Annotated in this window: 54 protein-coding genes and 6 tRNA genes (2 of these 60 only partly in view); 29 read left to right on the plus strand and 31 right to left on the minus strand. The window is 70.6% G+C overall.

Annotation, left to right across the window (positions count from 1 at the left end):
• The 6 genes from KME78_RS16775 to KME78_RS16800 all read right to left on the minus strand — a co-directional run.
• On the minus strand, nt 1-478 hold the start of the coding sequence (locus KME78_RS16775; protein ID WP_219529834.1) for a hypothetical protein. Its footprint begins 1,031 nt before the window's first position; only the first 478 of its 1,509 coding nucleotides appear in the window; its start codon is at nt 476-478; its stop codon lies off the left edge, out of view.
• Nucleotides 475-1,311 carry an ATP-binding cassette domain-containing protein gene (locus KME78_RS16780; protein ID WP_219529836.1) on the minus strand — a complete coding sequence of 279 codons (837 nt, stop codon included), beginning with the start codon at nt 1,309-1,311 and terminating at the stop codon, nt 475-477. The genes KME78_RS16775 and KME78_RS16780 overlap by 4 nt, the downstream gene beginning before the upstream one ends.
• The gene (locus KME78_RS16785) at nt 1,311-2,099 is read right to left on the minus strand and encodes a zf-HC2 domain-containing protein (RefSeq protein WP_219529837.1); all 789 of its coding nucleotides are present in this window, start codon (nt 2,097-2,099) and stop codon (nt 1,311-1,313) included. Before KME78_RS16785 ends, KME78_RS16780 begins: the two co-directional genes overlap by 1 nt.
• Entirely contained in the window at nt 2,096-2,656 is a 561-nt protein-coding gene (locus tag KME78_RS16790) for an RNA polymerase sigma factor (RefSeq protein WP_219529839.1), read from the minus strand. The genes KME78_RS16785 and KME78_RS16790 overlap by 4 nt, the downstream gene beginning before the upstream one ends.
• A gap of 35 nt (nt 2,657-2,691) precedes the next feature.
• Nucleotides 2,692-3,633 (minus strand): SPFH domain-containing protein, encoded by a 942-nt coding sequence (locus KME78_RS16795; RefSeq protein WP_219529840.1) that lies wholly within the window; start codon nt 3,631-3,633, stop codon nt 2,692-2,694.
• Between the two features lie 129 nt (nt 3,634-3,762).
• Nucleotides 3,763-5,064 (minus strand): MFS transporter, encoded by a 1,302-nt coding sequence (locus tag KME78_RS16800; RefSeq protein WP_219529842.1) that lies wholly within the window; start codon nt 5,062-5,064, stop codon nt 3,763-3,765.
• 86 nt (nt 5,065-5,150) lie between these two features.
• On the opposite strand from KME78_RS16800, the gene KME78_RS16805 reads away from it, so the two are divergent.
• From KME78_RS16805 to KME78_RS16830, 6 genes are all read left to right on the plus strand, one after another.
• Complete coding sequence (locus KME78_RS16805) at nt 5,151-5,843, plus strand: GntR family transcriptional regulator (protein ID WP_308126984.1); 693 nt, start codon at nt 5,151-5,153, stop codon at nt 5,841-5,843.
• Between the two features lie 9 nt (nt 5,844-5,852).
• The gene (locus KME78_RS16810; RefSeq protein ID WP_219529843.1) at nt 5,853-6,215 is read left to right on the plus strand and encodes a DUF2203 domain-containing protein; all 363 of its coding nucleotides are present in this window, start codon (nt 5,853-5,855) and stop codon (nt 6,213-6,215) included.
• Nucleotides 6,216-6,310: 95 nt separating this feature from the next.
• Nucleotides 6,311-7,312 carry a hypothetical protein gene (locus tag KME78_RS16815; RefSeq protein ID WP_219529845.1) on the plus strand — a complete coding sequence of 334 codons (1,002 nt, stop codon included), beginning with the start codon at nt 6,311-6,313 and terminating at the stop codon, nt 7,310-7,312.
• 5 nt (nt 7,313-7,317) lie between these two features.
• Nucleotides 7,318-8,292 carry a hypothetical protein gene (locus tag KME78_RS16820; protein ID WP_219529846.1) on the plus strand — a complete coding sequence of 325 codons (975 nt, stop codon included), beginning with the start codon at nt 7,318-7,320 and terminating at the stop codon, nt 8,290-8,292.
• Between the two features lie 70 nt (nt 8,293-8,362).
• Nucleotides 8,363-8,926 carry a CGNR zinc finger domain-containing protein gene (locus KME78_RS16825; protein WP_308126985.1) on the plus strand — a complete coding sequence of 188 codons (564 nt, stop codon included), beginning with the start codon at nt 8,363-8,365 and terminating at the stop codon, nt 8,924-8,926.
• Between the two features lie 204 nt (nt 8,927-9,130).
• Nucleotides 9,131-9,745, plus strand: a complete 615-nt coding sequence (locus KME78_RS16830; RefSeq protein WP_219529848.1) for an alpha-ketoglutarate-dependent dioxygenase AlkB — start codon at nt 9,131-9,133, stop codon at nt 9,743-9,745.
• Nucleotides 9,746-9,912: 167 nt separating this feature from the next.
• Here KME78_RS16830 and KME78_RS16835 read toward each other — a convergent pair whose 3' ends face one another.
• Nucleotides 9,913-10,974: a beta propeller repeat protein gene (locus KME78_RS16835; protein WP_219529849.1), complete on the minus strand. Its 1,062-nt coding sequence runs from the start codon at nt 10,972-10,974 to the stop codon at nt 9,913-9,915.
• Between the two features lie 195 nt (nt 10,975-11,169).
• Between KME78_RS16835 and KME78_RS16840 the strand changes: the two genes are divergently transcribed.
• The 6 genes from KME78_RS16840 to KME78_RS16865 are packed head-to-tail and all read left to right on the plus strand — an operon-like array spanning nt 11,170 to nt 19,070.
• Complete coding sequence (locus KME78_RS16840; RefSeq protein ID WP_219529850.1) at nt 11,170-12,927, plus strand: ABC transporter substrate-binding protein; 1,758 nt, start codon at nt 11,170-11,172, stop codon at nt 12,925-12,927.
• A 57-nt stretch (nt 12,928-12,984) separates the two neighbouring features.
• Nucleotides 12,985-13,980, plus strand: a complete 996-nt coding sequence (locus KME78_RS16845; protein ID WP_219529852.1) for an ABC transporter permease — start codon at nt 12,985-12,987, stop codon at nt 13,978-13,980.
• Nucleotides 13,977-14,849, plus strand: coding sequence for an ABC transporter permease (locus tag KME78_RS16850; protein ID WP_219529854.1), 873 nt, complete (start codon nt 13,977-13,979; stop codon nt 14,847-14,849). Before KME78_RS16845 ends, KME78_RS16850 begins: the two co-directional genes overlap by 4 nt.
• A complete protein-coding gene (locus tag KME78_RS16855; RefSeq protein WP_219529856.1) occupies nt 14,846-15,787 on the plus strand; it encodes an ABC transporter ATP-binding protein in 942 nt (313 codons plus the stop codon). Before KME78_RS16850 ends, KME78_RS16855 begins: the two co-directional genes overlap by 4 nt.
• Nucleotides 15,787-16,662, plus strand: a complete 876-nt coding sequence (locus tag KME78_RS16860) for an ABC transporter ATP-binding protein (protein WP_219529858.1) — start codon at nt 15,787-15,789, stop codon at nt 16,660-16,662. Before KME78_RS16855 ends, KME78_RS16860 begins: the two co-directional genes overlap by 1 nt.
• A complete protein-coding gene (locus tag KME78_RS16865) occupies nt 16,659-19,070 on the plus strand; it encodes a glycoside hydrolase family 2 protein (RefSeq protein WP_219529860.1) in 2,412 nt (803 codons plus the stop codon). Before KME78_RS16860 ends, KME78_RS16865 begins: the two co-directional genes overlap by 4 nt.
• Here KME78_RS16865 and KME78_RS16870 read toward each other — a convergent pair.
• Nucleotides 19,049-19,555 carry a GNAT family N-acetyltransferase gene (locus KME78_RS16870; RefSeq protein WP_219529862.1) on the minus strand — a complete coding sequence of 169 codons (507 nt, stop codon included), beginning with the start codon at nt 19,553-19,555 and terminating at the stop codon, nt 19,049-19,051. The two genes, KME78_RS16865 and KME78_RS16870, sit on opposite strands and share 22 nt — an antisense overlap.
• Nucleotides 19,556-19,706: 151 nt before the next feature.
• On the opposite strand from KME78_RS16870, the gene KME78_RS16875 reads away from it, so the two are divergent.
• A complete protein-coding gene (locus tag KME78_RS16875; protein ID WP_219529863.1) occupies nt 19,707-19,868 on the plus strand; it encodes a hypothetical protein in 162 nt (53 codons plus the stop codon).
• On the opposite strand, the gene KME78_RS16880 is transcribed toward KME78_RS16875, so the two are convergent.
• Together KME78_RS16880 and KME78_RS16885 are read right to left on the minus strand one after the other, a co-directional pair.
• Nucleotides 19,865-21,427 carry a phospholipase D family protein gene (locus KME78_RS16880; protein WP_219529865.1) on the minus strand — a complete coding sequence of 521 codons (1,563 nt, stop codon included), beginning with the start codon at nt 21,425-21,427 and terminating at the stop codon, nt 19,865-19,867. The two genes, KME78_RS16875 and KME78_RS16880, sit on opposite strands and share 4 nt — an antisense overlap.
• A gap of 10 nt (nt 21,428-21,437) precedes the next feature.
• Entirely contained in the window at nt 21,438-22,775 is a 1,338-nt protein-coding gene (locus KME78_RS16885; protein WP_219529867.1) for an amidase, read from the minus strand.
• 149 nt (nt 22,776-22,924) lie between these two features.
• Here KME78_RS16885 and KME78_RS16890 point away from each other — a divergent pair, with 149 nt between their 5' ends.
• Complete coding sequence (locus KME78_RS16890; RefSeq protein WP_219529869.1) at nt 22,925-23,266, plus strand: PadR family transcriptional regulator; 342 nt, start codon at nt 22,925-22,927, stop codon at nt 23,264-23,266.
• The gene (locus tag KME78_RS16895) at nt 23,263-23,736 is read left to right on the plus strand and encodes an HAAS signaling domain-containing protein (protein ID WP_219529871.1); all 474 of its coding nucleotides are present in this window, start codon (nt 23,263-23,265) and stop codon (nt 23,734-23,736) included. Before KME78_RS16890 ends, KME78_RS16895 begins: the two co-directional genes overlap by 4 nt.
• Before the next feature lie 8 nt (nt 23,737-23,744).
• Here the strand turns inward: KME78_RS16895 and KME78_RS16900 are convergent.
• The 8 genes from KME78_RS16900 to KME78_RS16935 form a co-directional block, all read right to left on the minus strand.
• A tRNA-His gene (locus KME78_RS16900) sits at nt 23,745-23,821 on the minus strand.
• A gap of 2 nt (nt 23,822-23,823) precedes the next feature.
• Nucleotides 23,824-23,896: transfer RNA gene (locus KME78_RS16905), tRNA-Arg, on the minus strand.
• 4 nt (nt 23,897-23,900) lie between these two features.
• Nucleotides 23,901-23,973, minus strand: a tRNA-Met gene (locus tag KME78_RS16910).
• A gap of 174 nt (nt 23,974-24,147) precedes the next feature.
• Complete coding sequence (locus tag KME78_RS16915) at nt 24,148-25,023, minus strand: ADP-ribosylglycohydrolase family protein (RefSeq protein ID WP_219529873.1); 876 nt, start codon at nt 25,021-25,023, stop codon at nt 24,148-24,150.
• 38 nt (nt 25,024-25,061) lie between these two features.
• Entirely contained in the window at nt 25,062-25,979 is a 918-nt protein-coding gene (locus KME78_RS16920; RefSeq protein WP_219529875.1) for a cation diffusion facilitator family transporter, read from the minus strand.
• A 63-nt stretch (nt 25,980-26,042) separates the two neighbouring features.
• A complete protein-coding gene (locus tag KME78_RS16925) occupies nt 26,043-26,837 on the minus strand; it encodes an SDR family NAD(P)-dependent oxidoreductase (protein ID WP_219529877.1) in 795 nt (264 codons plus the stop codon).
• On the minus strand, nt 26,827-27,552 hold the full coding sequence (locus KME78_RS16930) for an SGNH/GDSL hydrolase family protein (protein WP_219529878.1): 726 nt from the start codon (nt 27,550-27,552) through the stop codon (nt 26,827-26,829). The genes KME78_RS16925 and KME78_RS16930 overlap by 11 nt, the downstream gene beginning before the upstream one ends.
• Before the next feature lie 125 nt (nt 27,553-27,677).
• Complete coding sequence (locus KME78_RS16935; RefSeq protein WP_219529879.1) at nt 27,678-28,412, minus strand: AraC family transcriptional regulator; 735 nt, start codon at nt 28,410-28,412, stop codon at nt 27,678-27,680.
• Nucleotides 28,413-28,479: 67 nt separating this feature from the next.
• Between KME78_RS16935 and KME78_RS16940 the strand changes: the two genes are divergently transcribed.
• Nucleotides 28,480-29,832, plus strand: a complete 1,353-nt coding sequence (locus tag KME78_RS16940) for an MFS transporter (RefSeq protein WP_219529989.1) — start codon at nt 28,480-28,482, stop codon at nt 29,830-29,832.
• Between the two features lie 34 nt (nt 29,833-29,866).
• Nucleotides 29,867-30,571 (plus strand): ferritin-like domain-containing protein, encoded by a 705-nt coding sequence (locus KME78_RS16945; protein WP_219529881.1) that lies wholly within the window; start codon nt 29,867-29,869, stop codon nt 30,569-30,571.
• A gap of 34 nt (nt 30,572-30,605) precedes the next feature.
• Here KME78_RS16945 and KME78_RS16950 read toward each other — a convergent pair whose 3' ends face one another.
• A complete protein-coding gene (locus KME78_RS16950) occupies nt 30,606-31,199 on the minus strand; it encodes an HD domain-containing protein (RefSeq protein ID WP_308126986.1) in 594 nt (197 codons plus the stop codon).
• The gene (locus KME78_RS16955) at nt 31,196-31,417 is read right to left on the minus strand and encodes a cold-shock protein (RefSeq protein WP_219529883.1); all 222 of its coding nucleotides are present in this window, start codon (nt 31,415-31,417) and stop codon (nt 31,196-31,198) included. The genes KME78_RS16950 and KME78_RS16955 overlap by 4 nt, the downstream gene beginning before the upstream one ends.
• Before the next feature lie 77 nt (nt 31,418-31,494).
• Here KME78_RS16955 and KME78_RS16960 point away from each other — a divergent pair, with 77 nt between their 5' ends.
• Nucleotides 31,495-32,124, plus strand: coding sequence for a hypothetical protein (locus tag KME78_RS16960; RefSeq protein ID WP_219529885.1), 630 nt, complete (start codon nt 31,495-31,497; stop codon nt 32,122-32,124).
• Here the strand turns inward: KME78_RS16960 and KME78_RS16965 are convergent.
• From KME78_RS16965 to KME78_RS16985, 5 genes are all read right to left on the minus strand, one after another.
• Complete coding sequence (locus tag KME78_RS16965) at nt 32,097-32,900, minus strand: SAM-dependent methyltransferase (protein ID WP_219529887.1); 804 nt, start codon at nt 32,898-32,900, stop codon at nt 32,097-32,099. The two genes, KME78_RS16960 and KME78_RS16965, sit on opposite strands and share 28 nt — an antisense overlap.
• A gap of 198 nt (nt 32,901-33,098) precedes the next feature.
• A tRNA-Val gene (locus KME78_RS16970) sits at nt 33,099-33,173 on the minus strand.
• Nucleotide 33,174: 1 nt separating this feature from the next.
• Nucleotides 33,175-33,248 (minus strand) — tRNA-Cys (locus KME78_RS16975).
• Between the two features lie 14 nt (nt 33,249-33,262).
• Nucleotides 33,263-33,334, minus strand: a tRNA-Gly gene (locus tag KME78_RS16980).
• A 38-nt stretch (nt 33,335-33,372) separates the two neighbouring features.
• Nucleotides 33,373-34,008, minus strand: a complete 636-nt coding sequence (locus KME78_RS16985; protein WP_219529889.1) for an ACT domain-containing protein — start codon at nt 34,006-34,008, stop codon at nt 33,373-33,375.
• 81 nt (nt 34,009-34,089) lie between these two features.
• Between KME78_RS16985 and dusB the strand changes: the two genes are divergently transcribed.
• On the plus strand, nt 34,090-35,199 hold the full coding sequence (gene dusB, locus KME78_RS16990) for a tRNA dihydrouridine synthase DusB (protein ID WP_308126987.1): 1,110 nt from the start codon (nt 34,090-34,092) through the stop codon (nt 35,197-35,199).
• 17 nt (nt 35,200-35,216) lie between these two features.
• On the opposite strand, the gene KME78_RS16995 is transcribed toward dusB, so the two are convergent.
• Nucleotides 35,217-35,996 carry a phytanoyl-CoA dioxygenase family protein gene (locus tag KME78_RS16995; RefSeq protein ID WP_219529891.1) on the minus strand — a complete coding sequence of 260 codons (780 nt, stop codon included), beginning with the start codon at nt 35,994-35,996 and terminating at the stop codon, nt 35,217-35,219.
• Between the two features lie 55 nt (nt 35,997-36,051).
• On the opposite strand from KME78_RS16995, the gene KME78_RS17000 reads away from it, so the two are divergent.
• Nucleotides 36,052-36,942, plus strand: a complete 891-nt coding sequence (locus KME78_RS17000) for a helix-turn-helix domain-containing protein (RefSeq protein WP_219529893.1) — start codon at nt 36,052-36,054, stop codon at nt 36,940-36,942.
• A 39-nt stretch (nt 36,943-36,981) separates the two neighbouring features.
• Here the strand turns inward: KME78_RS17000 and KME78_RS17005 are convergent, their stop codons facing one another.
• Nucleotides 36,982-38,133 carry an ROK family transcriptional regulator gene (locus KME78_RS17005; RefSeq protein ID WP_219529894.1) on the minus strand — a complete coding sequence of 384 codons (1,152 nt, stop codon included), beginning with the start codon at nt 38,131-38,133 and terminating at the stop codon, nt 36,982-36,984.
• A 166-nt stretch (nt 38,134-38,299) separates the two neighbouring features.
• Between KME78_RS17005 and KME78_RS17010 the strand changes: the two genes are divergently transcribed.
• From KME78_RS17010 to KME78_RS17040, 7 genes are read left to right on the plus strand one after another with little or no spacing between them, the layout of a single operon-like run.
• Nucleotides 38,300-39,598, plus strand: coding sequence for a glycoside hydrolase family 36 protein (locus KME78_RS17010; protein ID WP_219529896.1), 1,299 nt, complete (start codon nt 38,300-38,302; stop codon nt 39,596-39,598).
• Nucleotides 39,595-40,470: a carbohydrate ABC transporter permease gene (locus KME78_RS17015; RefSeq protein WP_219529898.1), complete on the plus strand. Its 876-nt coding sequence runs from the start codon at nt 39,595-39,597 to the stop codon at nt 40,468-40,470. The genes KME78_RS17010 and KME78_RS17015 overlap by 4 nt, the downstream gene beginning before the upstream one ends.
• 8 nt (nt 40,471-40,478) lie before the next feature.
• A complete protein-coding gene (locus tag KME78_RS17020) occupies nt 40,479-41,288 on the plus strand; it encodes a carbohydrate ABC transporter permease (protein WP_219529900.1) in 810 nt (269 codons plus the stop codon).
• Nucleotides 41,289-41,298: 10 nt separating this feature from the next.
• Complete coding sequence (locus KME78_RS17025) at nt 41,299-42,627, plus strand: ABC transporter substrate-binding protein (protein ID WP_219529902.1); 1,329 nt, start codon at nt 41,299-41,301, stop codon at nt 42,625-42,627.
• Entirely contained in the window at nt 42,624-44,168 is a 1,545-nt protein-coding gene (locus KME78_RS17030) for an alkaline phosphatase D family protein (RefSeq protein ID WP_219529903.1), read from the plus strand. The genes KME78_RS17025 and KME78_RS17030 overlap by 4 nt, the downstream gene beginning before the upstream one ends.
• A 10-nt stretch (nt 44,169-44,178) precedes the next feature.
• Nucleotides 44,179-46,116, plus strand: coding sequence for an NPCBM/NEW2 domain-containing protein (locus KME78_RS17035; RefSeq protein WP_219529905.1), 1,938 nt, complete (start codon nt 44,179-44,181; stop codon nt 46,114-46,116).
• Nucleotides 46,117-46,127: 11 nt separating this feature from the next.
• Nucleotides 46,128-47,732 (plus strand): beta-N-acetylhexosaminidase, encoded by a 1,605-nt coding sequence (locus KME78_RS17040; protein ID WP_219529907.1) that lies wholly within the window; start codon nt 46,128-46,130, stop codon nt 47,730-47,732.
• Here KME78_RS17040 and KME78_RS17045 read toward each other — a convergent pair.
• The 4 genes from KME78_RS17045 to KME78_RS17060 form a co-directional block, all read right to left on the minus strand.
• On the minus strand, nt 47,729-48,226 hold the full coding sequence (locus tag KME78_RS17045) for a DUF2087 domain-containing protein (protein ID WP_219529909.1): 498 nt from the start codon (nt 48,224-48,226) through the stop codon (nt 47,729-47,731). The genes KME78_RS17040 and KME78_RS17045 overlap by 4 nt on opposite strands.
• A 187-nt stretch (nt 48,227-48,413) precedes the next feature.
• Entirely contained in the window at nt 48,414-50,921 is a 2,508-nt protein-coding gene (locus tag KME78_RS17050; RefSeq protein WP_219529995.1) for a DEAD/DEAH box helicase, read from the minus strand.
• 73 nt (nt 50,922-50,994) lie between these two features.
• The gene (locus KME78_RS17055; RefSeq protein ID WP_219529911.1) at nt 50,995-51,492 is read right to left on the minus strand and encodes a GNAT family N-acetyltransferase; all 498 of its coding nucleotides are present in this window, start codon (nt 51,490-51,492) and stop codon (nt 50,995-50,997) included.
• 48 nt (nt 51,493-51,540) lie between these two features.
• On the minus strand, nt 51,541-52,824 hold the full coding sequence (locus KME78_RS17060; RefSeq protein WP_219529913.1) for an acyltransferase family protein: 1,284 nt from the start codon (nt 52,822-52,824) through the stop codon (nt 51,541-51,543).
• Between the two features lie 196 nt (nt 52,825-53,020).
• Here KME78_RS17060 and KME78_RS17065 point away from each other — a divergent pair, with 196 nt between their 5' ends.
• Together KME78_RS17065 and KME78_RS17070 are read left to right on the plus strand one after the other, a co-directional pair.
• The gene (locus KME78_RS17065) at nt 53,021-54,256 is read left to right on the plus strand and encodes a sensor histidine kinase (protein WP_246651168.1); all 1,236 of its coding nucleotides are present in this window, start codon (nt 53,021-53,023) and stop codon (nt 54,254-54,256) included.
• Nucleotides 54,247-54,746 carry the 5' portion of a response regulator transcription factor gene (locus tag KME78_RS17070; RefSeq protein WP_219529917.1) on the plus strand. The gene runs 148 nt beyond the window's last position, so the window shows 500 of its 648 coding nt (coding positions 1-500); the start codon lies at nt 54,247-54,249; its stop codon lies off the right edge, out of view. Before KME78_RS17065 ends, KME78_RS17070 begins: the two co-directional genes overlap by 10 nt.

Consider the following 54,746-nt stretch of genomic DNA (forward strand, 5'->3'; position numbering starts at 1 on the left):
CGCCCGCGGGCCCGCTCAGCGCCCGCACCAGCAGATAGCCGCCGACGACCACCGCCTGTCCCACCACGGCGACCACGACGGCCGCGAACAGCACCGCCCTGGTTCGCGCCTCGGCCCGCCCCGGCAGAGCCGCGAGGAGCTCCGGCATCCCGTGCCGCCCGTCGCGCGACACGGCCAGGCTCGCCACCACGAGTAGCGCCCCGGCCAGGCAGGAGGCGATCCCGGTGGCATGGACCGGATCGACGGTGAGGTCCGGCTGCTGCCCCCGGCTCAACTGGATCTGCACCCCCAGCACCAGCGCCGCCATGCCCCACACCAGCGGATGCCTGACCATCCTCCGCAACTCGACCCGGAACAGCTGTCCGGTCATGTGGCGGCTCCCGACAGCGGACGGCTGTCCGGTCAGGTGGCCGCTCCGGCCGGCGGACGGCTGGCCGGCCGGGTCGCCGGTCCGGCCGGGGGTCAGTGCCTCGGTCACGCCGCCTCCCCGACCAGCAGCAGGTAGCCGTCCTCCACGCCGGGCTCGGCGGGCTCGGCGCCGGGTGGACGGTCGCCGAGGGTGCGGTAGCGGCCGTTGGCGGTGCGCCAGAACAGCCGCGACTCCGACGGCGCCCGGTCCGACAGCCACACCTGCCCGGCCGCGGTGGCGGCCAGCCCGCCCGGGGTCCCGTCGAAGACGACGCGGCCGCGGACCATGGTGACCACACGCTCGCAGAGCGCCGCGACGTCCTCCGTCTGATGGGTGGACAGCAGCACCGTACGGCTCTCGCCGAGTCGCGAGACGAGCGCCCTGAACAGCATCCGCTGCTCCGGGTCCAGACCCACGGTCGGCTCGTCCAGGATCAGCAGCTCCGGCTCGCCCAGCAGCGCCTGGGCCAGGGCCAGCCGCTGCCGCATGCCGCCGGACAGCTTGCGGACCTTCGTCCTGGCCTGGTCGGTGAGGTCCACCTCGGCCAGCACCCGCCGCACCTCGCTGTGGCGGTGCTTCCTGTCGGTCAGCTCCTTGAGTATCGCGACATAGTCGACCAGGTCGAACGCGGTGAAGTGCGGGTAGTGGCCCGGGTCCTGCGGCAGGTAGCCGAGCCTGCGCCGCAGCGCGGTGCGCTGGACGGCGTGCGCCGGGTCCAGGCCGAAGGCGTCGACGCGGCCGCCGTCGTACGAGAGCGTGGTGGCCAGGCAGCGCAGCAGCGTGGTCTTGCCCGCGCCGTTCGGCCCGAGCAGCCCGGTCACGCCGGGCCCGACCGACAGGCTCAGCCCGTCGAGCACCTGCTTGCCGCCGTACTTCTTGGTCAGGTCATGGATATGGAGCATCAGGCGTTCACCTTGTAGTAGAGGCGTAGGGAGATCAGCAGGGCCGCGCAGCCGTACCCGAGCTGCGCGGCGGGCCCGAAGGCGGTGAGCAGGTCACCGGTGAGGCCCCCGGCGGCGGCCACCCCGAGCAGCCAGAGGCCGCCCGCCGCGAGCGCGGAGGCCGGCACCGGCAGCCGCGACGACAGCAGGAGGCAGCAGGACGTCGTCGCGAGCGACGGCAGCAGCCAGGCGGCGCTCAGCCCCGCGGGGGCGGGCAGGAGCGGTGCGGCCACGGCGGCCAGCACCACGGCCACGGCCAGCGTGCCGGCGGCCCTGACCAGCAGCAGGCGCGCGCCCGACAGCGGGGTCGCGGCCAGCAGCTCGTGTACCGGGTCCACCCGCGGCCCGTACGCCAGAGCGATCCCGGCCAGCGGCAGTATCGGCGCGGCGGCCAGGAACACCGGCAGGTACGCGGCCGACTCCCTGGCCGCGAGCACCGCGAACGCCAGCGCCGCCACCACCGCGGCGACCCAGGCCCCGTTCATCGTGGGCGTGGCGGTCAGCAGCCTGGCCACATGCTCGGGGACGCCGCCGGACCGCAGCAGCCGCTCCAGCGGCGACGGGCGCGGGCTGAGCACCTCGGCCTCCAGCCGCTGCCATGAGTCCCGCAGCCAGCCCTCCTCGTACGGCACCGCCGCCCGGCAGTCCGGGCAGCCGTCGAGATGCGCGTCCACCGACATCGCCCGGGCGGGGTCGAGTCCGCCCGCCAGATAGGCGTCCATGAGGTCGGCCGTGATGTGCCAGCTCATGCGAGTTCCTCCCTGAGCCGGGCCCGCGCCCGCATCGCCCGGGTCTTGATGGTTCCTTCAGGGACGCCGAGCAGCCGCGAGGTCTCCTTGACCGTCAGCCCGTCGAGGACGGTCGCCTGGATGACCGCGCGCAGCTCCGGCGAGAGGCGGTCGAGGGCGGCGCCGAGGTCCCCGTGCTCGACGCCGAGCAGCGCGACGTCCTCGGCCGACGCGGTGGCCGGCTCCTGACCGGCCCGCTCTTCGAACCCCCGCCGCCCGCGCAGGGACGAGACGAGGCGGCGCACCGCGATCGTCCACAGCCAGCCCGCCGGATTGCCCCCGTCGAAGCGGCCCGCCGTCCGCCACACCGCCAGGAACGTGTCCTGCAGGGCGTCGTCCACCGCGTCGGGGTCGGCGCAGCGGCGGGCCAGCCGGGCCCTGAGCCAGGGGACGTGCCGGTGGTGGAGCAGGCGCAGCGCCGTCACGCTCTCCGCGGCGATCGCGGCGATCAGCTCGGCGTCCGTGCTGTCCGGCCCGGCGTCCGGGGGCTCACGTCTGCTGAAGGGGAAGCGTCTCACACCTCAGCTATCGCACAGTGGCCCGCGGACGGTTCTCACTTGGCCGGGACCACGACGGATTGCGGGTTGCCCGGGGCGTAGACGGTGATGCCCTGGGGGAGCGACTTGAGCTTGTCGATCTCGGCGCAGGCGGGGCACTTGTCGTAGCCCTCCTGCCGGGCCTGGTTCGCGGCCGCCTCGGCCTTGGCCTGGGCCACCCGCGCCTGGGCCTCGGAGACGGCGGCGCCGGCCGCCAGCGATCTGTCGACGGCCTGCTGCACCTCGGCCGGCAGCGTCACCTTGGCCAGGGTGAACTTCAGGCCGGTGAAGAACTCGCCACCCAGTGCCTGGGGCAGCTCCCGGGCCAGTGCGGCGTTGACGGCGTTCTGGACCTTGGTGATGTTCGTGTTGCTGTCCTGTGGCTTGAGGGCGCTGCTCTCCAGCAGCGAGCACGAGGGGACGAGCTCGGCGCAGCGCATGTCGCCGAGCTGGCTGCGCAGCGCGTTGTCGATCACCGGCCGGACGGCCTGGCCGAAGAACGCCGTCCAGCCGTCGTCGCCCTCCCACGCGGCCAGCGAGCTGTCGTCCTGGGCGCGGTAGGTGCGGGTGCCGTACTTGTCGTCGAACTTCTTCAGCGCGTCGTGGTCGAGGTTGAGCGTGAAGTACAGGGTCCCCTCGATGCCCAGGTTCACGCCGTCGCTGCTCGGCACCGTCACCACGTCCACGCCGAGCCGGGTGGCGCGCTTGGCGTCGGCGGTGATCGTGTAGAAGCGCTGCTGCGCGGGATAGGCGTGGACGGAGGACCACATGCCCGTCCAGGTCAGCCCGGAGCCCGGGTCGATGACCTGGCGGACCTGGTTGTCGTCGAACCAGCCGCCGTCGCGGACGACGGCGACCTCGCCGCCTTGGGTGCTGTCCAGGCCGCCGACGACGCCGATGAGGGTGGGGACCGCGAGCAGTGCGGCGATGATCAAGGCGATCGACAGGGTGGTACGCATGGCTGCCTCCCCTCGCGGGCGGCGGTGGCAGCCGCCGCCCGCGCTTTTCGCGGCAAGACCTACAGGGAATACGGCCGTTGTCCGGCCGAGGTCGGGGCGCTCAGGCCCCGTTGGAGGAGAGCGGCCCGCTCAGACCCGTTGCGGGACGTCGGCGGCGATGTCCAGGTCGCGGGTCTCCGGCGCGATGGCCAGGCCGAAGGCCGTGACGGCCAGCGCGACCACCACGTAGATCGAGACCGCTGTCGTGCTGCCGTACGCGGCGAACAGCTTGAGCGCGATGATCGGGGCCAGCGCGCCCCCGACGATCCCGGCCACCTGGTATCCCATGGACGCGCCGCTGTAGCGGAGCCTGGTGCTGAACAGTTCGGCGATGAAGGCGGCCTGCGGGCCGTACATCGCCGCGTGGGTGACCAGCGCGATGATCGCGGCGAGGGCGATCAGCGGGAACGACTTGGTGTCGAGCAGCGGGAAGAAGGCGAACGCCCACACCGCCGCGCCGATCACGCCCGCGAGGTAGACGGGCCGCCGGCCGACCCGGTCCGACAGCGCGCCGAACAGCGGGATCAGCGCCAGTTGCAGCGCGGACGCGATCAGCACCGCGTTCAGCCCCACCGAGCGGTCCAGCTTCAGCGGGCCCGTGATGTAGACCAGGATGTACGCGGTGAAGGTGTAGAAGGCCACGTCCACGCCGATGCGCGCGGTGAACGCCGACAGCAGCGCGCGCGGGTGCGTGCGCAGCACCTCCAGCAGCGGCATCTTCGCCTTGGCGCCCTGCTGGGCCAGCTCCGCGAACAGCGGCGACTCCGTGATCTTCAACCGGACCCAGAGCCCGACCAGCACCAGCACGCCCGACAGCAGGAACGGCACCCGCCAGCCCCACGACAGGAACGCCGAGTCCGACAGCGTGAACGACAGGATCGCCAGGGTCCCGGTGGCCAGCACGTATCCGGCGGGCACGCCCACCTGCGGCCAGCTCGCGTTGAAGCCGCGCCGCCGGTCGTCGCCGTGCTCCAGCGACATGATGACCGCGCCGCCCCACTCGCCGCCCAGCCCCAGACCCTGGACGAACCTGAGCGTGGCCAGCATGATCGGCGCGAGCGCGCCGACGCTCTCGTAGCCGGGCAGCACACCGATGAGGAACGTCGAGACGCCCATCACCAGCAGCGTCACGACCAGCACGGTCTTGCGGCCGGTGCGATCGCCGAAGTGGCCGAACACGATCCCGCCGAGCGGCCTGGCCACGAACGCGACGGCGTTGGTCGTCAGTGCCAGCAGGGTCGCGTTGAGCGGGTCGAACGTGGGGAAGAACAACTTGCCGAAGACCAGCGTCGCCGCCGTGGTGTAAAGGAAGAAGTCGTACCACTCCAGAGAGGTGCCGATCAGGCTGGCGAGGATCACCCGCCGGGTCTGCCGCGTGGAGCCTGTCATCATCGCTCCTTCGATCAGGGGGTTATTTATCAACATATGGATCGTTGAACAATTCGACAAGAGGTTTGTTGGATGATTCCCTGTGGAATGTGGATGACGCGGTGGACAGTCCCCTTTCAGATCTTGAACACGACCGGGCCAGGCTGGGCCGCAGCAGCACGGCCGAGCGGGTGGCCGACATCCTGCGCGACCGCGTCACCGAGGGCTTCTTCGAGCCGGGACAGCGCCTGTCCGAGGAGGCCATCGCGGACGCGCTCGGCGTGTCGCGCAACACGCTGCGCGAGGCGTTCCGGCTGCTCGGCCACGAAGGGCTGCTGGACCACCGGCTCAACAGGGGGGTGTTCGTCCGGATCCTGTCGGCCGAGGACGTCGCGGACCTCTACCGGGTCCGCCGGGTCATCGAGGGCGCGGCCATCAGGCGCCGCCCGACCGGCCAGGCGCTGACCGTGATCAGGGAGGCCGTGGCGGACGCCGAGCGGGCCGCCGCGGCGGACGACTGGCGGGGCGTGGGCACCGCCAACATCCGCTTCCACCAGGCCCTGGTGACGCTCAACCAGAGCCCCCGGCTCGACGAGTCGATGCGCCAGCTCCTGGCCGAACTGCGCCTGGTCTTCCACGTGATGAAGAATCCACGCGCCTTCCACGAGCCGTTCGTCGCCCGCAACCGCAAACTGCTCGAACTCCTCGAGGCCGATCGGCCGGAGGAGGCCGCCGCCTTCCTCGACGCCTATCTCGACGAGGCCGAGCAACTGCTCGTCCGCGCCTACGAGCCGAACCGGTAGCGTTCGGGCATGGCCAGGATCTTCAGCCCCGACGAGGCGCGCTCACTCATGCCGTCGATCATCGACGTGGCCGGCGAGCTGATCGCCGCCCGCGCCGACCTGGCCGAGATCGCCTTCGACCGCCAGAGCACCGGCGCCTCCGCGCTGGGCGGCATCCCCGAGATCAAGGCGCTCGAGGCGCGCATCGAGGAGATCGTGAGCGCCTGGACCGAGCAGGGCATCGAGGTGAAGGGGATCGCGCCGGTCCTCATAGACTTCCCCGCCGTGCTCGACGGGGTGTCCGTACGGCTCTGCTGGATCGAGGGCGAGACCGCACTGGGCTGGTATCACCGTACGGACCTGGGCTTCCCCGGCCGCCGTCCGCTGCCCTGACCCATCACACCGCACAGGTAGGTGTTTGTGGCTGACCTGTGATCAACCCCTTTCACTCAGCCGGTATCTAACCGGACGAGTGAAAGGAACTCGCCATGAGGCACACCTCAGCGACCGCCGCCCTCCTCGCGACGGCGGTGATCGGCGGGCTGGGGATCATTCCCACCACAGCCCACGCTCAAGCAGGCTCATCCGAGGCCAGGGCGGCCTGGATCAAGTCCTGCGACGACAAGAAGAACGAGGCCGGCTACGCCTGCGGCCACTGGCAGCTCGTCATGCGGGACGGCAGGAAGATCGCCGTCAAGGACGCCGCCGCCAACGGGGTCGATGGCAAGGGCAGGAAGGTGGAGTACGCCGGCCTGTTCGCCATCAGCGGCGACGGCCACGTGATCGCCTACGAGCGGGCCCGCGACCATCGCATCGTCGTCCGGGGGACGACGGGCGGCCCGGTCAAGGTGCTGGCCGCGTCCCTGGTGCCGAAGCGGTACGGGACGGACTCGGCCTCTCTGTACCTGTCGCCCAAGGGAGACAGACTGCTGATCGACCACACCGACGATCACGAGCGCGTCCCCGGCAAGGTGGTCACGATCGCCACCGGCAAGGTCGTCCAGGTGCCCGCCATGGGCGAGGTCAGGGGCTTCAGCGCCGACGGGGACGAGGTGCTGACCAAGGACTACAACAGCGACAACACCTCCACGCTGATCGCCTACCGGGCCGACGGCGGCTCGGTCAAGCGGACACCGCCGCAGGTCGTCGCGAACGCCGCCCTCACCACGCTGGCCGCGGACGGCAAGACGGTGGCGGTGATCGTCTCGGGGGACGAGGACGCCAAGAAGGCCCCGCGCTTGCGGATCTACGACCTGGAGACCGGGGACCTCTCCGCGGGCGTGGATCTCGCTCTGAAGCCGGGACAGACGCCGTACCTCGCCCGGTGGAGCGGGGACGGACAGCTCACGGTGTTCCTCCAGTCAGGCGAGTACGGCACGACGGCGGTGGTACGGGTGCTCACCGCCGACGTGCGGACCGGCGCGGTCACGCGGACCGACAGGTATTCGATCAGCAAGACCAGGTACACCTTCAGCGTGGCAGGGGAGTGAGGACCATGAAGCTGAGGATCACCGTGGCGATCGCGGCAGGGCTGGCCGCCCTGATGACCGCGCCGACGGTCGCCCAGGCCGCGCCACACCACGAACACGACGGCATCCGCTACGCCTCGGTCAAGGGCTGCACCGTCAAGGGCGAGCAGCGGCCGTGCGGCAAGTGGCGGCTGATGATGCACAGCGGGGAGAAGGGCTCCCTGCCCGACGCCGAGACCATCGCCCGCGAGGCGAACGGCAAGTCGTCGGTCACCCAGGTCGCGCCCATCGCCGTCAGTGGTGACGGCCAGCGCGTCGCCTACTTCACCAAGGCCGGGCGGCTGGCCGTACGGACCATGGGCGGCGGGGTCAAGGTCTTCGCCAAGGACGCGCTGCCGCGCGTGGCCCAGTACAACGTGACGTTCAACCTCTCCGACGACGGCGGCCGGCTCGCGGCCGTCTTCGGCACCGCCAAGGCGGTGCGGACGCGGATCTTCGACACCGCCACCGGCGCCCTGCTCGGCTCGACGCCCGGCGGCCAGTCGATGCTCGGCTTCAGCGCCGACGGCGGCGAACTGCTCACCGACACCGCCGGCGACGAGGGCGTCACGGACCTGATCGCCTACAGCGAGTCCGGCGAGCAGCTGTTCCGGACCACGCCGCCGCAGATCGTCTCCGCCAACACCCCGCAGGCCCTCTCGGGCGACGGCCGGACCACCGCGAACGTCGTCATGGGCGCCAAGCCCCAGCTCATCCTGTACGACATGCAGACCGACGAGGTCACCGCCCGCCGGAAGCTCAAGCTGCCCGCCGGCGACCTGCTCATGGTCGACTGGACCGGCGAGCAGCAGGTGACGCTGCACCTCGTGCAGTACCCAAACGAACGCAAGGCGAACAAGATGACGATCGTCCAGATCGACACCGGCACCGGGGCCGTCACGGTCCGGGACCACTACTCGCTCCTGAAGGACAGCTACGTCTTCGCGGCCTGCGGCGGCTGAGCTCGGTCATGGTACGGCGGGGCTCGGGGGAGCCCCGCCGTACTCGTGTGTCCGGGCTTACGCTGCTGGAGTGGAGGTTCACTCGACCAGAGCGATGGCGGCGCGGGCCGTGGACCTGTGCGTGGCGCTGCTCCACGACGAACCGTCGCCGGAGTCGGTCGCGCGGGTGCTGCGCGACCACGGCGAGAGCGCCGGCCTGGACCTGGGCGAGGCCGACCTGGCGGCGATGCGCGCCGCGGCGGAGCGGCTCGTCGCCGTCTTCGCCGCCGCCGACCCCGGCACGGCGGCCGCCCACCTGAACGACCTGCTCGCCACGGTCGCGCGGGCACCCCGCCTCACCAGCCACGAGGGCACGACCCCGTGGCACCTGCACGTGGACGGCGGCGACGACGCGCCGTGGGGGGAGTGGTTCCTGGCCTCCTCCGCGCTGGCGCTGGCCGTCCTGCTGGCCGATCACCAGCGCGTCCCGGGCGGGCTGTGCGCCTCGGTCACCTGCCGCCGGCCGTACCTGGACCTGGGAGGTGGCAGCCCGCGGCGCTACTGCAGCACCCGCTGCGCCACCCGTGAGCGCGTCGCCGCGCATCGCAGCCGGACGTCGGCCGGTCCCGCCGCCACCAAGGCGCAGCGTGGGTAACGGGCGTGACGGGCGGGAATGTCGGATACTGAGGGCGTGGGGATCGGCGGCCTGCGTGGCCGCCCCGGTCTGTACGGGCTGCGTGCCGTACAGACCGGGCGGGTGGGACGACGAGCCGCGCGCCCGGCCGCACCGGCGGCCGGGCGCAGCCGGTCTGGGGCCTTACTCGAATGGATGTTTGAACGATCGCATACACTCGATGTCATGACGGCTGTTTTCCAGGCTTCTCTGCTCGGTGCCGATGAGATCGTCGGCTCGGCGATCCGCAGGACGCGGCTCGACCATGGGGCGTGGATCGACGTCGGGCCCGGCTGGCTGGCGGGGGCCGACGAGCTGTTCTCCCGCCTGTCCGAGGTGGTGCCGTGGCATGCGGAGCGGCGGCGGATGTACGACAAGGTGGTCGACGTGCCGCGGCTGCTCGCCTACTACGACGAGGGCGAGCCGCTGCCCGATCCGGCGCTCGACGACGCCCTGCGCGCGCTCAACGACCGCTACGGGCAGGAGCTCGGGGAGCCGTTCCGTACGGCCGGCCTGTGCTTCTACCGCGACGGCCGCGACAGCGTGGCCTGGCACGGCGACACCCTCGGCAGGGGTGGCACCGAGGACACCATGGTCGCGATCATCTCGGTCGGCGCCCCGCGCCCGCTGCTGCTCCGGCCCCGGGGCGGCGGCGCGTCGATCCGGCACGACCTGGGGCACGGCGACCTCATCGTGATGGGCGGCAGCTGCCAGCGCACCTGGGAGCACGCGATCCCCAAGACGTCCCGCCCCACCGGGCCGCGCATCAGCATCCAGTTCAGACCCCGCGGCGTCCGCTAGGCGCGCCGCAGGTGGTGCGGGGGCAATGAGGGCCGCCGCGCCGCTGAGGGCCGCGACGCGAGTCCGCTGAGGGCGGCACTGGGGCCTCTGAGGGCCGCCGCGCCGTTGAAGGGCCGGAGGGGGGCGATGAGGGCCGCCCCGCTGAAGGCCGGCGCGGCGCCGGGGGGTCAGTGTCGGCGCGCCGCCAGGCGGGCCACGCGGCCCTGCTCGCCGGAGGCCCAGCAGGCCAGGTCCGGTGTGCAGGAGACGGTGTCGAACGAGCCCGTGTCGAACGTCTGCCAGGCCGTCCCGCCCGAATACGTGACATCACTCCCGGACGGCCCCACCGCGATCGCCGCCACCGGCAGGTGCGGCACCCAGGCCACCCCCGACCGGTACGCGGGCGGCGGCGTGGCGGAGGCCCGCCAGGTCGCGCCGCCGTCCACGCTCACCGCCGACGCGCTGGGCGACTGCTGGTCGGCCCGGTAGTCGCCGCCCACCGCCAGACCCTTGCGCGGATCGCGGAAGGCCAGCGCGAAGACGCCGCGCGCCGGGTCGGCCGCCGGGATCGGCGTGTCCGCGACGGTCCAGGTGCGGCCCCGGTCGGCGGAGTGGAACACCCGCGAGCGCGCCGCGCCGCCGGTGGCCAGCCAGGCGTCCCGGCCGCCCGCCGTGACCAGGCACTGGCCGCTCGCCGCGAACCCGGCCTCACCCGGCAGGGCCGCCGGCATGCCGTCCGCCGGGAGCACCCGCCAGCTCGCGCCGCCGTCCTCGGTGGCGAGAATGCGGAACTTGCCGTCCACCGGGTCGCTCATCGCCAGCCCGTGCCGCCGGTCGAAGAACGCCATGCAGTCGTAGAACGCCTTCTGCTCGTCGTTCCTGAAGGTCTCGGTCCAGGTGCGGCCCGCGTCCTCGGTCCGGTAGACCCGCGCGTCCGTACCCTCGCCGATCGACAGCACCACGGCCCGGCGCGCGTCGAACGCCTCAATGTCCCGGAACTGCAGGGCCGCCGTGCCGGGCGGGGAGACGTTCTGCCAGCTCCGCCCGCCGTCCACGGTCCGCAGCACGGTGCCCTCGCTGCCCGAAGCCCACACCACGTCGCGGCTGACGGGTGACAGCCCACGCAGCCGCGCGGTCACGCCGGTCTCCTTGAGCTCCCAGGAGAGCGCGGGCGCGTCGGCGTGGGCGGGCAACGGGGTGGCGAGAACGCAGGCCGCCGACAGGGCGGACAGCGCGAATCGAAGCCTCATGCGCGGCAAACTAGCCCAATAGATCAAGCACCACAACGCCGACGAACCGGTTAGCCCGCCTCGCCGGAACCTCGTGGCGTCTTGACCCGAATGTCCCTGGGCTATTGACGCGCACGGCGCACAAATTTACGTTCGCGGTACTTACCCGGTTCAGTTCGGGACCTCCGCCGCGTGCCGGCGGGGAAGGAGAGCGAGATGCGACAAGGGGCGCGGATCCTCATTCCGCTCCTGGCAGCGGGCTTGGCCGCCGCCGCGTGTACCGGCGGCGGCGCCACACCGACCGTTCCGAACTCCCAGCCGGCGAGCGGGCTCGCCGCGAACCCCGGCAATCCCGGCTCACTGCCCCGCAACGAGACCCTTTACACAACGGGCACCCAGTGGGGACCGCCGGCCAATTTCAACCCGATCCGCGAGTGGGACTCCGCGGTCGGCACCAAGGGTCTGGTCTACGAGACGCTGTTCCACTACGACCCCAACGCCGCCGAGCTGACCCCGTGGCTCGCCGAGAGCGGTGGCTGGACGAGCGACACGGTGTACGAGGCGAAGATCCGCACCGGAGTCACCTGGGCGGACGGCCAGGCGATGACCGCCAAGGACGTCGTGTTCTCCTACGAGCTCGGCAAGATGAAGACTGTGCCGTTCCACAACGTCTGGGACTGGCTCAAGAGCGTGGAGGCGCCCGACGAGCGGACGGTCCGCTTCACCTTCTCCAAGGCCAACTACCAGGAGTGGGACTTCAACCTCTACAACCGCGTCATCGTCCCCGAGCACATCTGGCGCGGCCGGTCCGAGGAGGACGTGCTCAACGGCGTCAACGACGATCCCGTCGGCACCGGGGCGTACAAGTTCCAGAGCCATGACCAGGACCGGGTGGTCCTCGTGAAGCGGGACGGCTGGTGGGGCAAGACGGCGCTCAACATGGACCCGAAGCCCAAGTACATCGTCGACGTCGCCACGCCCAGCAACGAGGTCGCGATGGGCCTGCTGCTCCAGAAGGGCATGGACATCAGCAACAACTTCCTGCCCGGCGTGGCCAACCTGGTCAAGGGCAACTTCGGCATCAAATCCTTCTACGACCAGCCGCCGTACATGCTGTCGGCCAACACCGCCTGGCTGGTGCCCAACACCACGAAGAAGCCGATGGACGACCCCGCCTTCCGCAAGGCGCTGGCCGCCTCCGTCGACACCAAGAAGATCGTCGAGGGCGTCTACGGCAACCTGGTCAAGGCGGCCAGCCCGACGGGCCTGCTGCCGCAGTGGGAGCAGTTCGTCGACCAGGGCGTGGTGGCCCAGAGCGGATTCTCCTTCGACGTGGCCAAGGCCAAGAAGACGCTGGCCGACGCCGGCTACAAGGACCGCGACGGCGACGGGCTGGTGGAGGGCAAGGACGGCGGCAAGATCAACCTGACCCTCATCGTGCCCTCCGGCTGGACCGACTGGATGGAGGCGGCCCGGGTCATCGCCGCCAGCGCCAAGGCGGCCGGCATCAACGTCGAACCCGACTTCCCCGACTACAACGCGCTGGTCGAGAAGCGCGGCAAGGGCGACTTCGACCTGCTGCTCAACAACGAGCGCCAGCTGTCCAACACGCCGTGGACCTACTACGACTACATGTTCCAGCTACCGATCCAGAAGACGCAGAACGTCGTCAACTTCGGCCGCTACGAGAACAAGAGGGCCTGGGCCCTGGTGCAGCAGCTCGACCAGGTCAAGACCGACGACGTCGCGGGCATGAAGGCGCTGACCGGGCAGCTGCAGAAGATCCATCTGGACGAACTGCCGATCATCCCCCTCTGGTACAACGGCCTGTGGGCCCAGTCCAGCGTGAGCGTGTGGAAGAACTGGCCGTCCGCGGCTCAGGGCGCTCCCAAAACGGCGCCCGCCATGTGGCGCAACTGGCTCGAACTCGGCGGTTTCGAGACACTCACCCAGCTCCAGCCCGCCGCGTCCTGACCCTCTCGCCCTCTCCTCCCGGGCCTCCGGGGGAGAGGGCCCTCAGGGAGACCTCACGTGCGCCAATACTTCGGCCGGAAACTCCTGATCTACGGGCTGACCTTCGTCGTCGCCGTCACCGTCAACTGGATGATCCCGCGCTTCATGCCCGGCGACCCGGTGGCGAGCATGCTGTCGAGGGCCCGCGTGACGCAGCCCGCGGCCGTCGAGGCGATGCGGGTCTACTACACCAACCTGTTCGGCTTCGACCAGCCGATGTGGCGGCAGTACGTCAACTTCTGGGCGGCGCTGCTGCACGGCGACTTCGGCATCAGCATCTGGGTGTTCCCCACCCCGGTCAGCACAGTGATCCTCAACGCCGTGCCGTACACGCTCGGGCTGATGATCCCCGCCATCCTGCTGAGCTGGGTCGTCGGCAACCGGTTCGGCGCGTACGCGGCGCGGCGCAAGCTGCTCGACAACACGGTCCTGCCGATCGGGTACGTGCTGACGGCCACGCCGTACATGTGGCTGGCGGTGATCCTGGCCTGGGCGCTGGGCGTCATCGCCGGGCTGTTCCCGGTGGCCGGGGGCTACAGCTTCTCGATGCAGCCCAGCTGGTCGATGACGTTCCTGCTGGACCTGCTGCATCACTGGGCGCTGCCGTTCCTGTCACTGTTCCTCGTGGCGCTCGGGGGCTGGGCGATCGGCATGCGAAATATGATCATTTATGAGCTTGAATCGGACTACGCGAACTATCTGGCCGCGCTCGGCGCGCCCGCCCGGCTGATCCGCCGCTACGCCTTCAGGAACGCGGTGCTGCCGCAGGTCACCGGCCTGGCGCTGCAACTGGGCGTGCTGGTGGCCGGGGCGCTGGTGACGGAGATCGTCTTCTCCTATCCGGGGCTGGGCAGCCTGATCCTGCGGGCGATCCAGAACCAGGACTTCTTCCTGCTGCAGGGCGCGTTCATGTTCATCGTGATCGGCGTGCTGGTGGCCAACTTCGTCATCGACATCGTCTACGTCATGATCGATCCCAGGACCAGGGCCGGAATGGCGGGTGCCCAGGCATGACGACCCTCTCGGGCGTGCGCGGCGTACGGCGGGAGGCGCTGTACTTCGCCGTACGCAACGGCAAGCTGCTGGCCGGGTTCGGCCTGGTGCTGTTCCTGCTGCTGCTCGGCCTCCTCGGCCCGGTGCTCCTGGGCACGGCGGAGCCCAACGAGTACGTGGCCGGGCCGATGCTGCCGCCCTCCTCGGAACACTGGTTCGGCACCACGACGTTCGGCCAGGACGTCTTCACCCAGTTCACGCACGGGCTGCGCACGACGTTCGCCGCCGGGGCGCTGGGCGGCGGTGTCGCGGCGGTCATCGCGATGGTGATCGGCTTCACCGCCGGTTACCGGGGCGGGATCGTGGACGAGGTCCTCAACATGGTCACCAACATCGTGCTGGTCATCCCGACGCTGGCCGTGCTGCTCATCATCAACGCCTACCTCGGCATCCGCAGCGTCGGGGTCCAGGCGCTGTTCATCGGGCTGACGTCGTGGCCGTGGGCGGCGCGGGCGATCAGGGCGCAGACGTTCTCGCTGCGTACCCGCGACTTCGTGGACCTGGCCAGGCTGAGCGGCGTACGCACGGGGCGGATCATCGCGCGGGAGATCGCGCCGAACATGAGCTCCTACCTGTTCATGACGTTCATCCTGCTGTTCGGCGGCGCGATCCTCATCGCCTCCTCGCTCGACTTCATCGGCCTCGGCCCCACCCAGGGCATCTCGCTCGGGCTCATGCTGCAGAACGCCACCCAGTGGAGCGCGCTGCAACTGGGCCTGTGGTGGTGGTTCGTCCCGCCCGGCGCGGCCATCACCGCGATCGTGGGCGGCCTGTACGTCGCCAATGTCGGCCTCGACGAGGTCTTCAACCCGAAGTTGAGGGTCACATGAGCCTGCGCGTCAACGACCTGAGGGTGTACTACCGCACTCTCCAAGGCGAGGTGAAGGCGCTCGACGGGGTGTCGTTCGCGATGGCCGACGGCGAGATCCTCGGCCTCGCCGGCGAATCGGGGTGCGGCAAGACCACCCTGGGCAAGAGCCTCATCCGCATGGACGGCCGGATGCGCCACGCCGGCGGCACGGTCGAGCTCGACGGCCGCGAGCTGCCGATCTCCGACGACCGGCGGATGAACGAGTTCCGCTTCCACGAGGTGTCGCTCATCCCGCAGTACTCGATGAGCGCGCTGAACCCCACCCGCAAGATCGGCAAGATGGTGGCCGAGCTGCTGCGATCGCGCGGCGCCGCCCTCGACGTCAAGGAGCTCGAAAGCCGCCTCGACCTCGTCGGCCTGCCGCGCGAGGTGCTGAACCGCTACCCCATCGAGCTGTCCGGCGGCATGAAGCAGCGCATGGTGATGGTCATCTCGACGCTGCTCGACCCGTCGCTGCTCATCGCCGACGAGGTCACCTCCGCCCTGGACGTCTCCACGCAGAAGGCGGTCGCCAAGGCCCTGCTCGGCCTCCGCGACGGCGGCTACGTCAAGAGCATGATCTTCATCACCCACGACCTGGCGCTCACCGCCCGCATCGCCGACACGATCATGGTGATGTACGCCGGCAAGCTGGCCGAGAAGGCGCCCGCCGAGCAGGTCATCAAAGCGGCGCGCCACCCGTACACCCGGCTCCTGATCAACTCGCTGCCCGAGGTCGGCGTCCGGCATGACGACCGGAGGCTGTCCGGCATCGCCGGCAGCCCGCCCTCGCTGCTCGACCCGCCGGAAGGCTGCCGCTTCCGCGACCGCTGCCCGCTGGCCGGCGAGGAATGCCTGGCGGAGCCACCGGCCGTGGAGATCGAGCCGGACCATTTCGTCGCGTGCTGGAAGGCCTGATGCTGAGACTCGACAACGTCACGAAGGTCTACAAGGTCGGGACGTTCGGCGGCAAGGCCGTCACGGCCGTGGACGGGGTGAGCTTCGACGTCCGGCCGGGCGAGGTCGTCTCCCTGATCGGGGAGAGCGGCAGCGGCAAGAGCACGATCGGCCGCATGATCCTCGGCCTGACCTCGGTCACCGGCGGCTCGATCACCGTCGACGGCGTCCCGGTCAAGCCCGGCAAGGAGTACTACCGGGGCGTGCAGGGCGTCTTCCAGGACCCGTTCAGCTGCTACAACCCGGTGTTCAAGGCCGACCGGGTGTTCCGCATGATCAAGGAGACGTACTACCCGTCGGTCCCCGAACCCGCATGGGCGGAGCGGGTGCGCGCGGCCGTCCAGGACGTGCGGCTCAACCCCGGCGAGGTGCTCGGCAAGTACCCCCACCAGCTCAGCGGCGGCCAGCTCCAGCGGCTGCTGATCGCCAGAGCGCTGCTGCTCGACCTCAAGCTGCTGGTCGCCGACGAGATCACCAGCATGCTCGACGCCTCCACCCGCATCGACGTGCTGAACCTGCTGGCCGACCTCAAGACCCGCGGTCTGGGCGTCCTGTACGTCACCCACGACCTGTCGCTCGGCAACTACCTGGCCGAACGCACCGTGGTGCTGCGCCGCGGCCAGGTCGTCGAACGGGGCCTGACCGGCAAGGTCTTCGGCGACCCCCTGCACCCCTACACCCGGCAGCTCGTCGCCGCCGTGCCCAGGCTGCACGCGCCCTGGGAGGACGCCGTGCCTGCCGACACCTGCCTCTACCACGAGAAAGGCGCCTCCGGCGGGCTGCTGGAGGCCGAACGGGACCACTTCGTGGCCTGCGCGTGTGGGGAGATCGCTTGACCGCCTATCGTCCGTTGCACGACGGCTGGACCTTGGCGCCTGGGGGCGTCTCGGCGAACGTACCCGACCGCGTACCTGACGGCGTGCCGGCGACCGTGCCGGGCTGTGTGCACACCGACCTGCTGGTGGCGGGCCTCATCGACGACCCCTACCTCGACGACAACGAGAACCGGCTGGCCTGGATCGGCCGGACGGCCTGGGTCTACACGACCACGTTCGACTGGACGCCGGACGAGCACCAGCGGACCGACCTGGTCTGCGACGGGCTCGACACCGTCGCCACGCTCACGCTCAACGGGGTCCGGCTCGGCGGCACCGCCAACCAGCACCGCTCGTACCGCTTCCCGGTCCGGCACCTGCTGCGCGCGGGCGCCAACACGCTCACCGTGCGCTTCGACCCCGCCCTCGCCTACGCCGAGGCGATGCGGGCCGCGCTCGGCGACCGGCCCGGCGCGTACGAGGCGCCGTACCCGTTCATCCGCAAGATGGCCTGCAACTTCGGCTGGGACTGGGGACCGGCCCTGACCACGGCCGGCATCTGGCGGCCCATCGGGCTGGAGAGCTGGAGCGGCGCCCGCCTGGCCGAGATCCGTCCGCTCGTCCACGTCGCGGACGGCGGGAGGGGCGTGGTCGACGTGCACGTCACCGTGGAGCGGGCCACCGAGGAGCCGCTCACGCTGTCGGCCGAGGTGGCGGGCGTCTCGGCGGACCTGCGGCTGGCCACCGGGCAGCGGCGGGCCGTTCTGTCGATGTCCGTCCCCGATGTCCGCCTGTGGTGGCCCCGCGGGTACGGCCCGCAGCACCTGTACGACCTGACCGTGCGCCTCGGCGACGACACGGCGCACCGCAGGGTCGGCTTCCGCACGATCGGCCTGGAGCACGAGGCGTTCAAGCTGACCGTCAACGGCGTCCCCGTGTTCGTCCGGGGCGCCAACTGGATCCCCGACGACTGCTTCCCCTCAAGGATCACCCGCGACCGCCTCGCCACCCGCTTCGCGCAGGCGGCCGGCGCGGGCGTGAACCTGCTGCGCGTGTGGGGCGGCGGCCTGTACGAGAGCGACGACTTCTACGACCTGGCCGACGAGTTCGGCCTGCTGGTCTGGCAGGACTTCCCGTTCGCCTGCGCCGCCTACCCGGAGGAGGAGCCGTTCCGCTCCGAGGTGACCGCCGAGGCCCGCGAGAACGTCACCCGCCTCACCCCGCACCCCAGCCTGGCCGTGTGGTGCGGCAACAACGAGAACCTCGAAGGCCACGCCGACTGGGACTGGCAGGACCGGCTGCACGGCCGCAGCTGGGGCGCCGGCTTCTACCACGACCTGCTGGCCGCCATCGTCGCCGAACTCGACCCCACCCGCCCGTATCTGCCGGGCAGCCCTTTCTCCGACCCGCCGGACCTGCACCCCCAGACCCCCGCCACCGGCACCGTGCACCTCTGGAACGTCTGGAACCGCGAGGACTACACCCGCTACGCCGCCGTCACCCCGCGGTTCGTGGCCGAGTTCGGCTTCCAGGGCCCCGCGGCGTACGCGACGATGCGCCGCGCCATCAGCGGCGAGCTCGCCGCCGACGCCCCGCTGGTGCTGCACCACCAGAAGGCTGAGGACGGCAACGACAAGCTGCTGCGCGGCCTCGGCGCGCACCTGCCGCGGCCCGCCACGTTCGACGACTGGCACTACCTCACCCAGCTCAACCAGGCGCGCGCGATGGCGTTCGGCATCGAGCGCTTCCGCTCGCTCGCGCCGTACTGCATGGGCACGATCATGTGGCAGCTCAACGACTGCTGGCCGGTCACCTCCTGGTCCGCCGTCGACGGCGACGGCCGCCGCAAGCCGCTCTGGTACGCGCTGCGCCGCGCCTACGCCGACCGCCTGCTCGTCGTGCGCGACGGCGCGGTCTTCGTGGTCAACGACGCGGACGCGCCGTGGCGGGGCGACCTCCTGCTGGTACGGCATGGCCTCGGCGGCGAACCGCTGGCCAAGGAGATCGTCCCGATCCGCGCGGCACCCCGGTCGGTGAGCGGGTTCGACCTGCCCGCGGGCGTCGGCGTCCCCGACGACCCGCGGCGCGAGCTGGTCGTCGCCCAGCTCGGCGACCGCCGCACGGTGTCGTTCTTCGCGGAGGACACGGAGGTCGCCTTCCCCGAGGCGGCCTGGGAGGCGCGCGCCGAACGCGGGGACTCCGGCTACCTGGTCACCGTGACGGCCCGTACGCTGCTGCGCGAACTCGCCCTCTTCCCCGACCGGCTGGATCCGGCGGCGTCGGTGGACGACCTGCTGGTCACGCTGCTACCGGGGGAGACGGCGACCTTCCGCGTCACCGGCGGCGCCGACCTGGACATCGAGGCGCTCACCCGCCACCCCGTCCTGAGATGCGTCAACGAACCCCGTCAGGGGCGCAGCACGGAGTAGAGGAGCTGGTCGTGCCAGCGCCCGCCGCGCCACTGGGCCCGCCGGATCACCCCTTCACGCTCGAACCCGGCGTTGGCCAGCGCACCCTGCTCGGCGAGGTTGGTGACGTCGGTGATGGCCTCGATCCGTTCGGCCCGGGTGTGGGCGAACAGGTAGTCCACGAGGTCCCGGTGCGCCCGGCTGCCGACGCCCTTGCCGCGGTAACGCGGGAACACCACGATGGCCAGCGTCCAGCACCAGGAGGTGTGCGCCGGCCCCCAGAGCCGCTGCGACCAGCGCACCCACCCGGCCACGTCACTGCGGGCGTCGATGGTGAGATAGCCGCCTTCGGGTCCCAGCAGGCCGTTCGCCTCGAACTCGCGGCGCATCACATGAAGGCTGCGATGGCCGAACCACTGCAGCTCGCCGGTCCCCTTCGGGCCGGCCCCATGCTCCTCGAACACATCCAGGTCCGCCTCGCGGACCGGACGCAGGCTCACGTTCACTCGGGTTCCCTTTCCTCGGCGCGAGCCGTACAGGATAGGGGAGCGCCCAGCTCACCGATCAAGGAGGGGTGGGGCCTCCGGCGCAAGCGATCTTCAAGGCGATCGCAACCACGGTCGTCGCATAATCGACGACCACTCCGAGGAGGCCTCCATGAACCTACGACGGAAGTTGTCCTACCTGTTCGGTGCCCTCACGTCGATCGTCTTGGCGGCCTTCGCCCTGGGCGACCCGGCGTCCGCCATGATCGCCGCCGAAGGACCCCGTCCGGAGGAGCCGGACGCCCCGGCGACCGATGAGCAGGCCGCCGCCTAGAACGTTCTGGATCGACGCAGTGACGCGGGGCGTCCGTCGGGATCGATCGCGAGGCGGTAGAGCGGCGCGGCCAGCAGCCCGCGCACCCGGGGCAGCTCAGGGCAAGGATGCGGGCGCAGCCGGCCCGGCGGTCGCGGCCCCGCGCGGCCGCCGGCGTGCCAGGCTTCGAGCCGCGCCGCGGACTCGGTGAAGGCGTCGAACGCGGCCACGGGATCGCACAGCCCATCGCGCTCCGCGCCGTCCCCGGCCAGGTCCAGATGCTCGCTCATCAGCGACAGGCGCAGCTCGCGGGCGAACCGCCGGGCGCCGTACGGCTCGCGCGGATCCTCCTCCTCATCGAGTATGGCGCAGCTCAGCTCCGAGTCGTAGCTCCAGGAACGCAGGTTGACGTTGTCGGAGCCGACACTCGCCCACACGTCGTCGACCACGCAGACCTTGGCGTGCACGTAGACGGGCGTGCCCTGATGGTTCTCCAGGTCGTAGACCGCGACCCGGTCGCCGCCCGCGCGCAGCAGCCGCTCGAGCGCGTGGACCCTGCCGATCAGGCTCGCCGGCCCGGCCAGCCAGCCGTCCTGGTCGGGATGGCGGGGCACCACGATGATCATCCGCAGGCCGGGCTCGCGTTCCAGCGCCTCGGCGAACGGCTCGATCACATCCGTGGACCACAGATACTGATCCTCCAGATAGACCAGCGAACGGACCCTCCCGAGCACCTTCTGGTAGGCGTGCGCCACGCTCCGCTCGCCGTCCGGCGCGAACGGGTAGGCGCTGCGCCTGGCGGGATAGGTACGCAGGAGCTGCACGGCGTGCCGGCCCGCCGGAGGCGGCGGCGGCCCCGGCTCGGGCAGCGGGGGAACGTCGTCCATGCTGGCGAAGTGGTCGCGCAGCCGCCTGACCGGATCCCTGGTCTCGGGCGCGGGATCCTCCCACCGCTCGCAGAACACCTTCTCCGCCTCCGCCACCGCGGGGCCGCGGATGGCGACCTGGACGTCGTGCCACGGAGGGCGGCGGCCGTACTCGGGCGGCATCGGGCAGGGCTGCGGGTCGCCGAGGTGGTCGGCGGTGTCACGGCGGCTGTGACACAGGTCGATGCCGCCGAGGAACGCCACGTCGGTCACCGGATCCTCGTCATGGCGGAGGATGACGAACTTCTGGTGGTGCGAGCCACCCGGCTTGGTCCGCGTGTCGAGGACGGCCTGCCCGCCCGCGGCCTCGATGTACTCACCCAGATGCCGGTTCTCGGCCGAGCTGAAGCGCAACCGGTCCAGGTGCGAACGCCAGATGAGCCCCCTGACCAGCGCACCTCTGTGCGAGGCCGCGGCCATCGCGTCGCCAAGGGAGGGCCCGTCCTCGGTGAGCCGCTCGTCGGGATCGCCGCGCCAGTCGGCGAACAGCAGTAAGTCGTCCTTGTTCAGCGCCTCAAGGCAGGTCTTCAGCTCGGCGAAGTAGGTCGCGCCGTGAATGAGCGGGCGCACGTCGTTGCCCGTGGACCAGGCGTCGAGCTTGGTCGCCGGATTGCCGCGTTCCTGCTCCGTGAGGAACCAGTCCTGGATCCGCATTCGCTTCCGGCTACCCGGGCAGCGGCCCTCCATGCGCGGCTTCGAACAGGAGATGCTCCCGCCCGGGACGGCAGATGAGCTGCAGCCCTACCGGCAGGCCACGCACCGTTCCGGCCGGGACGCTCAGCGCCGGAAAACCGAGCACGTTCCACGGACTGGTGAAGGCGAGCAGCGCGGCTCGCACGGCGACGGACTCGCCGTCCAGTTCGGTCGCGCGCTGACCGAGGAACGGCGCGGTGATCGGCACGGTCGGCAGCGCGACCACGTCATGCCGGTCGAACAGCGCGCCGACGACCTCGGCGTGCCGGGGCCGGGCCCGTACGGCCCGTACGTACCTCCAGCCCGGCATCTCGGTGGCGACACGCAGACGTTCGAGCACCTCGGGATCGAACAGCTCGGGCGCCTCGGCCAGCCGTGCCGCGTGCACCGCCGCCGCCTCGCTGCTCTGAATGGCGGTGTACGTCTCGCGCAGTTCCGCCGCCTCGTCCGCCGATAACGCGAGCTCCTCCAGCGGCCCGGTTCCCGCCTCCAGGGCCTGGCGGGTCGTCCGGGCCACCTGCGCGTCGCACGCGAACAGGCCGGTGGGATCGAGCCAGGCGACACCTCTCGACGGCCGGTCGTCCACCCGCGCGCCACCCGGAACCAGGGACCGGTAGGCGACCAGGCAGTCCTGCTCGTGGCCCGCGAGCACGCCGACATGGTCGAGCGTCTGCGCCAGGGGAAAGACGCCGTCCACCGGAATCGCCCCGTACGCGGGCTTGAACCCGGCGACCCCGCACAGAGCAGCCGGAATCCGGACCGAGCCACCGGTGTCGGTGCCGAGCGCGAGCGGAACCATGCCCGCCGCCACGGCCACCGCGCTGCCGCAGCTGGAGCCGCCCGGCATGCGCGCGGGATCCCACGGATTACGCGACGGCCCGGCCGCGGAGCGATCGCCCGTGGGACCGTACGCGAACTCGTGGGTGTTCGTCTTGCCGACGATGACGGCGCCGGCCGCACGCAGCCGCGCCACGCAGGCGGCGTCGGACACCGCGGCGTGGCCGGCGAAGTGCCGCGAACCCATGCTCACCGGCAGCCCGGCGACCATGATGAGATCCTTCACCCCGACCGGCACCCCGTGCAGCGGACCGCGGTCGAGCCCGCCGCCCAGCTCCTCGTCCGCCCGCCGCGCCGCGGCCCGCGCCCCGTCGGCGTCCACGGTGACGAACGCGTTGAGCAGCGGATCGAGCTCGGCGATGGCGTCGAGCGCGAGCCGTACGAGCGCCGTCGAGGTGGTCCTTCCCTCGCGCAGGTCCCGCGCGAGGTCGGCGATGGTACGCCCGGCGAAGGGACCGGGGGAGGTCGGCATGGGGCGGCCCTCTCTGGAGCTTTGGGTCGGTCGGCGTCCAGCCTGAGGACCGACGGCCCGCTCAGGGCGGAAACCCGAAGATCGTGACAAACCGGTAGCCGGAACGGCATCCCACGCGGATCCTTGCTTCGCAAGGTAGCATGCACAGCATGGAAATCCCGGCTGGTCTTGCCACGGCCCTCCGTCGCGGAACCCTGGAGTTCTGCGTCCTGGCCCTGCTCGAAAACGAGGAACGCTACGGCGTGGAGCTGGTCACCCAGCTCGCCGCGGAGACGGCCCTGACGACCAGCGAAGGAACGCTCTACCCCCTGCTGTCGCGGCTGCGCAGAACCGGCCTGGTGGCCACCACCTGGCAGGAGTCACCCGCCGGCCCACCCCGCCGCTACTACTCGCTGACCAGCCACGGAAAGGCGGCGCTGGCCCACTTCCGGTCCGAATGGGTCGCCTTCCGCGACGCCGTGGACCACATCGTCGGAACGGAGTACAGATGACCCACTCAGTTGATCCCTTAGACCGGCTCGTCGAGGACTACCTGGCCGAGGTCGCCCGCGCGACCGCCTCACTGCCCGCCGGCCGGCGCGACGACCTCATCGCCGACCTACGCGAACACATCGCGGTGGCCCGCTCCGGGCTGCACCCCCCGACGGCGGCCGGGATCCACACGATCCTGGACCGCCTCGGCGAGCCCGCCGCCATCGCCGAGGAGGCCCGCCTGAGCGAACCGGCCTCGGCGGCCGCTTCGAGCGCCTCTTCACCTGCCGCGCCCACGATCTCCCAGTCCGCGGTCCCGAGCCAGAACTCGCCGAGCACCGCGACGCTGGTGCTGGGCGTGCTCCTCGTCCTCATCGTGATCATGGTCGGCGCCTGCGCGGTGACCCTTTTCGGGCCCGACCCGGACGACGACGACGCGTCATCGGTGCTCAACTCCCGCACCTCACAGACGGCCCTCGCACTCAGGTAACGCCGACGTGGGGTGGCCGACGGGACTTGAACCCGCTGTCACCAAGATCACAACTTGGTCCCTCGATCGCTTCGGGATCGGCCACAGTGCCTTCGGCCGGATTCGAACCGGCGTCCTCCTGCTCCGCAAGCAGGTGCGCTCTCCGCTGCGCCACGAAGGCCCGGTAGCGGGTGTGGGGATCGAACCCACCTGAAACGGCTTATGAAACCGCCGGGCACACCAGCACCCTCACCCGCTGTCGGGGGAAACAAAAAACCGCCCAGACCGTGTGGTCCTGGGCGGCTCGCCGACTATGACGTCAGTGACCCCAGGGCATACGGCCATGGCGGCGGGCCATGTGTCGCATCTTGTCGCTCGTGAGGTTCGTCATGTCCTGAAGAATGCCGGACAGATCATCGTCGGGGCAACACATTATTCATTGAGCCAGGCCGGCAGCGGTTCGCAGGAGTCCAGCCAGCCGCGCGGCAGCGGGATGCGGACCGCGACGATCCCGCCCACGATGGCGCAGGTGGTGTCGATGTCGCCGCCGGCCGCGGCGGTGGTCCAGAAGGCCCGCTCGTAGTCGTCGAGGTGGCGGGCGGCGGCCCACAGCGTGAACGGCACCGTGTCCTGGGCGGAGACGTTGCGGCCGTTGCCCAGGGTCTGGGCGGCGAGCACCGGGTCGCTGATGGTCAGCAGGCGCCGGGCTTCGCCGATCCCGTAATGGACCTGGCTCAGCGGGGTGTGGTCAAGGATCTGGTCGAGGAAGCGTCCGGGCGTGAGCTCGGGCTGGGTGGCGGCGACGGCGGTCGCGACGGCCACGGCGACGGCGCCCGCGACGGCTTCGGCATGGGTGTGCGTGACCTCGGCGGAGGCTCGTGCCTGCCGTACGACCTGCGGCAGGTCATCGCCGAACCACGCGCCCAGCGGGGCCACGCGCATGGCCGCGCCATTGCCCCACGAGCCCTTGCCGTCGAACAACTCCGTGGCCAGCGCGCGCCAGTCGCCGCCCTCGCGTACCAGGCGCAGCATCCGGTTGGTGGCCGGGCCGTAGCCGCGGTCGAAGTCATGGCGGTCGGCGAACCCGGCGGCGAGGTCGTCCTGGTCGATGGTGCCCCGGCCGGCCAGGGCCAGGTAGATGGAGCAGGCCATCTCGGTGTCGTCGGTCCACTGCCAGGGGGCGGGTGGCAGGGTCCGGTCGGTGAGGGCCTGGCGGTTGGCGGGGACGAAGAACTGGGAGCCGAGCGCGTCGCCCAGGGCCAGGCCGTACAGCGAGGCGGTCGCGCGAGTCCGGGGGTCAGACAGCATTGCCGTCCATTCTGGCACCGATCGCACCGGAGAGCCTCCTAGGAAGCCCGCTGCGGCGGTGTCGGCTGCAGGTACACCGCCGACGCGATCGACACCCGTTCCCTGATCCGCCGTTCCGTCTCCGCCAGCGCCTGCGCGGCCCCCTCCACGTCGTCCGACGGGTGCATCGTGACCCGGGCGGCCACCAGCAGGTCCTCCGGCCCCAGGTGCAGGGTCCGTACCTGGGTGAACTCCTGGATGGACGGGTCGTCGTCCAGGACGTTCTCGATGGCGTCCTGGACGGCGGGCTCGGCCGCCTCGCCGATGATCATGCTCTTGGTCTCCCGGGCCAGCGTCACGGCCACGGCCACCAGCAGCAGCCCGATGGCGATCGAGCCGAGGCCGTCGAAGACGGAGTTGCCGGTGACCACCGTCAGCCCGACGCCGATCAGCGCGAACACCAGCCCGGCCAGCGCCGCCGTGTCCTCCAGCAGCACCACCGGCAACTCGGGCGCCTTCGCCTCGCGGATGAACCCGGGCCACGACCGGCTGCCGCGCTCGCGGTTGGAGTTGCGTACTGCGGTGCGCAGCGACAGGCCCTCCATGACGATCGCCGCCACCAGAACCCCGATCGCCCACGGCCAGCTCTCCAGCGGCCGCGGCTCGGCGATCTTCTCGTACCCCTCGTACAGGGCGAACAGTCCACCCCCGAAGAACAGCACGAGCGACACCAGGAACCCGTAGAAGTAGCGCTCGCGCCCGTAGCCGAAGGGATGGTCCGGGCTGGGCCCGCGCCGCGCCCGCCGGCGGCCGAGCATGAGCAGGCCCTGGTTGCCGGTATCGGCGATGGAATGGATGCCCTCGGCGAGCATCGCCGAGGAGCCGGTGAAGAAGAATGCCACGAACTTGGTGACCGCCACTCCCACGTTGGCGGCCAGCGCCGCGAGAGTCGCCTGGTGTGATCCGTCGCCGCTCATGACGCCCCCTCTACCCCGTCGGAGAGAATCTTTCAGGCGAATCTTGGGCGGGAGGCGCCGCGGTCAGGCGGCGGAGGCTCCGCCGTCGACGGGAAGAACCGTGCCGGTGATCCAGCGGGCTTCATCCGAAAGAAGGAACAGCGCCACGCGCGCCATGTCGTCCGGAAGGGCGATGAAGTTCAACGGTGTCCGGGCGGCCATGGCCCTCTTGGCCTCATCGGTCGGCAGCCACCGCTCGAGCATCTCGCTGAGCGTCGCCGAGGGGGCGATGGCGTTCACTCTGATGTTCTGGGCCGCGTAGCCGACGGCCGCGCTCATGGTGAGGCTGTTCACCCCCCACTTGGCCGCGCCGTAGGCGGGCAGTTCCGGAGCCGCGACCAGCCCGCTGATCGAGGAGGTGTTCACGATGGTGCCACCACCGCCGGCGAGCATCGCGCTGATCTGATGCTTCATCGCCAGGAACGTGCCCCGCAGGTTCACCGCCACGACCCGGTCGAACGCCGCCGCGTCAAGCTCGTGGATCCGGCCGGCGGCGCCGACTCCCGCCACGTTGAACGCTCCATCGAGGCCGCCCAGGCGTTCGACGGCGGTGGAGATCGCCTCGGCGACTGACTCCTCGCGCGTCACGTCGCCCACGACGAACGACGCCTCGCCGCCCTCGGCCGTGACCTCCTTACACAGCTCGGCGAGCCGTTCCTCCCTTCGCGCGATGGCGACGACCGAAGCGCCTTCGAGTGCGAACCGGCGCACCGCCGCGGCACCGATGCCACTCGATCCGCCCACGACCAGGACGCGCCGGTCCTTGAGCCGATCGGCGCGGAAGTCGAGCCGCTCGGGATGAACATTGTCAACAACCATGACATCCTCCGTCGGGGGCCGTGTCGGCGACAGCGACCGGCAGCGCGGCAAGCGCCGCGACCAGGTTCGCCGCCGCTATCGCATGGCCGCGAGCGTTGCAGTGGATACGGTCGCCGGCGAAGATGCCGGGGTCGGCGGCGAGCGGATGACCGTGGTTGTCCACATGGACTCCGCCGCACTCGGCCGCGATCCTGCTGGTGACCGCGTCCAGCCGGTCGAAACGCTCCGCCATCGGGCCGGCATGGGGATCCGGTACGAGGCCGGATCGCGCGAGGTCGAAGAGCCCGATGGTGACGAGCCGCGCTCCCTGGGCGACGAGCGGTCTGACGATGGAGGTCAGCTCGTCATGGAAACGCTCCTCGTCGAACGATCGCCGCAGCGCGTCGTTGCCCCCGGCCGAGATGATCGCCAGGTCTGGCCGCGACTCCAGCGCGGGGCCCAACTGCCTGTCGCGGATCTCGGCGGTGCGCAGCTCCGGCTCCGCGAGATTGCGATAACTGAACGACGGGTGCGCCGCGCTGAGCGCCTCGGCGACGCGCGCCGCGGCGTCCAGGTCGCGGTAACCGTCCAGCGGCCCCCGTACGCCGGCCGCGACACTGTCGCCGAGGACGACGAGGCGCCGCCATGGCGCGGAACGCAGCAGCGTCGCCGACCCCGCCGGCCATCGGCAGTACGGATCGTCCATCTCACGCCCATAGGCGGTGTCGGTCTTCATGATCAGGATCTCTCGGCATGGAAGATGGTCATGGGGAGCATTCCAGCAGCGGGACCGGGAATGGTCTGGCGGGTTTGCGACCACATCGACCACGTCGACGCCGGCGGCGCACAAGAAGATCGAAGTCAATGACTGAGCAGGTAGCGCCGGGGCGTGGTGCCGACCGTGCGGCGGAAGGCCGCCAGGAACGCGCTCGCCGTGGCGTACCCCACGCTGTGCGCCACCCGTGACACCGGCTGCCCCTCGGCCAGCAGCGGCAGGGCGGCGCGCAGCCGTACGTGCGTGCGCCAACGGTCGAAGCTCATGCCCGTGTCACGCGCGAACAGGCGCGTCAACGTCCGCCTGCTCACGCCCGCCGCGCGGGCGTGCGCCTCCAGGCCGCGCGGGTCGGCCGGGTCCGCCAGCAGGGCGGCCGCCACCATCCGGACGCGCTCGTCGGTGGGCCACGGCACGTCGATGGGCCGGGTGGGCAGCGGGCGCAGCAGGTCGGGCAGCACCGCCTCGGCACGCAGCCGCGCGTCGTCGCTGAGGTCGGTGCGGGCCAGGTACCCGATCAGCTCGGCCAGCAGGCCGTCGACGCCGACCGCCGTGGGCTCGGGCCAGTCCAGCGGGCAGCGCCCCGGCGCCAGGTACAGGCTGCACAGCACCGCGTCGCGGGTCGCGCCGGTCGCGTGGGTGACGCCCGCGGGCAGCCACAGCGCCCTGGTGGGCGGCAGGACCCAGTACAACCCGCCCACGTTGACGCTCAGGACGCCGCGGCGGGTCCAGGCGAGTTGGTGGTGGGTGTGGCTGTGCGGGGGGATCCATTCCCCCGAGGTCAGCGGGAAGTGGCCGACGATGATCGCGCCCATGTCCTCCATGCGACACAGTCTGGCCTCATCGCGGATTGTGGCCAAACGCGGTGGATCATAGCGTCGTCGGGTGCCGATGATCGTGTTGTGTCTCGTCCAGTTCATGCTCGTGCTCGATGACACCGTGGTGAACGTGGCCCTGCCCAGCATCCGCGATGAGCTGGGCTTCAGCGCGTCCGGGTTGCCGTGGGTCGTCAACGCCTACTTCCTGGCCTTCGGCGGGCTGTTGCTGCTGTGCGGCCGGATGGCGGATCTGCTGGGCCGTCGTCGTGTCTTCCTCGTCGGGGTGGCGCTGTTCGGGGTGGCCAGCCTGGCCTGCGGGCTCGCGCAGGAGCCGTGGCAGCTCCTGATCGGGCGGTTCGCGCAGGGCACGGGTTCCGCGATGGCCGGCCCGGCGGCGATGTCGATGATCACGTTGCTGTATCCGGGTTCGGAGGAGCGGGCCAAGGCGCTGGGCATCTGGGGCGGTATCGCGGCCCTGGGCGGAACCTCGGGCCTGGTGCTGTCCGGAGCGCTGACCGACCTGGTGTCCTGGCGCTGGATCTTCCTGATCAACCTGCCCGTCGTCGCCGTGGCCCTAGTGCTGCTTCCCCGTCTGGTCCCCGAGTCCCGCGCGCCCGGCCGGCGCCGCCTCGACGTTCCCGGCGCGGTCCTGGGCACCGGTGCCGCGGTGTCTCTGGTGTACGGGCTGCTCCGGGTGGGAGAGGCCGGCTGGAGCGATCCGCTCGTCCTCGGCGCCGTCGTGCTCTTCGCCGCCTTGGCGGTGGCCTTCCTGGTGGTCGAGTCGCGGGCGGTGGCGCCGCTGGTGCCCGGGTCGTTCCTGGCCTCGCGGACGCGGGCGGTCGCCAACGGCGCGACCCTGCTGTTCTCGATGGCGATGTACGCGATGTCGTTCCTGCTGATGATCCAGGTGCAGACCGTTCTCGGCTACAGCCCGCTCCTGGCCGGCATCGCCTACCTGCCTTACGGCGCCGGCATCCTGGCGGGCATGTGGCTGTCCGCCCGCATCTCGCTCAGGATCGGGACGCGCTGGGCGCTCCTGCTGGCGTTCCTGGTCGACATCGCCGGCCTGCTGCTGCTGTCCGGCGTGGCAGCGGGCGACTCCTACGCCGCCCACGTGCTGCCCGGCATGCTCATCCTGAGCGTGGGCAACGGGCTGAGCCTGCCCGTCATGGCCGTGACCGCGGTCGACGGCACCACCGAGGAGGACGCCGGTCTCGGCTCGGCCCTGTTCACCTCCGTCCAGCAGATCGGCGGCGCCATCGGGGTGGCCGCGCTGGCCGTCATGGGCTACTCGGGCGGTCTCATGGCGGGCGCGGTCTGCGTGGCGCTCGGCGCCGTGCTCATCGTCGTGCTGCTGCCCTCGCGTGCCCGCGACCCGCGGCCGTCCCCCCGAGAACATGCACAGAACCTCGACAGTCACCCGTAGGTTTTGCGCACAATCCGTTCGTACGGTGAATCGCATGAAGGATGGTGCCGACTTCGCCACCTGGGTGGCGAGGTTCGAAGCGGCGGCCGCGCGACGGCGCGCCGACGGCGATCCCGGTTGGCGGCGCAGCGCGTGTCTCCATCGGTCGGTGCTCGCGAGCATCCAGCGCTTCCAGGTCGGCGAGAGCGGCGACGGCGCCGCTCTGATCGCCAAAGCGGACGAAGCCGGAGACGACGCCTACAGCGCCGCAGTCCGGCTCTTCGTCGGAGAAGAGCAGAACCACGCCCGCATGCTCGCCCGCCTCCTGTCCGCCGCCGGCGCCCCGACCCTGCCCGGCCACTGGAGCGACACCGTCTTCGTACGATTACGCCGCATGCCGGGCTTACGCCGGGAACTGATGGTCCTGATGATCGCCGAGGTGATCGCGCTGCGCTACTACCGGGCACTGCGCGACGGCGCGGGCGATCCGCTCGCCGCCGACGTGGCCGCCCGGATCCTGGCCGATGAGGCGCGTCACGTCTCGTTCCACTCCCTGCGCCTCAGCCGGTCGTTCCGCCACCTCAACGCCGCGGGCCGGGTCGTGCTGGCGAGCTTGTGGTGGTGCCTGATGCTCGGCACGGTGACGGCGGTCGCCGTCGACCATGGTCTGGCGTTGCGCTGCCTGGGCCTGTCCCGGAGCCGCTTCGTCCGCGACGTGTGCGCGTTGTTCAGGGCAGCAGTCGCGGCGTCCGTACGGTGAGCGCGGCTCTGAGCATCTTCGACGATCGGGCTGGTCAGGGCTTGATCGGGTAGGCGCTCTGGAAAGCAAGTCTGCTGTCGGCGTCGTTCGCGACCCGCGTGATGAACTCGTCCAGCTCCATGAACACCTGCCATGGCGGTCGGCCGCTCGCGGCGGCCAGCCGGTCGACGATGAGCTGCTCGAGGTCGACCACCCGTTTCGCCTTCCAGATCTTGTCGGCGAGGCTGACGAAATGGTCCGCGAAATCCGTGTCGGGTGCGGTCCATGGGGCGTGGGTACGGGCGAAGCGAGCGAGCCGTTCTTCGACACCGTGGGAACGAAGGAGCTCGTAGCCGTCGGCCTCGTGGGCGGAGCCCGGTCCGGCCAGCTCGTCGAGGTGCAGGGTCTTGCCGATGTCGTGTGACGCGGCACCGAACAGGACCGCTTCCCGGTCGATCCGCACCGTGGCGTGCTGCGCGTCGAGCCAGCCGAGGATCTCGCAGGCCACCTCGTGAACCGCCCGCAAGTGGGCCGCGAGGCGCGGCGGCGCGTCCAGCGACTCCAGGAGGACGGCGACCCGGGGAGGGAGAGTGCGGAGGGGAGGGTCGCCGGGGTCGGTGAGCGCGTGGCGGAGGGACGCGGACGTCACAGCTTGCGGACGTTGAGCGCGCGGAACTGGAAGCTGTCCTGCTGCCCTTCCTCGATGTCGAACTGCACGACATCGCCCGGACGCAGCTCCCGGTAGCCGTCGCCGACGACCTCGCTGAAGTGGGCGAACGCGTCGCCACGCCCCTCGGGGAGGTCGGGGGAGGAGATCGCTCCCCAGCCCTGCTCAGCCTTCCAGAACTTCACCGTCCCGCGTGCCATGCCCCCAGTGTGCCACCGGCCGCGCCCAGGGCGGCCCAGGGCAGCCAGGCCAGGTCCCAGCGCATCTCCTGCGCGCGATGATCGAGGTTCGGACGCCTGACCCGTTCAGGGCATGGCCGGTCGCCGAGTGCGACGCGTTCGGCGGGCTCGCGCTCTCCGCGTGTGTTTCGCCGGCCGAGGTGGGAACGGTGATGGCCACGCTGGCCGACCTTCACGTACCGGACTGCGAAGAACTCGACGCGGACACCATCGTCAGGCGCCTGCTGGAGCAGGACGCCCTGATCGCACCAGGCGGCCTGGAACTGCACGACCCTTCCACCGGTGTGACCATCGTTCCCGGCTGCTGCGCGGGGCTGGAGGACTGGCGCGCCTGGTCGGATGCGCTGAGCGGCGACGATGTGTGGCTGGGCCACGATCCGGCCCCGTCGATCGCGGTGAACGGCGATCGGATGCGGGTCCGGCAGGACGGGGCGCTCGGTGAAGGCAGTGACTTCGTCGACGTGCCCGTCGCGCTGTTTCCCGCCCTTCTGGAGATCGTCCACCACGACCTGGTGGGCTTCCTCGGGCGAGTGGGGGAGTGGGCCGACGGCGTCACGCCGTCGCTGTCGGCGGCGTTGGTGCGCAAGGTGGATGAAGCGCTGAGCATCTCCGAACCGTTGAAGACAACCTCCGTCCGGGATTACGGCTTACGGCCGACGCCTCCGTAGAGCCAGCGCGTGGCCTCGGGGGCCAGGTCGTCCGGGTCGGGGTGCCAGGCGTCGATGGTGACCAGGCCGGGAGGCACCAGCTCGAATCCCTCGAAGAACCGCGCGACCTCCGCGTGCTCGCGGAAGTAGATCGGCGTCGGCGTGGCCGCGTACACGGTCTCGATCGCGGCCACCGCGTCCGCCGAGTGGCCGTCGCGGGTGACGTGGGTCATCGTGAGGTGGCTGCCGGACGGCAGGGAGTCGCGCAGCTGGGACATGACCGCGCCCCGCTCCTCCATGGTCAGGAAGTGCACCATGGCGATCATCAGGATGCCGACCGGCTCGTTGAAGTCGATGATCTTGACGGTTTGCGGGTGTTCGAGAACCTCGGAGGGGCGCCGCATGTCGGCGGCGGCCACGGTCGTGTTGTCGTCGGTCGCGAGCAGGGCGCGGCCATGTTGCAGCACGACAGGGTCGTTGTCGACGTAGACGACGCGGGCGTCGGGGATGATCTCCTGGGCGATCTCGTGCGTGTTGCCGACCGTGGGCAGGCCGGACCCGATGTCGATGAACTGCCTGACGCCCTGCCTGGCCATATGGCGTACGGCGCGGCGCAGGAACGCCCGGTTCTCCAGGGCCAGCTGGCGGACCTCCGGCATGGCCTTCTCGACTCGGCCGACGGCTTCCCGGTCGATCTCGAAGTTGTCCTTGCCCCCCAGGTAGTAGTCGTACATCCGGGCGACGCTCGGCCTGGTGACGTCGATGCCGCCAGGTACGTTCGCGTCCTGCTCCGTCATGAACGGCCCCCATCGCCTAGATCATTTCCCTAAAATTAGCGCAAATGTCGGACATGGCGCATCTAGCGGCTGACAAGAATCTTTACGCAGAACAGGGGATCGAGTCAGATTCGATCGACCGACGCGACCGTGCGGCGGAGCACAACAGAAAGCCCCAGACTCCCGGGCATGTGCCGTGAGCTGGGGCTGTGACTAGCGTGGTGGACGATACTGGGATTGAACCAGTGACCCCTTCCGTGTCAGGGAAGTGCTCTCCCGCTGAGCTAATCGTCCTTGGAGGTGGAGACGGGATTTGAACCCGTGTGGACGGCTTTGCAGGCCGCTGCCTCGCCTCTCGGCCACTCCACCGAGTCGCCAATCCGAGCGGAAGACGGGATTCGAACCCGCGACCCTCACCTTGGCAAGGTGATGCTCTACCACTGAGCCACTTCCGCGTTGCCCCATAACTCTAGCGGGTTTTCCGAGTGGATGCTTACTTGCGGAGCTGGCGAGCCACGCTCCGCTCTGTGGCGGGCAGGCTCAGGAAGATTTCCAGGATGCGGGTGAGGCGGTGCACCTCGATGCGGTGGAAGGCCGGGCCGTCGCTCCTGGCCAGGATGAGGGTGAGGGCCAGGGGTGGGAGCGGGGCGTGGATGACGTGCAGGTCGCCGTCCAGCGTGATCGCCATGGGGCGCGCCGGTATGGCCTGCGGCAGCGTCACGTGCTGGGGCGCGCGCCAGCTCGCGTAGATGACGCCGCGTTCGGCGACCGTGGCCGCCCAGTCGGCGCTGAACAGGACCGGCAGCGAGTCGACCAGGGTGGTCAGCGCCCTGTCGCCCGCCGTGGTGATGTATTTGAGAATTTCCAGCTCCGGGTAGGTGCCCGGGGCCTCACGGGTGGTCCAGATGCCTTCGACCGTCACGTCGGCCACGCTCTGCAGGCTCTTGAGGAGCGTCTGCTTGGGGGTGCCTTCGGGGCAGAAGACCGTGATGTCGTCGACGGCCCGCCCCGCCCCCCTGTCGAGCACCGTGAACTGGGTGATGTCGGCGCCGACGCCGCCGAGGACGCTGGTGATCTGTGCCAGCGAACCTGGCCGGTCGGGCAGTGCGATGCGTACTCGCAGGAGCATCCGTCCCCTCCCCACTAGATGCCAGTTCACAGCCTATCCGCGAATACCCGTCAGGGCCTGACCTGCGCTACAACTGACTGAGTGAAGATTGGACCGATAGGGGTGTGGCCGCCGGTCGTGCTGGCGCCGATGGCGGGCATCACCAACGCGTCGTTCAGGGTGCTCTGCCGCGAGCAGGGCGCCGGGTTGTTCGTGTGCGAGATGATCACGACGCGGGCGCTCGTGGAGCGCAACCCCAAGACGTTCAGGATGATCAGGTTCGCGGAGTCGGAGCGGCCGAGGAGCATCCAGCTGTACGGCGTCGACCCCGGCACGGTGGGGCGCGCGGCCAAGATGATCGTCGAGGAGGACCTGGCCGACCACATCGACCTGAACTTCGGCTGCCCCGTCCCCAAGGTCACCAGGCGGGGCGGCGGCTCCGCGCTGCCGTACAAGCGCAACCTGCTGCGGCGGATCCTGCGCGAGGCCGTCGCGAACGCGGGCCCGCTGCCCGTCACGATGAAGATGCGCAAGGGCATCGACGACGATCACCTCACCTATCTGGACGCCGGCCGGATCGCGGTCGAGGAGGGGGTCGCGGCGATCGCCCTGCACGCGCGCACGGCCAAACAGCACTACGGCGGCGTGGCCGACTGGGACGCGATCGCCCGGCTGAAGGAGGCGGTGCCGGAGGTGCCGGTGCTGGGCAACGGCGACATCTGGTGCGCCGACGACGCCCTGCGCATGGTGGCGGAGACCGGGTGCGACGGCGTGGTCGTGGGGCGCGGGTGCCTGGGCCGGCCGTGGCTGTTCCGGGATCTGGAGAACGCGTTCAACGGCAGTCAGGAGCGCGTACGGCCGAGCCTCGGCGAGGTGGCCGCGATGATGGCCAGGCACGCCGAGGGGCTCACCGAGTGCTTCGACATCGAGCGTTACGCGATCGCCGACTTCCGCAAGCACGTCGGCTGGTATCTGAAGGGGTTCACGGTCGGCGGCGAGCTGCGCCGCGAGCTGGCCACCGCCGAGTCGCTCGACGGGCTGCGCGAAGGGCTGGACAAGCTGGAGCACGACCAGCCCTGGCCGTCCAACACCGACACCCCGCGCGGGAAGTCGGGCGAGCGCGGCAAGGTGCAGCTGCCGGAGGGCTGGCTGGACGACCCGTGGGACTGTGTCGTGCCTTCCGACGCCGAGTCGGATATCTCCGGCGGCTGACGCTGACCAACGCGGCTTCAGTGCGGGCCGACCGCCTCGGTTCCGCAGGGGCCGCCGCCGGTGGCGGGCTGCAGCTGGATCGGGTCGCCCGACATCGTGAGCGTCGGGTAGTACGCGGAGATGCGTTCGGCGGACCGGCCCGTGTAATGGCAGATGAAGCTGCGCCTGAACCGGTCGGCCGTGCTGTTCGGCTCGGAGCCGTGCACCAGGCTGCCGTTGAAGAACAGCACGTCGCCCGGCTCCATGTCGACCGGCACGCGTTCGAGGCCGGGCGGCGGCGGGACGTACTCCTTGGTGAAGGAGACGTCGTTGTCCGCCTCTTCAGGACAGAACAGGTCCATCAGGTGCGTGCCGGGCACCACCTCCAGGCCGCCGTTGGCGCGGTCGACGCGGTCGAGTGCCATCCAGGCGGCCACGCACGTGCCCGGTTCGACCCGCAAGTAGAAGTTGTCCTGATGCAGTGCCTGCCCGCGCGCGCCGGGCGGCTTGAAGTAGAACATGCTCTGGGCTGCTATCGGCTCCTCGCCGAGCAGGTCGCGGAGTACGGCGGCGATCCTGGCGTCGAGCAGGTACCGTAGCGCGACGTCATTGACCTGGTGAGGGTGCATGACGCGCGGATAGTCCCGCAGGATGTCGTACGGCCCGCCGGGTTCCTGCGGCTTCGGGGAGAAGTGACCGGGGATCGGGCCGCGGGCATGCAGCGCCATGAACTCCTCCCGCAGCTCCGCCACCTCTTCCGCGGCCAGGAGACCGGGTACCAGGACAAACCCTCGATCATGGAAGTCTGTGAGCCTCATACCTTCACGCTAAGGAGCCGGATCGGTGAACGGTATGCCTATGACCGCTGAGGAAATGTCTGTTCCTGCTGCCGAGCTGACGATCGTGGGCCACTTCGACAACCGGCCCGGGTACGTCACGCGGCGCGTCACCGGGTCGCCGAGCTGGCTGCTCATGTGGACGCAGGACGGGGCGGGGCTGGTCGAGCAGGCGGGGGTGTCGTTCACGGCCGGTCCGGGGGATCTGGTGGTGCTCGGGTCCGGCGCCGCGCAGCACTACCGGGTGGCGCCGGGGGCGGAGCGGTGGCGCTTCTGGTGGGCGCACTTCCAGCCGCGCCCGGCCTGGCTGGGGTGGCTCGGGGAGTACGCCCGGGCCATGGGCTGCCACCTGGTCCAAGGCGTTCCCGACCCGATCCGCGACCAGATCGACGAGGCCTTCGACCGCGCCTCCAGAAACGCCCGCTGGCTCCCGCCTACATTCGGTCCCGCAGCTGTCCGTCCTGGGCGCGAGTACGCGCCCGCCGTCGCCGTCTCAGGTCCCGCACGGGACTTGGTGCTGAACGCCGTCGAGGAGGTGATCCTGCTGGCCACCGCCTCCGCCCGGCCGTCCGGGGACGCCCGGCGCGCCGAGGAGCGCGGGGACGCGCGGGTCCACCGGGCGCTGGCCCTCATCGCCGCCGAACCGGGCGCGCAACACTCGGTCGCCTCCCTGGCCAGGGCCGTCGCCCTGTCGCCTTCCCGGTTCGCGCACCTGTTCACGGCAGAGACGGGCCACACGCCCATGCGCGCCGTACGCCGGGCGCGGATCCAGCACGCGGCCCGGCTGCTGGAGGTGACGGACATGGACGTCGGCCAGGTCGCGGCGGCGTCGGGCTTCGTCAGCCCGTTCCACTTCAGCCGGGCGTTCAGCCATGAGTACGGCATGCCGCCCCGCGACTTCCGCTCCCGCCTGAGGCCGAACGCGTGACGAACGCCTGACGACGCGTGCCGAGCGCCTGATGATCCGTCAGCGCATCGGAGCCAGGGGAGCGTCGGAGGTGAACAGCTCGCGGCTCAGGTGGTCGGCCGCGTAGTCGATGGCGCCCATCACCACGCATTCGTCCCCCAGCGTCGAAGCCCGTACCTCCGGCATCCGCATGCAGGCCCGCTCCAGCCGCTCGCGCAGCGGCGCCAGCAGGACGTCGGCCGAGCGGGAGAAGCCGCCGCCCAGAACCACCATCTGCGGGTCCAGCACCAGCACCATGGCCGCCGTGCCCACCGCGAGGTCGTCCACGTAGCGGTCCACGGCGGCCAGGGCGACGGGGTCGCCGTCGCGGGCCGCCGCCAGCGTGTAGCCGGCCGCGTCCTCGGGCGCCGTGCCCTCGGGGACGACCTCGCAGCCGTTCAGGTGTTCGGGGGCGTCGTACCAGCGGGCCTCCGGCAGCATGACGATCTCGCCGGCGGCGGCGCCGAAGCCCCTGTGCACCTTGCCGTCGATGATGAGCCCGGTGCCCATGCGCCGTCCGACGTGCAGGAACACCACGTTCCGAGCCCCCTGCGCGGCGCCGCGCCGGGCTTCGGCCAGTGCGGCCAGGCGGCTGTCGTTCTCGATCAGCACCTGGCACGAGAACATCTCGCGCAGCTTGCCCGCCAGATCGAGACCCGTCCAGGCGGGGATCGCGGCCGAGAACGTGACACGGCCCTCCGGCGTGAGCACGCCCGTGGTGCCGACGGCCACCGTCCAGAGGTCGGCGGCCGACCTGCCACTGAGCGCCAGGCAGCCGGAGACCGCGCGGTCTATGGCGGCCAGACGCTCCTCCAGCGGCGCGCCGGGCAGGACGGGCTGCCGGGTCTCGGCCAGGATCTCGCCGTCGAGGTCGGAAAGCGCGGCCCGTACGTTGTGCCCGCCTATGTCGATGCCGACCAGGCAGCCGCTGTCGGCGCGGAACCGGTAGCGGCGGGCCGGCCGGCCCATCGTGCCCGGCGAAGGCGGCACCTCCTCCACCCAGCCCAGCTCCATGAGCTCGTCGGCGACCTCCTTCATGGAGGGCCGCGACAGCCCCGTCCGCTCGGCGAGCGCCGAGAGGGTGAGCGGGCCGGCCCCGCGCAGCGCCCGTATCGCGGTCAGCGAGTTGAGCTGCCTGAGCCGGGACAGGTCGCCGCCGCGGAGGTTCGCCATCGCCGTCCCTAATGTAGGTGTCCTCTGTAACTAACCATTATGCCAGCGTTCGTTTCTGCTTAAGCACCGGCGCTTCTGTGCGAGATCGGGCATTGACCCCTGGGAACCCCTGATGCTACTAATGAAGCGCTCCTTCGTAAGTAGATCAACAGGAATTGAGGGTCTGATGTCGTTCGCAGACGTGGGCGAGGTCGTCCATCAGCCAGGGGAGGCCCGGGTCTTCGAGCACGGCTGGCAGTCGTGGAGCCCCACCGGCGCCTACCGTCTTGGCGAGACCCCGCCCAGGCCCGCGGACGGCAACATCCAGATCCTCTGCTACCGCCCCGAGACCCCGGTGCCCGCCGACGTGTTCCAGGGCGAGGGGCTGCTCGCGATCGACCCCGGCGGCGGCGCGCCGATGGAGCTGTGGTCCGCGCCGAACCCCTTGGAAGTGCCCTCCATCCGGGCGCGCGAGGAGGGCGGCCGGCTGATCGTGAGCGCGAACGGTCCCGTACGCCACCAGGTCGGCGCATCACTGGAAGAGTGGGCTGACGGCATGGCCGAGGGGTACGCGCCCGCCGCGTTCCCGGCGGTCCCGCCCATGTGGTGCACCTGGTACGGCTACTGGGACAAGGTCACCGAGCAGGACGTCCTGGACAACCTCCGCCTGTCGGAGCGGTACGCCCTGGGCGCCGACATGTTCCTCGTCGACGACGGCTACGAGGCCGAGATCGGCGACTGGCTCGACCCGCGCCCCGGCTTCGGCTCCCTGCGCGGAGTGGCGGAAGCCCTCAGAGAGGCGGGCAAGCGGACCGGCGTCTGGACCGCCCCCTTCCTGGTCGGCCACCGCAGCCAGATCTTCCGCGAGCACCCCGACTGGCTGGTCGGCGGCGCCCACGCGGGCCGTATGTGGGACCAGGACCTGGCCGTCCTCGACGTCACCCACCCGGACGCCGCCGCCCACCTGGTCGACGTGTTCCGGATCTTCAGCGCGTACGGCATCAGCCACTTCAAGCTCGACTACCTCTACGCCGGGGCGCTGGCGGGCAGCAGGCACGAGGACCTCGACCCGATCGCCGCCTACCGGCGCGGGCTGGAGCTGATCCGCGAGGGCGCCGGCCCGGACGCCACTCTGCACGGCTGCGGCGCGCCCATGCTGCCCAGCCTCGGCCTGGTCGACATCATGCGGGTCAGCCCGGACATCGCCCTCTCCCTGCAGCCCAGGTCGGGCGACATCAGCCAGCCGTCGCAGCTGGGCGCCCGGCTCACCGGCGCGGCCCGCGAGTTCCTGCACGCCCGCTGGTGGGTGAACGACCCCGACTGCATCATCCTGCGCCTCGAGGTGGAGGCCCGGCAGGAGTGGGCCGCCCACATCGAGGACACCGGCGGCCTGCGCGGCTCCAGCGACCCGATCGAGACGCTCGACGACTGGGGCCTGGAGACCACCAGGCGCCTGATGGTCCCCACCAGGACGGATCCGTCGTGAGGTGGCGGCGCGACTGGCACGCCTACCTGTTCATCGGCCCGAGCCTGCTGGGCGTGCTCGCCTTCCTGCTGCTGCCGATGGTCATCGTGTTCGTGCTGAGCTTCTTCCACTGGGAGCTCCTGTCGCCCCCGACCTTCGCGGGGCTGGACAACTACCGCCGCCTGGCCGGGGACGGGGAGTCCTGGCACTCCCTGGGGATCACCGTGGTGTACGTGCTGCTCTGCATCCCCCTGCAGACGGTCCTGGCCCTGGTCCTCGCCCTGCTGCTCAACCAGCGGATCAAGGGCGTCAGGGTGTTCCGCTCGCTGTTCGTGGTGCCGTGGATGGCCACCCCGATCGTCATGGGCCTGGTCTGGAACTGGATCTTCGACCCGCGTGACGGCGCGATCAACAGCGCGCTGGCCCTGATCGGCGTCACCGGCCCCGACTGGCTGTCGGACGCCACCTGGGCCCTGCCCGCCGTCGCGCTGGTCAACGTCTGGCAGTACACCGGCTACAACATGCTGTTCTTCCTGGCCGGGCTGCAGGGCATCCCGAAGGAGCTCTACGACGCCGCCGCCACCGACGGCGCCACCCCGCGCCAGCGGTTCTGGCGGGTGACGCTGCCGCTGCTCAACCCCACGATGTTCTTCGTCATGGTGACGAACCTGATCGGCGCCTTCCAGGTCTTCGACACCGTCTTCGTGATGACCAACGGCGGGCCGAGCCAGAGCACCGAGGTCATCAACTTCAAGATCTTCGGGACCGCGTTCAAGGAGTTCGACTTCGGCTACGCCTCGACGCTGTCGATGCTGCTCTTCGCGGTGATCCTGGGCGTGACGCTGGTGCAGGTCAGGTTCTTCGGCAAACGCACCACCTATGACATGAGCTGAAGGACGACATGACCAAGCGCATCCTGCTCTACGCCACGCTCACCCTGGGCGCCTTCGTCGCCGTCTTCCCCTATCTGCTCGTGGTGCTGACCGCGCTCAAGACCCAGAGCCAGCTCAACGCGACCGAGCCGTGGGTGCCCGGCCTGCCGCCCACCACGGCCAACCTGACCAAGCTCCTCGGCGGCGAGTTCCCCCGCTACCTCCTCAACACGGTCGTGATGACCACGCTGCTCACGCTGGGCCAGCTGGTGTTCACCACGTTCGCCGCCTACGCGTTCGCGCGGCTGCGCTTCCGCGGGCGCGAGGTGCTCTTCTGGCTGTACGTGGCCACGATGATGGTGCCGAGCGCCGTCACGATGATCCCGCTGTTCCTGATCATGCGGGAGCTGCACCTGGTCAACACGTGGTACGGCCTGCTGGCGCCGTACGTGCTGGGCACGCCGTACGGGATCTTCCTGATGCGGCAGTTCTTCCGCGGGCTGCCCGCCGGGCTCGAAGAGGCGGCGCGGATCGACGGAGCGGGCCCGCTGAAGATCCTCACCCGGATCCTGCTGCCGCTCTGCCGCCCCGCGATCGGCACGCTGACCATCATCACGGTGATCTCGTCGTGGAACAGCTTCCTCTGGCCGCTGATCATCACCAGCGGTGACGACACCAAGGTGATGACGGTCGCCCTGGCCACCCTCAACTCCGGCATCGGCGTGGACTACAACCTCATGATGGCCGGCGGCCTGATCGCGCTGGTGCCGATGATCGCGATCTTCATCTTCTTCCAGAAGTACATCGTCCGGTCGGTGGTCCTCACCGGCCTCAAGTAAGAGAGGTCATATGCGATCCCCCCGCATACGCGAGCTCCGCCATGCCGTGACATTGCTGGCTGCCGCCACGCTCACCCTGACCGCCTGCGGTTCGGGCGGCGGTGAAACAGGCGGCGACGGCAAGGTCACCTTGACCTACCGGCTCTGGGACGACCAGCAGAAGGTGGGCTACGACAAGGTCATGGCGGCCTTCGAGAAGGCCAACCCGAACATCGACGTCAAGATCGAGCTGCTGCCCTACGACGAGTACTGGACCAAGCTCACCGCCGACGCGGTGGCCGGCACGGCGCCGGACGTGTTCTGGATGACGCCGTCGCAGTTCCCCGAGTTCGTCACCAAGGGCGTCCTGGCCGACATGTCGCCCCTCAAGCTCGACGCCACGAAATTTCATCCCACGGTGGTCGGGTCGTTTACCTACCAGGACAAGCTGTACGGCGTGCCCAAGGACTGGGGCATCGTCGGCCTGCTCTACAACAAGGATCTGTTCAAGAAGGCCGGGGTCGAGATGCCGGCCAGTCTCACCTGGAAGCCCGACGGCTCCGGCACGTTCCTGGAGACCGCGCGCAAGCTGACCGTGGACGCGGCCGGCAAGCACCCCGAGGACGCCGGCTTCGACCCGGCCAAGGTCAAGACGTACGGCTTCGCCTCCTGGAACCACTACCAGACCCAGTGGATGAACTGGGTCAACTCCAACGGCGGCAAGCTGCTCGACAAGCCGTTCGGCAAGTACACCTTCAACGACGACGCCTCCGTGCAGGCCCTGCGGTTCGGCGTCGACCTGGTGAACAAGTACCACGTCGCGCCGCCCGCGACCCAGACGAACCCGCCGACCGGCAAGGTCACCGACATGTTCAAGGCGGGCGAGGTGGCGATGTTCCCGGCCAACAACGCGCTGCTGCCCTACGTCGCGCCGGAGGCCAACTTCGAGGTGGGCGTCGCCCTCATGCCCGAGGGCCCGGCCGGCCGCGCGGTCAACCTCAACGGCCTGTCGGAGGCCGTCTACGCCAAGAGCCGGCACCCCCAGGAGGCGATGAAGCTGGCCGCCTACCTCGCCACCGAGGAGCCGCAGAAGCTGATGGCCGCCGACGGCTACATCTTCCCCGCGCTCAACGGGCTCACCCAGGGCTACGTCGACTACTGGCAGAAGACCAAGCAGATCGACGTCTCCCCGTTCGTCGAGGAGTCGAAGGGCACCACGTTCCCGCTGCCCGTCACCACCGGGTTCACCGGCTTCGAGACCAAGCTCAACCAGATCTTCAACGAGATGTACCTCGGCAAGCTCGACCCCAAGCAGGCCGCCGACCAGGCCGTCACGGAAGGGAACGCGACCGTCAAATGATCAGCCGGCGCTCACTCCTCGCTGGGGGCGCCGGACTGGGACTGACCGCCGCACTGGGTGCCTCACCCGTGCGCGCGGCGGCCCGCCGTGCCCCGATCTCCGACCCCTTCCAGCTCGGCGTCGCCTCCGGCGAGCCGGCCCCCGACGGCGTGGTCCTCTGGACCCGCCTGGCCATGGACCCCGTGGCCCTCGACGGGCTCGGCGGCATGCCGTCGCGTCCGGTCCCCGTCGAATGGCAGCTCGCCAAGGACGAGAACTTCCGCCATGTCGTACGACGCGGCGTCGAGCTCGCCGGGCCGGAGGCGGCCCACAGCGTCCACGTCGAGCTCGACGGCCTGAACCCCGGCACCGAGTACTTCTACCGCTTCAAGGCGGCAGGCGAGATCTCCCCGGTGGGCCGCACGCTGACCACCCCCGCCCGCGGCACGCGCGGCCGCGCGCTCAACCTGTCGTTCACCTCCTGCGCCGACTACCAGACCGGCTGGTTCACCCCCTACCGCCGGATGGCCGAGGACCAGCCCGACCTGATCGCCTTCCTCGGCGACTACATCTACGAGTACGGCGACTACAAGTACCCGGTGCGCGATCAGGCCGGGGGAGAGTGCTTAGACCTGGCCGGATACCGGCTCAGGCACGCCCAGCACAAGGCCGACCCGGAGTCGCAGCTGGCGCACGCCATCGCCCCCTGGGTGGTGGTGTGGGACGACCACGACATCGAGAACGCGTGGGCCGGCGACGTGCCCGAACAGCCCGACCCGCCCTTCCTCAAGCGCCGGGCGGACGCCTTCCAGGCCTACTACGAGAACATGCCGCTGCGCCGCGCCCAGAAGCCGAACGGGTCGTCGCTCCAGCTGTACCGGAGCATCCGCTGGGGTGCGATCGCCAACCTGCACCTGTTGGACACCCGGCAGTATCGCGACATCTACGCCTGCACCGGCAAGAGCGGCACCGTCGGCGCCGACTGCCTGGAGCGCCTCGCCCCCAACCGGACCATTCTCGGCGCCGACCAGGAAGCCTGGCTCGACGGCGAGCTACGCCGCTCCAAGGCCACCTGGGACCTGCTCGGCCAGCAGGTCTTCTTCATGGAGATGGACTGGACCAACGGCGAGGGCAAGGGCTACTCCAACGAGGGCTGGGACGGCTACGTCGCCTCCCGCAACCGCCTGGCCGCCGCCATCGACGACAACAAGCGCAACGGCGTCGTGCTCACCGGCGACGTGCACTCGCACTGGGCGGGCGAGATCAAGCGCGACTACCAGGACCCCGGGTCCAAGTCGGTCGCCGTCGAACTCGTCACCACCTCGGTCACCAGCGCCGGCAACGGCCTGGACGAGTACCCCAACACGCAGGTCCTGCTCAATGAGAACCCGCACGTGAAGTTCTTCAACGGCCGCCGCGGCTACGTGCGGGCCAAGCTCACCGAGCAGGAGATGAAGGTCGACTTCCGCTCGCTCTCCCGCGTCACCGAGCCCTACGCCCCCGCCTACACCTCCGGCTCCTTCGTCATCGAGCCCGGCGACCCGGCGCTCCACCCAGCCTGACGGGACCCTCATGCGTACAACCACGGCCGCCCTCGCGGCGGCCCTCCTCACCCTGCCCTTCGTGCCCTTACCCGCCTCGGGTGCCGCCGTCAGCGGGCCGCCGATGGGCTGGAGCAGCCGTTCGCTCGGCTGCTCGGTCTCGGAGGCGTCCGTACGGCAGGCGGCCGACGCCCTGGCCCCGCTCGCCCCGGCCGGCTACCGCCACGTCATCATCGACGACTGCTGGCTGGCCGCCCAGCGCACCGGCGGAGCCCTGGCTCCCGACGCCACCCGCTTCCCCTCCGGCGTCAAGGCGCTGGCCGACTACCTGCACGGCAAGGGGCTCAAGCTCGGCCTGAGCCTGTCGGCGGGCACCAAGGCGTGCGCCGGCGGCGGCCCCGGCTCCTACAAGAGCGAGGCCGCCGACGCCGAGCAGGTCAAGGGCTGGGGCGCCGACTACGTCAAGTACGACTGGTGCAACATCCCGGCCGCCGACTTCCCCGGCCAGAACGTCCAGCAGATCGCCCAGACCCTCTACCCGCGCATGCGCCAGGCCCTCGGCGACGCGATCGCGTTCGCCATGAACAACGAGGACGGCAGCACCGTGCCGTGGCTCTGGGGCAAGGACGCGAAGGCCACCACCTGGCGGACCAACGTCTACAACAAGCCCCTCTCCGACAGCTATCCGACCATGGTCGACATCTGGGAGACGAACCAGCTCAGGGCCGAGTACGCGGGCCCCGGGAGCTGGGCCGACCCCGACCTGATCCAGGCGGGCCGGGGCGGCATGACCGACGCCGAGTACCGCACCCAGGTCAGCCTCTGGGCGGTCGGCGCCTCCCCGCTCATCCTCCAGGCCGACCCGGCCAAGGCGCCGCCGGCGATCGTCGCCAACCCCAAGGTGATCGCCGTCGACCAGGACACGCTGGGCGTCCAGGGCCGGTTCGTGACCTCCGACGGCTGGTACCACGTGCTGTCCAAGCCCCTGGCGAACGGGGACCAGGCGATCCTGCTGTTCAACGAGAGCGACCAGGCGGCGACGATCTCCACCCGGCTGAAGCCCGCCCGCTACCGGGTCGAGGAGCTGTGGACCGGCGCGGTCACCACCACGGCGGGCGACCTGGCGGCCCAGGTGCCCGCCCACGGGTCGGTGCTGTACCGGGTGAGCGTGAGCCGGGAGCAGGCCCCGCCCGCCGTGCTGGTGGAGACGGACCCGGCCGCGGTCCTGGGCGAGGACCACCCGTCAGTGCTGGAACCGGGCGTGGAGCGGGAGGTCGTCACCAGGGTCACCAACACCGGGGGCACGGACCGGCTGCGCGACGTCGAGGTGGCGCTGGGCGTACCGGCGGGGTGGCGGGCCAGGGCACGCACGGCCACCAGGACCGGGCGGCTGGACGGTGGCGAGACGTTCACCGTGAAGTGGGGGGTCACGCCGCCGGCCGGAGCGGAGCTCAAGGACTACGAGATCACCGCGACAGCCGCCAAGACCACGGCCACCGCCGTCGTCAAGGTCGCGCGGGCGCCCGGATCAGGACGTACGTACCTGAGCGACCTGCCCTGGACCCGCGTCGCCAACTACTTCGGCCCGGTCGAGAAGGACACCAGCAACGGCGAGAAGGCCGCCGGGGACGGCAAGCCGATCACCATCGAGGGGGTCAGGTACGCCAAGGGGCTCGGTACCCACGCGCCCGCCGACATCGAGTTCTACACCGCCGGCCGCTGCTCGACCGTCGAGTTCCAGGCCGGGGTAGACGACGAGGTGGGCGCGGCGGGGTCGGCCGACCTCGAAGTCTGGGCCGACGGCGGCCGGGTCGCCCACTCGGGCATCGTCACCGGCGCGCAGCCGGCCAGGAAGGTCACCGCGTCGGTGAAGGGCGCCACGTACGTCCGGCTGGTCGCGACCAACGGCGGCGACAACGCCACCTCCGACCACGCCGACTTCGCCGACGCCTCCATAACCTGCCAGTAGGAAGAGAGCTCATGATCGTTCCCAAGCCCGTCCGGTACGAGGTCCGGCAGGGGCGGTTCGTCCTCGACCGGGACACCGCTCTGACCGCGGAGTCGGCGCTCGCCGGCGTCGCCTCCTGGTTGCGGGGCGAGCTGAGCCCCGTCACCGGCGGCGAGCTGCTGCCAGGGCCGGGCTCGGGAACGATCACACTCCGGCTCCGCGACGATCTGCCACCCGAGGCGTACCGGCTGAGCGTGGCCGACGACGGCGTCGTGATCGAGGGAGGCGGCCCGGCGGGGGCGTTCTACGGGGCGCAGACGCTGCGGCAACTGCTCCCCGCCGCCGCCTTCAGGAAGGCGGCGGCGGGGGAGCCGCTGCTGCTGCCCGCCGCCCTGATCGAGGACGAGCCGAGGTTCGGGTGGCGCGGCTGCATCCTCGACGTCGCCCGACATTTCATGACCAAGCATGATTTGCTGCGCTTCATCGATCTGATGGCGCTGCACAAGCTCAACGTGCTGCACCTGCATCTCACCGACGACCAGGGCTGGCGCGTCGAGATCAAGCGCTACCCCCGGCTGACCGAGGTCGGCGCCTGGCGCAAGGAGAGCCAGACCGGCTGGAACGGCGCCATGGACGGCCGCCCGCACGGCGGCTACTACACCCAGGACGACCTGCGGGAGATCGTCGCCTACGCGGCGCGGCGCCACGTCACGGTCGTGCCGGAGATCGACCTGCCCGGCCACACCCAGGCCGCCATCGCCGCCTACCCCGAACTGGGCAACCTCGACACCCCGCTGGAGGTGCGCACCACCTGGGGCGTCGGCGTGAACGTGCTGAACGTCGAGGACAGCACGGTCACGTTCTTCCAGAACGTCTTCGACGAGGTGCTGGAGCTGTTCCCGAGCCCGTACGTGTGCGTCGGCGGCGACGAGTGCCGCAAGGACCAGTGGCGCGACAGCCCCGCCGCGCAGCGCCGCATCGGCGAGCTCGGGCTGCGGGACGAGGACGAGCTGCAGAGCTGGTTCATCCACCGCTTCGACGAGTACCTGGCCGCGCGGGGACGCCGGCTGGTGGGCTGGGACGAGATCCTGGAGGGCGGGCTCGCGCCGGGCGCCGTGGTGGCCTCCTGGCGCGGCGACCTGGGGGCGGTGTCGGCGGCCCGCTCCGGGCACGACGTGATCACCTGCCCCAACACCTCCGTCTACTTCGACTACCGGCAGGGGCCGGGGGAGGACGAGCCGGTGCCGTTCGGGACCGTGCTGACGCTGGAGGACGTGTACGCCTTCGACCCGGTGCCGAAGGAGCTGCGCGACGATCCGGCCGGGGCCCGGGTCCTCGGGTCGCAGTGCGGCCTCTGGACCGAGCTGATCGACTCCGGCCGGCGCCTGGACTACATGGCCTTCCCTCGGGTGGCGGCGTTCGCGGAGACGGTGTGGAGCCCGGCCGCCCGGGACCTGGCCGACTTCCGCCTGCGGCTGGCGGCCCATCTGCCGCGGCTGGCCGCGATCGGGGTGGAGTACCGGCAGGAGCCGGGGCCGCTGCCCTGGCAGACCCGGCCGGGCGTTCCCGGCCGGCCGGAGGATCCCGAGCGGTGGCAGGCCAAGATCGACGCCTGGACCAGCAACCTCCAGCGCTAGAGCTCCACCGGGCCGCCGCTGCGCCAGTAGACGTTGTCCTCCCTGGACAGCAGGCACTCGTCCACCAGATATCGCCGCAGAGCCGCGTAGTCATCGTGGAAGGCGCGCAGCGCGACGTTCACGTCCTTCTCCGGATAGCGGACACCCGGCTCGAACACCCGCGAGATGTAGCGCAGGATCACGACCCGCTTCTCGTGCTTCATCGGCATGCTCTTCAGCCGCCCGTCCACCAGGAACGTCTGCAGCAGCCGCTCCTCGGCGCTCACCTCGGGCTCGGGCTCGGCGGCCCGCGCCCGGAGCAGCTCACGGAACTTCTCCGGCGCCGCCCGCCACTTGCCGTCCTCCTCCTGCACGGCCAGCCCGCCGGCGGCCAGCCGGGCCAGGACTTTCGGCGACAGTCCGTCGGTGACGCCGAGGACCAGGGAGGCGAATGCCCGCAGCGTGTCGTCCTGGGCGAGCAGCCCGAGCACCCGCCTGTTCTCTCTGTCGCTCATTTGTCTATTTTGTCCCATGATCCGCGGGCGAATCGGTATGAGATCTCGGATAAGCGGCCGAATGTCTCGATCTTGAGACATTGCTATGACGCGATGACGAACTTGGCTGCCGGAGACTTAGATGACAGGCGTGTGCCGGGGCGCCCTTGCCAGTCCGCTCCGGCACACGGCTTATCCCGTTGTCCCGTCAGAGCCTGTTGAGGCCCTGCACGTGCACCACCGCGCGGCCCTCCTCGTCGGAGCCGGCCAGGTCGATCTGCGCGTCGATGCCCCAGTCGCCGTCACCGGCCGGGTCCTTGATGGTCTGACGCACCTTCCACAGCCCGTCCTCCTCCTCGATGCGCAGCAGCGCGGGACCCCGCGCGTCGGCGTCGGTGAAGATCTCCTCGTGGTCGGCGTAGTAGGCGTCGAGCGCCGCGCCCCAGTCGACGTCGGGCGCCAGCTCCGCCAGCTCGTCCTCCTTCTCGATGGCGCAGAGCTCGACCAGGCGGAACATCGCGTTGCGCACCAGCACTCGGAAGGCCCGCGTGTTGGCGGTGACCGGACGGACCTTGGCCTCCAGCTGGTCCTTGCGCTCCAGCGCCTCCTCGGGGTTGGCCAGCTTCTCCCACTCGTCGATGAGCGAGGAGTCGACCTGCCTGACCAGCTCGCCCAGCCACTCGATCAGGTCGATGAGGTCCTCGGTCTTGAGGTGCTCGGGGACCGTGCGGGCCAGCGTCCGGTAGGCGTCGGCCAGGTAGCGCAGCACCGTGCCCTCCGACCTGGCCAGCTCGTAGAACTGGATGTAGTCGGCGAACGTCATCGCCCGCTCGTACATGTCGCGCACCACGCTCTTGGGGCTGACCGTGTAGTCGCCCACCCACGGATGCCCACGCCGATAGGTCTCGTACGCCCCGAGCAGCAGGTCTTCGAGCGGCATCGGGTACATGACCTCGGCGAGCTGCTCCATCCGCTCCTCGTACTCGATGCCGTCGGCCTTCATCTGCGCGACCGCCTCGCCCCTGGCCTTCTTCAGCTGGGCCGACAGGATCTGGCGCGGGTCGTCGAGGATGGACTCCACGATCGACACCGTGTCGAGGGCGTAGCTCGGCGACTCGTGGTCGAGCAGGTCGAAGGCGGCCAGCGCGTACGTGGACAGCGCCTGGTTGAGCGCGAAGTCCTCCTGCAGGTCGATCGTCAGCCTGGCCCGCCGGCCCTGCTCGTCGGCCTCCGTGAGCTGCTCGACGATGCCGCCCGCGAGCAGCGACCGGTAGATGGCGATGGCCTGGCTGATGTGCCGGCGCTGCCACTTGCGGTCCTCGTGGTTGTCGGTGAGCAGGTGCTTCATCGCCTGGAAGCAGTCGCCGGGCCGGTTGATGACCGCGAGCAGCATGGCGTTGGAGACCTTGAACCGGGAGTTGAGCGGCTCGGGCTCGGCGGTCTGCAGCTTCTCGAAGGTCTCCTCGCTCCAGCCGACGAACCCCTCCGGCGGCTTCTTGCGGGCGTAGCCGCGCCGCCGCTTCGGGTCGTCGCCGATCTTCGCCAGCGCCTTGGCGTTCTCGATGTCGTGCTCGGGCGCCTGGCAGGCGACGTAGCCGATGGTGTCGAAGCCCGCCCGGCCGGCCCGCCCGGCGATCTGGTGGAACTCGCGGGCGCGCAGGCGGCGCACCTTGTTGCCGTCGTACTTCGACAGCGCGGTGAACAGCACGGTCCGGATCGGCACGTTGACGCCGACGCCGAGAGTGTCGGTGCCGCAGATGACCTTCAGCAGCCCGGCCTGGGCCAGCCGCTCCACCAGCCGCCGGTATTTGGGCAGCATCCCGGCGTGGTGGACGCCGATGCCGTGCCGGACGAGCCGGGACAGCGCCCGGCCGAACCGGGTGGTGAAGCGGAAGCCGCCGATCAGCGTGGCGATGGCCTCCTTCTCGGCCTTCGTCGCCATATTGATGGACATCAGGGACTGCGCCCGCTCCATGGCGGCGGCCTGGGTGAAGTGCACGACGTAGACCGGGGCCTGCCCGGTGCGGAGCATCTCCTCCAGCGTCTCGTGCAGGGGCGTCATCCGGTAGGAGTAGATCAGCGGCACCGGCCGCTCGGCGTGCTTGACGACCGCGGTGGGCCGCCCGGTGCGCCGGGTCAGGTCGCGCTCGAACATCGAGACGTCGCCGAGCGTCGCCGACATCAGCACGAACTGCACGTTCGGCAGCTCCAGCAGCGGCACCTGCCAGGCCCAGCCCCGGTCGGGCTCGGCGTAGAAGTGGAACTCGTCCATGACCACCTGGCCGATGTCGGCCGCCGCGCCGTCGCGCAGCGCCACGTTGGCCAGGATCTCGGCGGTGCAGCAGATGATCGGGGCGCCCGGGTTGACGCTGGCGTCGCCGGTCATCATGCCGACGTTCTCGGTGCCGAAGACGGAGACCAGGTCGAAGAACTTCTCCGACACCAGCGCCTTGATCGGCGCGGTGTAGAAGGTGCGGACGTCCCTGGTCAGCGCGGCGAAGTGGGCACCCGCCGCGACCAGGCTCTTGCCGGAGCCCGTCGGGGTGGCCAGGATCACGTTGCTCCCGGAGACGACCTCGATGAGCGCCTCCTCCTGGGCGGGATAGAGTGTGAGCCCCCGTTCGGAGTTCCAGGTAACGAACGCGTCGAAAATGGCGTCCGGGGCGGCGTCGATCTCTTCCGGCAGGCGGTCAACGAGGAGGCTCACGCCCTCTATCCTGCCGAAGTTTGCCGGATGGTCGAACCCAACCCGGTCTCATAGCGCCCGATGAGCGTCCGATTTCGCCGTGCTAGGCGAGTTCGAGCTGGTAGAGGATGGTGTCGATCCACCGCCCGTGCTTGAACCCGACCGCCGTCAATCGGCCCGCCTCCGCGAACCCGAACGCGGCGTGCAGCTTCAGCGACGCCGGATCGCCGCTCTCGGCGATCACCGCGATCATCTGCCGGGCGCCGCTCTCGGTGGCGCGGGAGATCAGCTCGCCGAGCAACTGGCGGCCCAGTCCGCGCCCGCTCGCGCCGGGCGCGAGGTAGATCGTGTCCTCGACGGTGTGCCGGTAGGCGGGCTTGGGGCGGTAACGCGCGCAATAGGCGTATCCCAGCACCTGGTCGCCCTCCTTGGCCACCAGGAACGGCAGGCCCGCCTCGGCGATCGCCGCCGCCTTCAGCCGCCACGCCTCGGTGTCGAGGGGCGTCTCGTCGAAGGTGGCCACCGACTCCGTCACATAGTGCGCGTAGATCTCGGCGACACCGGGCAGGTCGGCCTCGGACAAAGGCTGGATGTGCGTCATGTGACCGCATTCTTCGAGGATTCGGATGACCACCGTGTTTCCGAATCCTCACACACGGGCTTTCGGGCCCGTAAGCAGCAGCCCGCCCAGGATCGCCAGAACCGCCAGGAACGGCGTGTTGCCGGGCGCGAACCCCGCCACGGTCAGCGCCAGCAGCCCGCCGCCGACCAGCGCCGCCGAGGTGAGCGTGCCACGCCACGTGGCCTCGCCGTACGGCAGCGCCGGCGGCTCCTCGAACCGGGAGAACACCTTCAGCAGCGGCCACATCACCAGGCAGAGCGCCCCGAACCAGATCGGCCACCCGGCGAACCAGCCCAGGCCGCCCGGCGCCGGAGTGTCCACGCCGAGGCCGACGACGACCACACCGGTGACCGCGAACAGCGCCGGCATGTGCCACAGGTAGACGGTCATGATGCGCGGCCCCGCCCAGGCGAGCAGCTTCTCGGTCCGCAGCCGCAGGATCCACGGCCGCAGCAGCGTGGCCAGCCCGATCTGGCCGACCGAGACGGCCAGCATGGCCAGGGTGGGCGGGGCCATGTTCGACACCTCGGCGCCGGGCAGGCCGATCATGCTGCCCGGGTACGGGCCGAACGCCACGAGCAGCGCCGCGGCCCCGAACCCGCCGAGCGCCATCAGCCCGGGGCGGGTCAGCCGTCCTTCGGCGTACCGGAAACCGAGCTGGTGCACCGCCAGCCAGACGAACACGATGTTGAGGTAGCCCAGCGCGTCCAGCCCGGTCGAGAACCGCACCACGTCCGTCAGCACCGCCCCGGCCCCCAGGACGACCGGGACGCGCAGGCCGTAGCTCTCGTGCAGCCGCATCATGTACGGCGTCGCCGTGACCGCGATCAGGTAGACGGCGAGGAACCACAGGAGCTGGCCGGTGAGCGTCGAGCCCACCTCCAGCGGTTGCGTGGGCACGCCCAGAGTGACCAGCAACTGGGGGAGCGGGATCCAGACCGCGGCCAGCGGCAGGATGGGCCAGGCCAGTCGGCGCAGCCGGGTGGCCAGCCACCGCGGCCCCCCGTGCGCCGCCCGGCCGAAGCTGATGGCGTTGGCGGCGCCGCCCGCGAAGAACACCAGCGGCATCACCTGGCTGACCCAGGTCACCACCCACACCCCCGGCGTCGACAGCGCGTTGCCGGTCGTCAGGCGGGCCCCGTCGAAGGTGAGCACCGGGATCGTCCAGTGCTGCAGCACCACCAGCGCCATGCCGAACACCCGCAGGATGTCGATGAACGGGTCCCTGACCGCCGCCCTCCGCACGGGGGCTGGGCGGACCGGTACAGCGGCCGCCGGCAGGGGCGCCGGGTGGTCGAGCAACGCGGTCATGGGGGGCCTCGATTCATCCGGAAGGTGAGGCCTCCAGGCTTCCGCGACGGCCGCTCCGGCACAGTGCCGTGAGCCGCCCTCTTCCGGTCAAGATCACACCACCACGGAAGGTAGGGCAGGCCCTACCGCCATATACCTGCGCACCGGGTCGATCCGGGCGTGCCGCCGTCGTACGGTGAACGCCATGCGCTCCCTCATGAGACGTGTCCTCCTGGACACCCGCTACACGCTGGTCGGCTTCCCCACGGCCGTCATCGCCTTCGTGCTGTTGATCGCGGGCATGGCCGCCGGTGTCGGCACGGCGGTCGTGTGGGTCGGTGTGCCGCTGCTCGCGGGGACGCTCATGATCGCCCGTGGATTCGCGGACGCGGAGCGCGGCTGGCTCTCCGACGTGCTCAAGCGCCCGCCGGTACGCCCCCGCTACAAGCCCGCGCCCGCCGGGGCCGGCCGGTTCCGCCGGCTGGTCAACCCGATGACCAGCGGGCAGTCATGGCTCGACCTGCTGCACGGGATACTCAACTTCCCGCTGGCCATCGTGTCGTTCGTGCTGACCGTGGTGTTCTGGGCGCTGCCGATCGCCGGTCTGACCTACCCCCTGTACGGCCTGATCACCTCGCACATCCCCGACAACGTCGAGCTGCCCGAGCTGCTCGGGATCGGGCGGGGCTACTGGGTGAACTCGATCTTCTACGTCGTTCTCGGCCTGATCTTCCTGCTCATCATGCCGATGATGACGCGGGCCGCCGCACTGCTGCGGTCCGGGCTCGGCCGGGCGCTGCTGACCGGCGTCGCCGAGTTGCAGGAGCGCATCGACGACCTGGCTGAGGGCCGGGCCGCGGCCGTCTCCGCCGAGGCCAACGCGCTGCGCAAGCTGGAGCGCGACATCCACGACGGCCCGCAGCAGCGCCTCGTCTCGCTGGCCATGGAGCTGTCCAGGGCGCAGCGGCAGATGAGCAAGGACCCTGAGGCCGCGCAGGCCACGATCAGCTCGGCGATCACCGCCACCCGCGAGACGCTCGACGAGCTGCGCGCCCTGTCACGCGGCATCGCGCCGCCGATCCTGTCCGACCGCGGCCTCGCCCCGGCGCTCGCCGCCCTCGCCGGGCGCTGCACCATCCCGGTCGACCTCGACGTGCAGACCGTCCAGCGTTACCAGGCCGCGGTCGAGAACGCCATCTACTTCGTCGTCGCCGAGACGCTCACGAACGTCGCCAAGCACAGCCGTGCCACCATCTGCACCATCCAGCTCATCCGCATCGGTGACATTCTCATGCTCACCATCGGGGATGATGGGGTCGGCGGCGCACACGTCGCCAAGGGACACGGTCTCGCCGGTCTGGCCGACCGGCTCCGCGCAGTCGACGGGGAGCTGGCCGTGCAGTCTCCGGACGGCGGGCCGACGGTGATCGTGGCGGAGGTGCCGTGCGCGTAGTCGTGGCCGATGACGCGGTATTGATCAGGGAGGGCCTGGTCAGGCTGCTCGAAGAATTCGGCTGCGAGGTGGTCGCGACCGTCGGTGACGGCGACGGGCTCGTCGCGGCGGTGGCCGAGCACCGGCCGGACGTGTCGGTGGTCGACGTGCGGATGCCGCCGTCGTTCACCGACGAGGGGCTCAGGGCCGCCGTGGAGGCGCGCCGCCGGGTCCCGGGGGCGCCGGTGCTCATCCTGTCGCAGTACGTCGAGGTCTCCTACGCCGACGACCTGCTCGCCGACGCCCGGGGCGCCGTGGGCTACCTGCTGAAGGACCGGGTCGTGGACGTGGACGAGTTCATGGAGGGCCTCCGGCGGGTCGCCGCCGGGGGGACCGTGTTCGATCCTCAGGTGGTGTCCCAGTTGATGGTGCGCAGGCGCAGGGACGACCCGTTGGCGCAGCTGACACCGCGCGAGCGGGAGGTGCTCGGGCTGATGGCCGAGGGGAAGTC

It is taken from the genome of Nonomuraea guangzhouensis (assembly GCF_019396345.1).
GTDB lineage: Bacteria > Actinomycetota > Actinomycetes > Streptosporangiales > Streptosporangiaceae > Nonomuraea > Nonomuraea guangzhouensis.

What these genes read in the sequence shown, in the direction of transcription:
- KME78_RS17045 (WP_219529909.1), bottom strand. Translation starts at nt 48,226, where the DNA reads ATGAGCGACAGAGAGAACAGGCGGGTGCTCGGGCTGCTCGCCCAGGAC.
- KME78_RS17035 (WP_219529905.1), top strand. Translation starts at nt 44,179, where the DNA reads ATGCGTACAACCACGGCCGCCCTCGCGGCGGCCCTCCTCACCCTGCCC.
- KME78_RS17030 (WP_219529903.1), top strand. Translation starts at nt 42,624, where the DNA reads ATGATCAGCCGGCGCTCACTCCTCGCTGGGGGCGCCGGACTGGGACTG.
- KME78_RS16995 (WP_219529891.1), bottom strand. Translation starts at nt 35,996, where the DNA reads ATGAGGCTCACAGACTTCCATGATCGAGGGTTTGTCCTGGTACCCGGT.
- KME78_RS16880 (WP_219529865.1), bottom strand. Translation starts at nt 21,427, where the DNA reads ATGCGGATCCAGGACTGGTTCCTCACGGAGCAGGAACGCGGCAATCCG.
- KME78_RS16830 (WP_219529848.1), top strand. Translation starts at nt 9,131, where the DNA reads ATGACGGCTGTTTTCCAGGCTTCTCTGCTCGGTGCCGATGAGATCGTC.
- KME78_RS16920 (WP_219529875.1), bottom strand. Translation starts at nt 25,979, where the DNA reads ATGAGCGGCGACGGATCACACCAGGCGACTCTCGCGGCGCTGGCCGCC.
- KME78_RS16955 (WP_219529883.1), bottom strand. Translation starts at nt 31,417, where the DNA reads ATGGCACGCGGGACGGTGAAGTTCTGGAAGGCTGAGCAGGGCTGGGGA.
- KME78_RS17055 (WP_219529911.1), bottom strand. Translation starts at nt 51,492, where the DNA reads ATGACGCACATCCAGCCTTTGTCCGAGGCCGACCTGCCCGGTGTCGCC.
- KME78_RS16985 (WP_219529889.1), bottom strand. Translation starts at nt 34,008, where the DNA reads ATGCTCCTGCGAGTACGCATCGCACTGCCCGACCGGCCAGGTTCGCTG.
- KME78_RS17005 (WP_219529894.1), bottom strand. Translation starts at nt 38,133, where the DNA reads ATGGCGAACCTCCGCGGCGGCGACCTGTCCCGGCTCAGGCAGCTCAAC.
- KME78_RS16815 (WP_219529845.1), top strand. Translation starts at nt 6,311, where the DNA reads ATGAGGCACACCTCAGCGACCGCCGCCCTCCTCGCGACGGCGGTGATC.
- KME78_RS16875 (WP_219529863.1), top strand. Translation starts at nt 19,707, where the DNA reads ATGAACCTACGACGGAAGTTGTCCTACCTGTTCGGTGCCCTCACGTCG.
- KME78_RS16820 (WP_219529846.1), top strand. Translation starts at nt 7,318, where the DNA reads ATGAAGCTGAGGATCACCGTGGCGATCGCGGCAGGGCTGGCCGCCCTG.
- KME78_RS17020 (WP_219529900.1), top strand. Translation starts at nt 40,479, where the DNA reads ATGACCAAGCGCATCCTGCTCTACGCCACGCTCACCCTGGGCGCCTTC.
- KME78_RS16835 (WP_219529849.1), bottom strand. Translation starts at nt 10,974, where the DNA reads ATGAGGCTTCGATTCGCGCTGTCCGCCCTGTCGGCGGCCTGCGTTCTC.
- KME78_RS16810 (WP_219529843.1), top strand. Translation starts at nt 5,853, where the DNA reads ATGGCCAGGATCTTCAGCCCCGACGAGGCGCGCTCACTCATGCCGTCG.
- KME78_RS16840 (WP_219529850.1), top strand. Translation starts at nt 11,170, where the DNA reads ATGCGACAAGGGGCGCGGATCCTCATTCCGCTCCTGGCAGCGGGCTTG.
- KME78_RS16860 (WP_219529858.1), top strand. Translation starts at nt 15,787, where the DNA reads ATGCTGAGACTCGACAACGTCACGAAGGTCTACAAGGTCGGGACGTTC.
- KME78_RS16885 (WP_219529867.1), bottom strand. Translation starts at nt 22,775, where the DNA reads ATGCCGACCTCCCCCGGTCCCTTCGCCGGGCGTACCATCGCCGACCTC.
- KME78_RS16935 (WP_219529879.1), bottom strand. Translation starts at nt 28,412, where the DNA reads ATGGAGGACATGGGCGCGATCATCGTCGGCCACTTCCCGCTGACCTCG.
- KME78_RS17065 (WP_246651168.1), top strand. Translation starts at nt 53,021, where the DNA reads ATGAGACGTGTCCTCCTGGACACCCGCTACACGCTGGTCGGCTTCCCC.
- KME78_RS16960 (WP_219529885.1), top strand. Translation starts at nt 31,495, where the DNA reads ATGATCGAGGTTCGGACGCCTGACCCGTTCAGGGCATGGCCGGTCGCC.
- KME78_RS16930 (WP_219529878.1), bottom strand. Translation starts at nt 27,552, where the DNA reads ATGAAGACCGACACCGCCTATGGGCGTGAGATGGACGATCCGTACTGC.
- KME78_RS17040 (WP_219529907.1), top strand. Translation starts at nt 46,128, where the DNA reads ATGATCGTTCCCAAGCCCGTCCGGTACGAGGTCCGGCAGGGGCGGTTC.
- KME78_RS16855 (WP_219529856.1), top strand. Translation starts at nt 14,846, where the DNA reads ATGAGCCTGCGCGTCAACGACCTGAGGGTGTACTACCGCACTCTCCAA.
- KME78_RS16945 (WP_219529881.1), top strand. Translation starts at nt 29,867, where the DNA reads ATGAAGGATGGTGCCGACTTCGCCACCTGGGTGGCGAGGTTCGAAGCG.
- KME78_RS16915 (WP_219529873.1), bottom strand. Translation starts at nt 25,023, where the DNA reads ATGCTGTCTGACCCCCGGACTCGCGCGACCGCCTCGCTGTACGGCCTG.
- KME78_RS16940 (WP_219529989.1), top strand. Translation starts at nt 28,480, where the DNA reads ATGATCGTGTTGTGTCTCGTCCAGTTCATGCTCGTGCTCGATGACACC.
- KME78_RS17010 (WP_219529896.1), top strand. Translation starts at nt 38,300, where the DNA reads ATGTCGTTCGCAGACGTGGGCGAGGTCGTCCATCAGCCAGGGGAGGCC.
- KME78_RS17060 (WP_219529913.1), bottom strand. Translation starts at nt 52,824, where the DNA reads ATGACCGCGTTGCTCGACCACCCGGCGCCCCTGCCGGCGGCCGCTGTA.
- KME78_RS16795 (WP_219529840.1), bottom strand. Translation starts at nt 3,633, where the DNA reads ATGCGTACCACCCTGTCGATCGCCTTGATCATCGCCGCACTGCTCGCG.
- KME78_RS16785 (WP_219529837.1), bottom strand. Translation starts at nt 2,099, where the DNA reads ATGAGCTGGCACATCACGGCCGACCTCATGGACGCCTATCTGGCGGGC.
- KME78_RS16890 (WP_219529869.1), top strand. Translation starts at nt 22,925, where the DNA reads ATGGAAATCCCGGCTGGTCTTGCCACGGCCCTCCGTCGCGGAACCCTG.
- KME78_RS17025 (WP_219529902.1), top strand. Translation starts at nt 41,299, where the DNA reads ATGCGATCCCCCCGCATACGCGAGCTCCGCCATGCCGTGACATTGCTG.
- KME78_RS16925 (WP_219529877.1), bottom strand. Translation starts at nt 26,837, where the DNA reads ATGGTTGTTGACAATGTTCATCCCGAGCGGCTCGACTTCCGCGCCGAT.
- KME78_RS16800 (WP_219529842.1), bottom strand. Translation starts at nt 5,064, where the DNA reads ATGATGACAGGCTCCACGCGGCAGACCCGGCGGGTGATCCTCGCCAGC.
- KME78_RS16965 (WP_219529887.1), bottom strand. Translation starts at nt 32,900, where the DNA reads ATGACGGAGCAGGACGCGAACGTACCTGGCGGCATCGACGTCACCAGG.
- KME78_RS17000 (WP_219529893.1), top strand. Translation starts at nt 36,052, where the DNA reads ATGTCTGTTCCTGCTGCCGAGCTGACGATCGTGGGCCACTTCGACAAC.
- KME78_RS16895 (WP_219529871.1), top strand. Translation starts at nt 23,263, where the DNA reads ATGACCCACTCAGTTGATCCCTTAGACCGGCTCGTCGAGGACTACCTG.
- KME78_RS16780 (WP_219529836.1), bottom strand. Translation starts at nt 1,311, where the DNA reads ATGCTCCATATCCATGACCTGACCAAGAAGTACGGCGGCAAGCAGGTG.
- KME78_RS16850 (WP_219529854.1), top strand. Translation starts at nt 13,977, where the DNA reads ATGACGACCCTCTCGGGCGTGCGCGGCGTACGGCGGGAGGCGCTGTAC.